45 protein-coding genes and 1 tRNA gene (1 of these 46 cut by a window edge) are annotated in these 57,016 nt (G+C 70.9%); 15 read left to right on the forward strand and 31 right to left on the reverse strand.

Going from position 1 to position 57,016, the window contains the following annotated elements; all coding sequences use genetic code 11:
• The first annotated feature begins 486 nt into the window (after positions 1-486).
• Complete coding sequence (locus SLNSH_RS18395) at positions 487-1,419, forward strand: dihydrodipicolinate synthase family protein (protein WP_106338553.1); 933 nt, start codon at positions 487-489, stop codon at positions 1,417-1,419.
• A 1-nt stretch (position 1,420) separates the two neighbouring features.
• The gene (locus SLNSH_RS18400) at positions 1,421-2,521 is read left to right on the forward strand and encodes an NAD(P)/FAD-dependent oxidoreductase (protein WP_106338555.1); all 1,101 of its coding nucleotides are present in this window, start codon (positions 1,421-1,423) and stop codon (positions 2,519-2,521) included.
• Between the two features lie 75 nt (positions 2,522-2,596).
• Here SLNSH_RS18400 and pbpC read toward each other — a convergent pair whose 3' ends face one another.
• Both pbpC and SLNSH_RS18410 read right to left on the reverse strand, forming a co-directional pair.
• On the reverse strand, positions 2,597-4,663 hold the full coding sequence (pbpC, locus tag SLNSH_RS18405) for a penicillin-binding protein 1C (RefSeq protein WP_245422403.1): 2,067 nt from the start codon (positions 4,661-4,663) through the stop codon (positions 2,597-2,599).
• A 67-nt stretch (positions 4,664-4,730) separates the two neighbouring features.
• A complete protein-coding gene (locus tag SLNSH_RS18410) occupies positions 4,731-9,971 on the reverse strand; it encodes an alpha-2-macroglobulin (protein WP_106338559.1) in 5,241 nt (1,746 codons plus the stop codon).
• A 179-nt stretch (positions 9,972-10,150) separates the two neighbouring features.
• Here SLNSH_RS18410 and SLNSH_RS18415 point away from each other — a divergent pair, with 179 nt between their 5' ends.
• Positions 10,151-11,596 carry a peptidoglycan-binding protein gene (locus SLNSH_RS18415; RefSeq protein ID WP_158266817.1) on the forward strand — a complete coding sequence of 482 codons (1,446 nt, stop codon included), beginning with the start codon at positions 10,151-10,153 and terminating at the stop codon, positions 11,594-11,596.
• Positions 11,597-11,684: 88 nt separating this feature from the next.
• On the opposite strand, the gene purU is transcribed toward SLNSH_RS18415, so the two are convergent.
• The 17 genes from purU to SLNSH_RS18500 form a co-directional block, all read right to left on the reverse strand.
• Entirely contained in the window at positions 11,685-12,548 is an 864-nt protein-coding gene (purU, locus tag SLNSH_RS18420; protein ID WP_106338563.1) for a formyltetrahydrofolate deformylase, read from the reverse strand.
• Positions 12,549-12,664: 116 nt separating this feature from the next.
• Positions 12,665-13,246: a HupE/UreJ family protein gene (locus SLNSH_RS18425; RefSeq protein WP_106338565.1), complete on the reverse strand. Its 582-nt coding sequence runs from the start codon at positions 13,244-13,246 to the stop codon at positions 12,665-12,667.
• Between the two features lie 47 nt (positions 13,247-13,293).
• The gene (ureG, locus tag SLNSH_RS18430) at positions 13,294-13,914 is read right to left on the reverse strand and encodes an urease accessory protein UreG (RefSeq protein ID WP_106338567.1); all 621 of its coding nucleotides are present in this window, start codon (positions 13,912-13,914) and stop codon (positions 13,294-13,296) included.
• Between the two features lie 110 nt (positions 13,915-14,024).
• Entirely contained in the window at positions 14,025-14,705 is a 681-nt protein-coding gene (locus tag SLNSH_RS18435; protein WP_196240281.1) for an urease accessory protein UreF, read from the reverse strand.
• Positions 14,698-15,381, reverse strand: coding sequence for an urease accessory protein UreE (locus SLNSH_RS18440; RefSeq protein WP_196240282.1), 684 nt, complete (start codon positions 15,379-15,381; stop codon positions 14,698-14,700). The genes SLNSH_RS18435 and SLNSH_RS18440 overlap by 8 nt, the downstream gene beginning before the upstream one ends.
• A gap of 50 nt (positions 15,382-15,431) precedes the next feature.
• On the reverse strand, positions 15,432-16,628 hold the full coding sequence (locus SLNSH_RS18445; RefSeq protein ID WP_106338571.1) for an MFS transporter: 1,197 nt from the start codon (positions 16,626-16,628) through the stop codon (positions 15,432-15,434).
• Between the two features lie 125 nt (positions 16,629-16,753).
• A complete protein-coding gene (ureC, locus tag SLNSH_RS18450; protein WP_106338573.1) occupies positions 16,754-18,463 on the reverse strand; it encodes an urease subunit alpha in 1,710 nt (569 codons plus the stop codon).
• Between the two features lie 124 nt (positions 18,464-18,587).
• Positions 18,588-19,208: an urease subunit gamma gene (locus SLNSH_RS18455; RefSeq protein WP_106338575.1), complete on the reverse strand. Its 621-nt coding sequence runs from the start codon at positions 19,206-19,208 to the stop codon at positions 18,588-18,590.
• Between the two features lie 13 nt (positions 19,209-19,221).
• On the reverse strand, positions 19,222-20,061 hold the full coding sequence (locus tag SLNSH_RS18460; RefSeq protein WP_106338577.1) for an urease accessory protein UreD: 840 nt from the start codon (positions 20,059-20,061) through the stop codon (positions 19,222-19,224).
• A gap of 168 nt (positions 20,062-20,229) precedes the next feature.
• Positions 20,230-20,925 (reverse strand): urea ABC transporter ATP-binding subunit UrtE, encoded by a 696-nt coding sequence (urtE, locus tag SLNSH_RS18465; RefSeq protein ID WP_106338579.1) that lies wholly within the window; start codon positions 20,923-20,925, stop codon positions 20,230-20,232.
• 3 nt (positions 20,926-20,928) lie between these two features.
• On the reverse strand, positions 20,929-21,693 hold the full coding sequence (gene urtD, locus SLNSH_RS18470) for an urea ABC transporter ATP-binding protein UrtD (protein WP_106338581.1): 765 nt from the start codon (positions 21,691-21,693) through the stop codon (positions 20,929-20,931).
• Positions 21,694-21,696: 3 nt separating this feature from the next.
• Positions 21,697-22,854, reverse strand: coding sequence for an urea ABC transporter permease subunit UrtC (gene urtC / locus SLNSH_RS18475; protein ID WP_106338583.1), 1,158 nt, complete (start codon positions 22,852-22,854; stop codon positions 21,697-21,699).
• Positions 22,851-24,455, reverse strand: coding sequence for an urea ABC transporter permease subunit UrtB (gene urtB / locus SLNSH_RS18480; protein ID WP_106338585.1), 1,605 nt, complete (start codon positions 24,453-24,455; stop codon positions 22,851-22,853). Before urtB ends, urtC begins: the two co-directional genes overlap by 4 nt.
• A gap of 108 nt (positions 24,456-24,563) precedes the next feature.
• Positions 24,564-25,859, reverse strand: a complete 1,296-nt coding sequence (gene urtA, locus SLNSH_RS18485) for an urea ABC transporter substrate-binding protein (RefSeq protein WP_106338587.1) — start codon at positions 25,857-25,859, stop codon at positions 24,564-24,566.
• A 257-nt stretch (positions 25,860-26,116) separates the two neighbouring features.
• A complete protein-coding gene (locus SLNSH_RS18490; RefSeq protein ID WP_106338589.1) occupies positions 26,117-27,691 on the reverse strand; it encodes an alkaline phosphatase family protein in 1,575 nt (524 codons plus the stop codon).
• A 201-nt stretch (positions 27,692-27,892) separates the two neighbouring features.
• Positions 27,893-28,675: a 2-oxo-tetronate isomerase gene (gene otnI, locus SLNSH_RS18495; protein ID WP_106338591.1), complete on the reverse strand. Its 783-nt coding sequence runs from the start codon at positions 28,673-28,675 to the stop codon at positions 27,893-27,895.
• Between the two features lie 158 nt (positions 28,676-28,833).
• Positions 28,834-29,268 (reverse strand): GlcG/HbpS family heme-binding protein, encoded by a 435-nt coding sequence (locus SLNSH_RS18500; RefSeq protein WP_106338593.1) that lies wholly within the window; start codon positions 29,266-29,268, stop codon positions 28,834-28,836.
• 166 nt (positions 29,269-29,434) lie between these two features.
• Here SLNSH_RS18500 and SLNSH_RS18505 point away from each other — a divergent pair, with 166 nt between their 5' ends.
• The 6 genes from SLNSH_RS18505 (at position 29,435) to SLNSH_RS18530 (ending at position 35,915) form a co-directional block, all read left to right on the forward strand.
• Positions 29,435-30,691: an allantoate amidohydrolase gene (locus SLNSH_RS18505; RefSeq protein WP_106338596.1), complete on the forward strand. Its 1,257-nt coding sequence runs from the start codon at positions 29,435-29,437 to the stop codon at positions 30,689-30,691.
• Positions 30,692-30,838: 147 nt separating this feature from the next.
• The gene (locus SLNSH_RS25745) at positions 30,839-32,152 is read left to right on the forward strand and encodes a BON domain-containing protein (RefSeq protein ID WP_106338598.1); all 1,314 of its coding nucleotides are present in this window, start codon (positions 30,839-30,841) and stop codon (positions 32,150-32,152) included.
• Between the two features lie 199 nt (positions 32,153-32,351).
• A complete protein-coding gene (locus tag SLNSH_RS18515; protein ID WP_196240283.1) occupies positions 32,352-33,389 on the forward strand; it encodes an NADP-dependent oxidoreductase in 1,038 nt (345 codons plus the stop codon).
• A gap of 188 nt (positions 33,390-33,577) precedes the next feature.
• Positions 33,578-33,654 (forward strand) — tRNA-Arg (locus SLNSH_RS18520).
• A gap of 351 nt (positions 33,655-34,005) precedes the next feature.
• Positions 34,006-34,998, forward strand: coding sequence for a phosphoglycerate dehydrogenase (locus tag SLNSH_RS18525; protein WP_106338600.1), 993 nt, complete (start codon positions 34,006-34,008; stop codon positions 34,996-34,998).
• Positions 34,999-35,204: 206 nt separating this feature from the next.
• Entirely contained in the window at positions 35,205-35,915 is a 711-nt protein-coding gene (locus tag SLNSH_RS18530; protein ID WP_106338602.1) for a L,D-transpeptidase family protein, read from the forward strand.
• Positions 35,916-35,997: 82 nt separating this feature from the next.
• Here the strand turns inward: SLNSH_RS18530 and SLNSH_RS18535 are convergent, their stop codons facing one another.
• Positions 35,998-38,010, reverse strand: a complete 2,013-nt coding sequence (locus tag SLNSH_RS18535; protein WP_106338604.1) for a transglycosylase domain-containing protein — start codon at positions 38,008-38,010, stop codon at positions 35,998-36,000.
• Positions 38,011-38,167: 157 nt separating this feature from the next.
• On the opposite strand from SLNSH_RS18535, the gene SLNSH_RS18540 reads away from it, so the two are divergent.
• Positions 38,168-39,370: a mandelate racemase/muconate lactonizing enzyme family protein gene (locus SLNSH_RS18540; RefSeq protein ID WP_106338607.1), complete on the forward strand. Its 1,203-nt coding sequence runs from the start codon at positions 38,168-38,170 to the stop codon at positions 39,368-39,370.
• Here SLNSH_RS18540 and SLNSH_RS18545 read toward each other — a convergent pair.
• Positions 39,361-39,630, reverse strand: a complete 270-nt coding sequence (locus tag SLNSH_RS18545) for a hypothetical protein (RefSeq protein ID WP_106338609.1) — start codon at positions 39,628-39,630, stop codon at positions 39,361-39,363. The two genes, SLNSH_RS18540 and SLNSH_RS18545, sit on opposite strands and share 10 nt — an antisense overlap.
• A gap of 189 nt (positions 39,631-39,819) precedes the next feature.
• Here SLNSH_RS18545 and SLNSH_RS24955 point away from each other — a divergent pair, with 189 nt between their 5' ends.
• Positions 39,820-40,005 carry a DUF465 domain-containing protein gene (locus SLNSH_RS24955; protein WP_158266818.1) on the forward strand — a complete coding sequence of 62 codons (186 nt, stop codon included), beginning with the start codon at positions 39,820-39,822 and terminating at the stop codon, positions 40,003-40,005.
• A 111-nt stretch (positions 40,006-40,116) separates the two neighbouring features.
• On the opposite strand, the gene SLNSH_RS18555 is transcribed toward SLNSH_RS24955, so the two are convergent.
• The 3 genes from SLNSH_RS18555 to SLNSH_RS18565 form a co-directional block, all read right to left on the reverse strand.
• Positions 40,117-40,299, reverse strand: coding sequence for a hypothetical protein (locus tag SLNSH_RS18555; RefSeq protein ID WP_106338613.1), 183 nt, complete (start codon positions 40,297-40,299; stop codon positions 40,117-40,119).
• Positions 40,300-40,314: 15 nt separating this feature from the next.
• Positions 40,315-40,644, reverse strand: coding sequence for a hypothetical protein (locus SLNSH_RS18560; RefSeq protein WP_106338615.1), 330 nt, complete (start codon positions 40,642-40,644; stop codon positions 40,315-40,317).
• A 383-nt stretch (positions 40,645-41,027) separates the two neighbouring features.
• Positions 41,028-42,809 carry a PAS domain-containing protein gene (locus SLNSH_RS18565; protein WP_158266819.1) on the reverse strand — a complete coding sequence of 594 codons (1,782 nt, stop codon included), beginning with the start codon at positions 42,807-42,809 and terminating at the stop codon, positions 41,028-41,030.
• A 231-nt stretch (positions 42,810-43,040) separates the two neighbouring features.
• On the opposite strand from SLNSH_RS18565, the gene SLNSH_RS18570 reads away from it, so the two are divergent.
• Positions 43,041-43,289: a hypothetical protein gene (locus SLNSH_RS18570; protein WP_106338619.1), complete on the forward strand. Its 249-nt coding sequence runs from the start codon at positions 43,041-43,043 to the stop codon at positions 43,287-43,289.
• Positions 43,290-43,584: 295 nt separating this feature from the next.
• Here SLNSH_RS18570 and SLNSH_RS18575 read toward each other — a convergent pair whose 3' ends face one another.
• From SLNSH_RS18575 to SLNSH_RS18585, 3 genes are all read right to left on the reverse strand, one after another.
• Entirely contained in the window at positions 43,585-44,556 is a 972-nt protein-coding gene (locus SLNSH_RS18575; RefSeq protein WP_106338621.1) for a S1C family serine protease, read from the reverse strand.
• A 97-nt stretch (positions 44,557-44,653) separates the two neighbouring features.
• On the reverse strand, positions 44,654-45,229 hold the full coding sequence (locus SLNSH_RS18580; RefSeq protein WP_106338626.1) for a DNA-3-methyladenine glycosylase: 576 nt from the start codon (positions 45,227-45,229) through the stop codon (positions 44,654-44,656).
• A complete protein-coding gene (locus SLNSH_RS18585) occupies positions 45,226-46,512 on the reverse strand; it encodes an aldolase/citrate lyase family protein (RefSeq protein WP_158266820.1) in 1,287 nt (428 codons plus the stop codon). Before SLNSH_RS18585 ends, SLNSH_RS18580 begins: the two co-directional genes overlap by 4 nt.
• A 136-nt stretch (positions 46,513-46,648) precedes the next feature.
• On the opposite strand from SLNSH_RS18585, the gene SLNSH_RS18590 reads away from it, so the two are divergent.
• Positions 46,649-48,280 (forward strand): acyl-CoA dehydrogenase family protein, encoded by a 1,632-nt coding sequence (locus SLNSH_RS18590; protein ID WP_106338634.1) that lies wholly within the window; start codon positions 46,649-46,651, stop codon positions 48,278-48,280.
• Between the two features lie 250 nt (positions 48,281-48,530).
• Here the strand turns inward: SLNSH_RS18590 and SLNSH_RS18595 are convergent, their stop codons facing one another.
• Positions 48,531-50,612: a GumC domain-containing protein gene (locus tag SLNSH_RS18595; RefSeq protein WP_106338638.1), complete on the reverse strand. Its 2,082-nt coding sequence runs from the start codon at positions 50,610-50,612 to the stop codon at positions 48,531-48,533.
• A gap of 250 nt (positions 50,613-50,862) precedes the next feature.
• Here SLNSH_RS18595 and SLNSH_RS18600 point away from each other — a divergent pair, with 250 nt between their 5' ends.
• Together SLNSH_RS18600 and SLNSH_RS25165 are read left to right on the forward strand one after the other, a co-directional pair.
• Complete coding sequence (locus tag SLNSH_RS18600; RefSeq protein ID WP_106338641.1) at positions 50,863-51,804, forward strand: carbohydrate kinase family protein; 942 nt, start codon at positions 50,863-50,865, stop codon at positions 51,802-51,804.
• Between the two features lie 128 nt (positions 51,805-51,932).
• Positions 51,933-53,618, forward strand: coding sequence for a methyl-accepting chemotaxis protein (locus tag SLNSH_RS25165; RefSeq protein WP_106338644.1), 1,686 nt, complete (start codon positions 51,933-51,935; stop codon positions 53,616-53,618).
• A gap of 9 nt (positions 53,619-53,627) precedes the next feature.
• Here SLNSH_RS25165 and SLNSH_RS18610 read toward each other — a convergent pair whose 3' ends face one another.
• From SLNSH_RS18610 to ugpE, 3 genes are all read right to left on the reverse strand, one after another.
• The gene (locus SLNSH_RS18610; RefSeq protein ID WP_106338646.1) at positions 53,628-55,259 is read right to left on the reverse strand and encodes an HAL/PAL/TAL family ammonia-lyase; all 1,632 of its coding nucleotides are present in this window, start codon (positions 55,257-55,259) and stop codon (positions 53,628-53,630) included.
• 85 nt (positions 55,260-55,344) lie between these two features.
• Positions 55,345-56,445: a sn-glycerol-3-phosphate import ATP-binding protein UgpC gene (locus SLNSH_RS18615; RefSeq protein WP_106338649.1), complete on the reverse strand. Its 1,101-nt coding sequence runs from the start codon at positions 56,443-56,445 to the stop codon at positions 55,345-55,347.
• Between the two features lie 4 nt (positions 56,446-56,449).
• Positions 56,450-57,016, reverse strand: the 3' portion of a protein-coding gene (gene ugpE / locus SLNSH_RS18620; RefSeq protein ID WP_106338652.1) for a sn-glycerol-3-phosphate ABC transporter permease UgpE. 282 nt of this gene lie beyond the right edge of the window; the window shows 567 of its 849 coding nt (coding positions 283-849); the start codon falls outside the window, past its right edge; the stop codon is at positions 56,450-56,452.

The raw sequence follows: 57,016 nt of genomic DNA on the forward strand, positions 1-57,016 counted from the left end.
AAACCGCAACAATGGAGCCGTCGGAATGGCCCCTCTGTCGGCTTCGCCGACATCTCCCCCGCTGCGCGGGAGAGAATTTCCCCCGTCATTGCGAGGAGCCCAAAGGGCGACGAAGCAATCCAGGGGGACTGGGCGCCATCCTCATCGCCAACGGACAGACCGGCGCGCCTTGCCCCTGGATTGCTTCGTCGCTGCGCTCCTCGCAAGGACGGGGGAAGGCGACCCAACCCCACCGCCGTCATCCCCGGCCGGAGCGGCGAAGCCGCGCAGGGGAAGGGGATCCAGGGGGGACTGGGCGCCACCATAAGGAGAGGGTCGCGCGCATGGCCCCCGGATTGCTTCGTCGCTGCGCTCCTCGCAAGGACGGGAGAGGCATTCATCCCCAAGGCCGAACCAACGCCTTTCCGCCATGCGTCCGGCGCGCTTGCTCGCCCGCCCGGGCCGTCCTAGACGCAGGGGGAGAAAAATCGCCGGGAGCAGCGCCTGATGTTTGGAATTCACGCCAAGGGGGTCTACCCGATCGCCCCGACCCCGTTCGCCGAATCGGGCGAGATCGACTGGGCCTCCACCGACCGCATGGTCGACTGGTACCGCGAGATCGGCGCGACCGGCATGACCATCCTGGGCATCATGGGCGAGGCGCCCAAGCTCGATGGGTCCGAGGCGGTCGAGTTCGCCACCCGCATCATTCGGCGCGCCCAGGGCCTGCCCGTGCTGGTCGGCGTGTCCGCGCCCGGCTTCGCCGCCATGCGTTCCCTGGCCCGGACCGTCATGGACGCCGGCGCAGGCGGCGTCATGATCGCCCCGCCGCCCTCGCTGCGCACGGACGACCAGATCGTCGGCTACTACGCCCAGGCGGTGGAGGCGATCGGGACCGATATCCCCTTCTGCATCCAGGATTATCCGCTGACCCTCTCGGTGGTCATGACCCCGAAGGTGATCCAGCGCATCATCATGGACAACCCTTCCTGCGTGATGCTGAAGCACGAGGACTGGCCTGGCCTGGAGAAGATCTCGACCCTGCGCCGCTTCGAGGCCGAGGGCGGGCTCCGCCACGTCTCCATCCTCACCGGCAACGGCGGGCTGTTCCTCGACTTCGAGATGGAGCGCGGCGTCGACGGCGCCATGACCGGATATGCGTTCCCGGAGATGCTGGTGGACGTGGTGCGCCTCTCCGCCGAGGGCCAGCGCGACGCGGCGCACGATCTCTTCGACGCCCACCTGCCGCTGGTGCGCTACGAGCAGCAGCCCGCGATCGGCCTCGCCGTGCGCAAATACGTGCTGAAGCGGCGCGGCATCCTGGCCTCGGACGCGCAGCGCAAGCCGGGCTCCTCCATCACGCCCGCCGCCAAGGCCGAGGTGGAATACCTGCTGTCCCGCCTCGCCCGGCGCGACCCGCGCGCGGCCAAGCTCGTCTAGCATGAGCGACGTCGACGCCATCGTGGTCGGGGCCGGCGTCGTCGGCCTCGCGGTCGCCCGGGAGCTGGCGCTCTCCGGACGGTCGGTGATCGTGCTCGAGCAGGCCGAGGGAATCGGCACGGAGACCTCCTCGCGCAACAGCGAGGTGATCCACGCCGGGCTGTATTACCCGGCCGGAAGCCTCAAGGCCCGCCTCTGCGTCGAGGGCCGGCGTGAGCTCTACGCCTTCTGCGAGAGCCATCACGTCCCGCACCGGCGCTGCGGCAAGCTGGTGGTGGCCACCGACGAGGTCGAACTCGCCGCCGTGGAGGCGATCCGCGCCAAGGGCCTCGCCAATGGCTGCGACGACCTGACCATGATCAGCGCCGCCGAGGCGCTCGCCATGGAGCCGGCGCTGAACACGGTCGGGGCCCTGTGGTCGCCCTCGACCGGCATCATCGACAGCCACGCCTACATGCTCGCCCTGCAGGGCGACGCGGAGGAGGCGGGGGCCATGTTCGCCTTCCACACGCCCTTCCTGCGGGCGGACGCCACGGGCAACAGCATCGTGGTGGAGACCGGCGGCGCCGAGCCCATGCGGATCACCACGACGCTGCTCATCAACAGCGGCGGCCTGCACGCCTCCCGCGTCGCCCGCGCGGTGGACGGGCTGGACCCCGCCCGCGTGCCGGACACCCAGTTCTGCAAGGGCAACTACTTCGTGCTCACCGCGAAGGCGCCCTTCACCCGGTTGATCTACCCGGCCCCGCACACTCACGGGCTCGGCGTCCACCTCACCATCGACCTCGGCGGCCAGGCGCGCTTCGGCCCGGACATCGAGTGGGTGGACGACCTCGTCTACGAGGTCGATCCCAGGCGCGGCGAGGGCTTCGACGCCGCCATCCGCAAATACTGGCCCGGCCTGCCGGAGAACGCGCTGGCGCCTGGCTATTCGGGCATCCGCCCCAAGATCGCCGGCCCGCACGACCCGGCCCCCGACTTCCGCATCGACGGCCCCGCCGACCACGGCGTCCCGGGCCTGGTCAACTTGCTGGGCATCGAGAGCCCGGGCCTGACCTCCTCCCTCGCCATCGCCGCCGAGGTCATGCGCAAGCTGGGCTGAGTCCTGGATGTCAGCGCTGGCATCCCCGGCCGGAGCGGCGAAGCCGCCACCCTCCCCCTCAGGGGAAGGTAGGCTTTACTCGAGCCGCACCACCACGCTGTCGGTCGCCCCGGCTGCGTCCATCACCGAGACCCGGGCGAAGCCGGCGCCGTCCGGCTTCCAGGTCCCCTGGCGCCGGGCTTCGGGCTCGCCCACGGGGCGGCCGTTCACCATCCAGGTGAGCGGCGGTACGCCTCCCAGGGCCTTCAGGGCGAGCGTCGCCTCGCCCGGAGCCGCGGCGAGCCCGAGGTCCACCCGCGCCCCATCGGGCGGAAACGCGATCTTCAGCGGAGCGTTGGCGGCGGCAGCCTGGGTGCGCGGCGCGTCATGGCGCAGCCGGCGCAGGGGAGGGGGCAGGGTCGCGCTGGTGGCGAACAGCGCGTCCCGGGGAGCCGCGATCGGCTCCGGCTCGCCGCCGAGCCGCGCGAAGGCGTCGAACAGGATGGGCGCGGCCGCCTGCCGGCCGATGAGCCCCGGCACGGCGGCCCCGTCCGGCCGTCCGACCCACACCCCGATCGTCACCCGCTTGTCGAACCCGACCGCCCAGGCGTCGCGATAGCCGTAGGAGGTGCCCGTCTTGTAGGCGATCCGCCCCGCCGGCGCGTTCTGCGGCGGCGGCGCCCCGCGCAGGATGTCGAACACGTACCAGGACGACAGCGGCTCCGCGACCCGCCGTCCCGGCTCGCCCGTCGGCGGCTGGTCCGCCCGCCACACCAGGGCCGGCGCCTCTCCGCCGCGCGCCAGCCCGGCGTAGAGCCGCACGAGGTCGGTCAGCCGGATGCCGAGCCCGCCCAGGCCCACTGCAAGGCCCGGCGCGGCCTCCTTGGGCACGACGACGTCCGCGCCCGCCTGCCTGAGGCGGGCGAGAAAACGGGCGGCGCCGACGTCGTTCAGCAACTCCACCGCCGGGACATTGAGCGACAGCTGCAGCGCCCGCCGCGCCGTGACGGCGCCCTGGTAGGACAGATCGAAATTTTCGGGACTGTAGAGCCCGAAGCGCGACGGCCGGTCGTCCAGGATCGTTTCCGGATGGGCCAGCCCGGTCTCGAAGGCGAGGGCGTAGATGAACGGCTTCAACGCCGACCCCGGCGAGCGCACCGCGTTCGCCATGTCGATGGCCCCGGCGCGCTCGGTCGAAAGGTAGTCGGCCGCGCCCACATGGGCCCGCACCTCGCCGGTGGCGTTGTCGACAACCAGGACGGCGACGGACAGCCTGGGCCCAAGCGCCTCCGCGCGCTCCCTCGCCAGGCCCTCCAGCGCGGCCTGCAGCCGCGCCTCGACGGTGAGCCGGTGGATGCGCCGGGCCGGGTCCGCCCGCAGGGCGGCCTCCGCTGCGTGCGGCGCCAGCATGGGGACCGGGCGACGGGCGGTCGGGACAGGCTCCGCCAGCGCCAGCGTGGCTTCGGGCCGCCCCAGCGCCCCGAACCGCGCCGCTCGCTCCAGGACCCGATCCCGCGCCGCCCGGGCCGCGCCGGGTAAGCGGTCAGGCCGGCGCGTCTCCGGGGATTGCGGCAGGCCGACCAGCAGCGCCGCCTCGGCGGAAGTGAGCCGCTTCGGCTCCTTGCCGAAATAGGCCAGGGAGGCCGCCCTGAGGCCCTCGATGTTGCCCCCATAGGGCGCCAGCGCGAAATAGAGATCGAGGATCTGGTCCTTGCTGAACCGTCTCTCGAGTTGCACGGCGCGCACGGCCTGCCGCAGCTTGGCGGCCAAGGTCCGCTCCTCCCGGGGCTCCAGCAGCCGCGCCACCTGCATGGTCAGCGTGGACCCGCCGGACACCACGCGCCCGCTGCGCGCCGCCTGCCACGCCGCGCGCAGGGCGGCGCGCCAGTCCACCCCGGGGTGGGAGCGAAAACGCCGATCCTCATAGGCGGTCAGCATGGACACGAATCGCGGGTCCACCTCCGCGGTCGTGACCGGCAGCCGCCAACGCCCGTCCGGCGTGGTGAAAGCCCGCAGGAGGCGCTCGTCCCGGTCCGTCACCGTGACGGAACCGTCGTTGGCGCGGGACAGGTCGAGCGGGCCCAGCGTCTCCGCATAGGCCCACATGGCGAGGGCGAGTCCGCCGGCCAGGGCGAGCGCGGCCAGCGCCCCTTTCGCCGCCATGAGGCCGAACCTGATCCTCAGGGTGTGAGGAGGTGGCTGGCCGCCATGATTGGTCCCGCTCATCGCCTCACCGCGCCGGCGTCACTTCCAGCGATCCGTAGGCGGTGCGGCCGAACCGGTCCGGGCGATACATGTCCTCGGCGGTCGCCGGCGGATGCACATAGCGGCCAGGCGACACGGCCCGGACCATGTAGGCGAGGCTGAACACGGCGGGTTGGTCCGGCGAGCGGTCGAGCGCCGCCACGAAGCGGTCGTCGCGATACTCCGCGGCGACAGGCTCGACGTCCCGCTTTAGCCAGGAGAGGCTCTTGAGGCTGTCGCTGTCCACGAGCTTCGGATTGTCGATCTCAAGCCCCGCGGGCAGCATGTCGACCACGAGCAGGCGGGCGAACTTCGCCTCCGGTTCGGTCACCTTGAGCACCACGACGAGCCGGTCGTTCTGCCGGATGCTGGTGGGCTCCACCTTGATTCCGTCGAGCTTGTAAAAGCTGCGTTCAACCGTATAGCCCTGGCTCGCGGCTGGCTCCGGCGTGGCGGGCACGCCGGAGAGCGTGATCACCGCCTGGGAGGCGACCTGACCGGCGTTGGCGACAACGACGGAGCGGCCGTCCAGCGCCTCGCTTTTCCACGCCCGGTAAAGCGCGCCCTGCTGGGGCGTGCCGTCCACCGTCGTGCGCAGCGTCTCTGCCTCCTTGGACAGGCCCTCGGCGGCCAGCACCATCCAGGCGTTCTCCTGCGTGCTCGTATAGCTCACGCCGGTGCGGGCCTCCTCCACGACGGCGCTGGCCTTCTGCAGGAGGTCGCGGCCCTGGTTGGACTCCGCCGCCAGCGCCAGGATGCCCGCGCTGTCGCGCAGCCGCGAGCCGTAGTCCGGCCGCGAGATGCGCTCGTCCTTCGTGGCGCGGATCTTGTCCAGCGCCGAGCCGAAGGCGGTTTGCGCCCGTCCGCGGTCGCCGAGCAGCGCCAGGGCCGCCCCGACCTGGGCGCGCGACAGCGCCGACCCGAAGGCGTTCAGCTTCGTGTCGGCCAGGTAGCGCAGGTCGCCCATCACGGGCCGACCGTTCCGGGCGAGCACATAGATGGCGTAGGCGAGGTCCTGGCCCTTGCCTTCCTCCACCTCGGTCGCGTTGGCGACCGTGTTGCGTAGACGGTCCAGAGCGATGTCGAGCGCCCGCTGCGGCAAGGCGAAGCCGCGCTCGCGGGCCCGGGTCAGGAAGTCGGTGACATAGGCGTCGAGCCACAGGTCCTCAGACCCGCCCACCGACCACAACCCAAAGGCTCCGTTGGAATCCTGCCGCGACAGCACCCGGTCGATGGCCTCGCGAATGCGATTGTCAGCCTGGTCGTCGAGCGCCAGCGCCTCCGTCCGGGCGAGCTTGTTGACGTAGAGCAGCGGCATGGCGCGGCTCACCGTCTGCTCGGAGCAGCCATACGGATAACGGTCCAGGGCCCGCAGCAGGGCCGGCACGTCGATCGCGCTTGCGGGCGATACAGCGAGCGACACGGCCGACGTGCCGGGCACGAAGTCGGCCAGGAGGTCGCTCGACAGGGTGATGCTGGACCCCGCCGGGAAGCTCCGGACCATGCGCCGGTACACCGGCGAGGCGCCGGGCTGGATGCGCAGCGCGAAGCTCTGCGTCGCGTCGACCCCCGGCCCGGTCAGGCGCAGGTCGATGCCGGACAGGCCCACGCCGGCGGCGGTCACCGGGATGACCACGCTGGCCTTGCCGTTCGCGTCGAGCTTCACGGTGGTGCGGGTGGAGGCCGCCGGGATCACGAGTGGCCCGTGCACGTCGAGGTCGACGGCGTATTCTGCCGCCGGCCCCTCGACATTGTCGATCTGCATGAAGAAGCGCGACTGGTCCCCCAGGTTGAGGAAGCGCGGCAGCGTGCCGGCGACCACCACCGGATCGCGCACGATCACGTCCGCCGTCGCGCCTCCCACCCGGCCCTTGGCCCATGCGACGGCCATCACCCGCACCGTCCCGTTGAAGCCCGGGATGTCGAAATCGACGGTCGCGGTCCCGTCCGGCCCGACCTTCACCACGCCGGAATAGCGCGACACCGGCTCCTGCGTGGGCGGGCTGACGTCCGCCGACAGGGCGCCCACGTCGCCGCCGGCCCGGATGGCGCCGCGAGTGCCCTGCATGCCGTCGATCAGGTAGCCGTAGAGGTCGCGGATCTCGGTGGAGAGTTGCCGCTGGCCAAAGAAATAGTCGAAGGGCTTTGGAGCCTCGTAGCGGGTGAGGTTGAGGATGCCGACGTCCACGGCCGCGACGGTGACGTAGGCCTCCTCGCCGGCCGCGAGCCCGGCCAGGCGGATCGGCAGGCTGAGCTTGCCACGAGGCCGCATCTTCTCGGGCGCGCCGAGCGACACGCCGATCGAGCGCGCCTCCTTGTCCAGCGCGAACCACGCGACGCCGAGCGCGCGACCGGGCAGCCGCTTGGCGGCCGTGTCCAGCGGCCTGTGAGCCAGCGCGACGACGTAGGCGCCGGCGCCCCAGTCCGACTTCACCGGAATGGAAACCGTGTTTTCGCCCGGCTTCACGTCGATCACCTGAAGGTCGTGGACCGTGTCGCCCACGATGGCGACCGTCGCCTTGCCGGCGAACCGCGGCGCGAGCTTCAGGGACATGGTGTCCTCGGCCTTGTAGGCCGCCTTGTCGAGGGTGACCTCGAGCAGGTCCGGCGTCTCGGCCGTGGCGTCGCCGGACCAGCCGACCGTGAACGTCACGCTCGTGTCCCCGCCTTCGCCGCCGCCGCGCACGTCGAGCCGATAGGCGCCCCATTGCACCGGGATGCTGAGGCGGGCGGGCGCGTCGGTCGCCACGTCGAAGGCGCCGTCGGAGAGCCGACGCACAGACTTCACGGCCTCGTAGTTCCAGCGTCCGTCCTGATTGAACCACTGGTAGCGGCGCTCGACCTTGTTGAGCGTCCACTGCAGGCCCTTGCGGGCCAGCTTCTGGCCGTCCGGCGCGACATACAGCACGTCGAAAGTGGCGGCGGCTCCTTCGGCGAGGTCGCCAAAGAGCTTCTTCACGGCCGCGACGGGCCCCTTGGGGCGGATCGGGATGGTGACGGAGCGCTCGATGGCGCGCCCGCCGGTCTCGCCGACCCGCAGCGTGACCTTGGCCTGCACGGGCCGGGGCGCGGCCGGGTCGGGCAGGTCCACCGAAACCGTGGCGCGGCCCTTCGCGTCCGTGGTCGCCTTGTCCTCGATTTCCGCCGTGACGTTCTCGAACGGCTCGTCCTGCAGGCCGACCACGTAGCCGTCGAGCCCCGGCATGGGCGCGCCGTCCATGGGCTGGATGCTGTATTCGCCGGAAACCTCCAGGTCCGCGCCCGGGGCGCCGTAAAGGTAGCGGGCGGAAAGGTCGACCTGCGCAGGCTCGCCGGGCCTCAGGCTCGGCTGGCGGGGCTTGAGCTCCAGCTCCAGCCGCTCGGGGACGTAGTCCTCGACCAGGAACGTGACCTCGCCCAGCGCTGGCGCCTTGGGGTCCGAATAGGCCTGCACCCGCCACGTGCCCCGCGCCGCGCCCGGCAGCAGCGGCAGGGAGAAGGCCCGTCCGCCGAGGCCCTGGTCCTCGACGACGGCGCGTTTGTACTCCACGCCATCCGGACGCTTCGCCACGAGCGTCAGCGGCAGGCCCGGAACCGCGACCCCCTTCAGGTCGCGCAGGAGCGCCGTGACGTTCACCGTCTCGCCCGAGCGGTAGACGCCCCGCTCCGTGTACAGCATGGCGTCCAGCGCCTTGGGGGCGACGCGCCCCTTCACGCCGCGGTCGCTGAGGTCGAAGGCCGCCTGGCCCAGGTCCAGGAAGCCATAGTCGCCCTTCGAGTCCGAGGCCACGACCAGCCCGGGAGCGAGGCCCCCGGTTCCCCGGGCGAGGCCGGGATCGAAGCGGACATAGCCCGAGGCGTCCGTCGGCTTGGTCGCCAGCACCTCGTTGTTGCGCGCCACGAGCCGCAGCTCGACGCCGCCCAGCGGCTCGGCGCTGGCGAGAGACCGGACCAGCACATGGACGCCGTCCTCGCCCACGAAGGAGGTGAGCCCGAGATCGGACACCACGAACCACTGCGTGGCCCGCAGCTGGTAATCCTCCTCGTCCGACGCCGAGGCGGAGCGCTCCCCCGAGGGCCGCGCCGTCATCACGTAGACGCCCGGCTCCATCTTGCCGACCGCCTCCAGCACCGGGAAGGCGGTGACCACGTCGCGGTTGAGCTCCTGCTTGGTGTCCAGCGTGCCGGACCAGATCTTGACGCCCTGCTCCTCGGCCAGCTGCTTGGCGCGGTAGCCGCCGATCTGGGACAGGAAGTCCTCCGACCGCACGGTGGGCAGCAGGTTGCGGTCGCCGATCCGCGCGATGGTCACGTCCATCTTGGCGGTGTTCACGGAGACGACCGGAATGCCCTCCTGGCCCACCCGCGGCAGGACGTAGTTCTTGCCCGTGAAGCGCACCTGGGGCGAGCGGTCGCGAACGTAGACCTCGTAGTCCATGGCCTTGAGCAGGCTCTCGCCCACGTTGGACGGCAGCCCCTGCCGCAGCACGAACGCGTAGCGCTCCCCATGCTTCAGCCCATCCACGCACAGCTGCTGGTCCTCGGCCGTCACGGCCGCGTTGGCGCTGCCGGAGACCGCCACATAGGGCGTGAAATCGACCTTCCCGCGCGCAAGCGGGTCGGAGAACTGGAAGCAGACCCGGGGCGCGGAGGAGTCGCTGTCGACCTTGTAGTCCAGCACCCGGAAGCCGTGTTTGTCCCGCAGCTCCTCGTACACGCCGCGAATGGCGGCGTTGTCGGCGATCTGAAGGCTCGCCCGGTAGGAGTCCAGCGCCGGCCGCCAAACCTCCCGGAGCGCGTAGGCTTCGCCCAGGACGGCGAGCGCCGCCGCCTCGTCCGGGCGCGCCGTCGCCCGCTGGTAAGCCACGTAGGCCGCCTGCGTGGCGCGCTCCTGCAGGCGCCAGCGCTCCGTGGCGTTCGCCGGGGCGACCGCGAGGGCGGCCCGCCCGTAGGCCAGCCAGCTGCCCGGGTCGCGCGCATCGAGGGCGATCGCCTGGGCCAGGAGCGTGAGCGCCCGGCGGGCGTCACCGCGGCCCATGAAGGTGGCGGCGTCCCGGCGAAGTTGCTCGACCTGCTTGCCCTGGGCCGCCGCCGCGCCCTCCTTGCGTAGCGTCTCCTCCAGCCGCACGGCGTCGCTGGCCAGGTCGTCCCGAACGAAGCTCTTGCCGGTCTGGGCGCCCACTGGCGCGGCAAGGAGCATGGCGGCGAGCGCCATGACCGGGGCCAGGGCTTTCAGGACGGCGCGCATGGGGCATTCTCCGCGGAAACCGGAGCTGAAGCGTAGCACTCCATCCTGGGGCCGCAATGTGCGTGAGATCACGAATCGGGCGGCCTACCGTGGGGCTTCCGCAAGCGAGCCCCTTGGCGGCCAGCCTCACAGGCGGCATTCTGAAAAGCCGAGTTGAAGGTGGTCCAGGGAGATCCGCGATGGCGAACCGCTGCCGGAGGCGTGCGCCGGCCCTGCTGGGGCTCGCGGCCATGGCTTGCCTTTCGGCGCCGGGCGCCTCGTCGCGCGCCGCGGCCCAGGGCGCGCCGCCGCCAGCGGCGAAGCAGGACCCCGCCTACGACGCGGCCAGGAGCGCCTTCGACCAGCTCCCCGAGGCGGACCGCAAGGCGGTCCAGGAAGCCCTCATCTGGACCGGCGATTTCGCCGGCGCGGGAACAGGCGGCTTCGGACCGCTCACGTTCAGGGCCATCGTGGCTTTCCAGAAGAGGCTCGGCGTTTCCTCCGACGGGATCCTGCAGCCGAAGGACCGGGCCGCGCTGGACGCCGCCGCCGCCCGGGCCAAGCAGGCGTTGGGGTTCGCCAAGATCGCGGAGCCGCGCAGCGGAGTGCGCATCGGCGTGCCCGGGCGCCTGTTCGACAGGCCGCCCCAACCCGTGCCCGGGGGCGTCCGCTACACGGGGCCGGGCGGCGCACTGCTGGAGACGATCAGCCTGCCGGGCGGCCCGGCGGACCTCCCGGCGCTGTTCGATCGCTACAAGGCGGACGGCCCCGGCCGGCGCACCACCTACAAGGTGCTGCGCCCCGACTGGTTCGTCACCGCCGCCGATCTGGAGGGCCGGAAGACCTACACGCGCATCGCAAGCGGCCCCGCAGGGCTGCGCGGCTTCACCTTCACCTACCCGGCGACGCCCGGAAACGAGCTCGACCGCCTCGCGATCGCCGTCGCGAACAGCTTCGAGCCGTTCCCGACGACGCCGGCCCAGGGCGGACCGCGGGCCAACGCCGGCCCGGCGCCCGGCCCTGCTTCGGCCGCGCCCCCGGCGCCCGCGAGCGGTCCGACCCTCCTGGGTTCGGCCTTGGTGGTCGCCCCCGGCCGCGCCGTGACGACCGCGCCCCTCGCGGCGTGCGCGGCGCCGACCGTGGACCGCAAGCCGGCGAAAGTCCTCGCGGTCGACAAGGCGGCGGGCCTGGGGCTGCTGGAGGCCGCCGGCCTGCGCGCGCCGGCGCTTCCGGTCGCGGCTGACTCGCTCGCCGACGGCGCCCCGCTGGTCGCGCTCGGCCTGTCGGGCGCGCCCGATCCGCAACTCGCCGTGGCGGCGGCCGAAGCCCGCGCGCCCGCCGGCGCCGCGACGCTGCGCGTCTTCGCGCCCCTCCAGAAGGGGGCCGCCGGCACGGTGATCTTCGACCGTCGTGGCCGTGTGGCCGGCCTGGTCGCCGGGGACGCGCCCGAGCCCAGGATGGTGGCCGGCGTGGCGCCGGCGACAAGTTGGCCCGCCGTGAGCGGCGCGGCCGTGGCGCGGTTCCTGGCCGCGAACGGCGTCCAGCCCGGCGCGGGCGCCGGGTCAGCCGAGCCCCTCAGCGCCGGCCAGATCGCCGCCGCCGCCAAGGGCGCCGTGCTCGCAGTGGAGTGCCCGAAGGCGCCGTGAAGGGGCGCGGTCCGACGGTCCTCGCCGTCATCCCCGGCGGCTGCGCAGCAGGCCGGGAAGGGGATCCAGGGGCCAGAAGCGTGGCGCCTCAGCCGGTGAACACCACCGTCTTGCGGCCGTTCAGGATGACGCGGTCATCCAGGTGGTCGGCCAGCGCCCGGGAGAGCACGCGCCGCTCGATGTCGCGGCCCTTGCGGACGAGGTCGTCCGGCGTGTCGCGGTGGGAGATGCGCTCCACGTCCTGCTCGATGATCGGGCCCTCGTCGAGGTCCGACGTGACGTAGTGCGCCGTGGCGCCGATGAGCTTCACGCCGCGCTCGTGCGCCTGGTGGTAGGGCTTGGCGCCCTTGAAGCCCGGCAGGAACGAGTGGTGGATGTTGATGCAGCGGCCGCTGAGCTTCGCCGCGAGCCCGTCCGAGAGCACCTGCATGTAGCGCGCGAGCACGACGACCTCCGTCCCGGTGCTCTTGACCAGGTCCCAGAGCTGCGCCTCCTGCTCCATCTTGGTCTGCCGCGTCACCGGCAGGTAGTGGAAGGGCGCGCCGTCCAGATCGATGTGGGAGTAGGTCTCGCGCGGGTGGTTCGCCACCACGGCCGAGACGTCCATGTTCAGCTCGCCGTTGCGCTGGCGATAGAGCAGGTCGACCAGGCAGTGGTCGAACTTGGACACGAGCAGCATCACCTTGCGGCGCTCGCCGCGCCCTCGGATCGTCCATTCCATGCCGAACCGCTCGGCCACGGGCTGGAACTGCTCCCGCAGGTCCGCCGCGGTCTGCTGCTTCTCCACCCCGTTGAACACGACGCGCATGAAGAAGCGGCCGGTCTCGGTGTCGTCGAACTGCTGCGCGTCCAGGATGTTGCAGCCGGCCTCGAACAGCAGCGTCGAGACCGCGGCCACGATGCCGGGCCGGTTGGGGCAGGAGAGCTTGAGGACGAAGGACTCGAGGGTCATGGGCTGGGATCCCGGCGCAGGGTTTGGGCGCTGCCTACAGAAAGGCGCGCCATCCTGCAATGCAGCATAGCGCGCCATGGGGTCGGGACTGGCCTGCGGGGGACCGATGCGTGCCTTCAGCCGACCAGCAGCGTGGCTCCGGCCGCCAGCACGGCGCCGCCTGCGAGCCGCAGGCTCAGCGCCGAGCCGGTCCGCTTGCCCACGGTTGCAAGCGCAAGGCCTGCGAGGTGCAGCGCCGCGGTTGCGGCCAGGAAGCCCGCTCCATAAGCAAGGCCTGCCGCATTCATGGGCGCCTCGGCCCCATGGGCGTAGCCGTGGAAGACGGCGAAGGCGGCGCACAGCGCGGCTCCGAGCGCGATCGGGGCCCGCACACCGCAGGCGACCGCCAGGCCGAGGATGGCGACCGACAGCGCGATCCCAGTCTCCGCGAAGGGCAAGGCCACACCCGCCGACCCCAATGTAGCCGCCGCGGCCATGGCGGCGATGAAGGCGGCCGGCCAGGCCCACCGCGCCGCGCCGCCGACAAAGCCGCCCCAAAGCCCGACGGCCGTCATGGCGATCACGTGGTCGAGCCCGGAGAAGGGGTGAGCGAAGCCCATCCCGAACCCATGCATGTGCGGTTCAAGGCCCGTATGGGCGAGGGCAGGGGTGGCGAGAGGGATCAGGATGGCCGCGGCGGCAGGAAGGTGAGGCTTCATGCGGATCTCCGAAGGACAAAGTCCCGCCTTCCGATGCAATGTGCGTGCTAGGCCTTCAGCCCGCCCGCTTTCTCGATGAACGCCGCGACGGCCTCCACGCCCTCGCCCGAGCGCACGTTGGTGAATACATAGGGTCGGTCCCGCCGCATCAGCCTGGAGTCGCGGTCCATCACCTCCAGGCTCGCGCCCACGAAGGGGGCGAGGTCGATCTTGTTGATCACCAGCAGGTCCGAGCGGGTGATGCCCGGGCCGCCTTTGCGGGGGATCTTCTCCCCGCCCGACACGTCGATCACGTACACGGTGATGTCCGCCAGCTCGGGCGAGAACGTCGCGGCCAGGTTGTCGCCGCCCGACTCGATCAGGATAAGGTCCAGGCCGGGGAAGCGCTTCGTCATCTGGTCGATGGCCGCGAGATTGATGGAGCAGTCCTCCCGGATGGCCGTGTGCGGGCAGCCGCCCGTCTCGACGCCCATGATCCGTTCCTCGGGCAGGGCGCCCGCCACGGTGAGCAGGCGCGCGTCCTCCTTGGTGTAGATGTCGTTGGTGATGGCGCAGAGGTCGTAGGCGTCGCGGAAGCGCTTGCACAGCGCCTCCATCAGGGCCGTTTTGCCGGATCCGACAGGCCCGCCGATGCCGACGCGAAGCGGGCCGTGGCTGGATCTTGTCATGGTGTGCACTCCTCGGTGTTGCGGCTTCTCATCCAAGATCTACGCCAGCCCCCAGCCGTCCCAGCGAGGAGCGCAGCGACGAAACAATCCAGGGGACCAGGCGCTCAGTGCTATGACCGGAACAGCCGCGAATACTGCGTCTCATGCCTCAACGACGCGATGTCGGAGCGGAACGCCGCGGAGCCGACGTCGTCGAGCGTCGAAGCCTCCGCGAAGGCGGCTGCCCGGCGGACCTCCGACACGAGCGCCGCAATGATGCGCTGGCCGTCGGTCTGGCCGATCGGCCCCAGGCGCACCACGGCCGAGACCAGGTTGCCCACGAAGGCCAGCAGCGCTGCTTCCAACGTCGCGCCGAGCGGGACACCGTGTCCGGCCGCCGCGACGCCGAGCGCCACCGGATAGGCCACATCGCCGTTCCAGCAGGCGGCGAGCCGGTCCACCGCCGCGCAGGGCCATGCCGTGCGTACGGCCAGGAGGAAGGCGTTGCCTTGCTGCGTGGCCTCCAGATGCCGCTCCCGCGAAGGCTGCAGGGCGTTGGCCAGTTCGCAGACGCCGCAGAGCGCCTCGTCGTCGGTCGCTGCCGCTGCCCGCCAAGCGGCGGCGAGCAGCACGGCGTCGTTCCGGCCCGAGCCCAGCGCCAGGAGATCCGCCAGCCAGGCCTCGGCGGTGGCGGCGTCCTTGACCTGCCCGGTCTCCACCGCCCATTCGAGCCCGTGCGAATAGGCGAAGGCCCCCACCGGAAAGGCCGGCGACAGCCAGACCAGCAGCGGCAGCATGCCGCTCTCAGCCATGTGAATGCTTGTGCCCGTGATGGGCGTGCTCGTGGTGATGGTCGTGCCCGCAGCCGCAGCCCTCGCCATGGCTGTGCTGATGAGCGTGCGCTTCGTCTTGCGAATGCGAGTAGCCGTGCTCATGGGCATGATCATGGGCGTGCTCATGGCTATGATCATGCCCGCAGCCGCAGGACTCCCCCTGGGCGTGACCATGCTCGTGGCCGTGCCCGTGATCATGGGCGTGGTGGGCGTGCGCATGGCCGCCCTCATAGGCGCCGCGCTCCGGCTGGAACGGGCGCTCCACGGCGGCGACCTCGGCCCCGAGGCCGCGCACCATCTCCACCAGCACGTGGTCGTCCTCGATCCAGATCGCGTCCTCGCCGATCTCGGCGGGCGTGTGCCGGTTGCCGATGTGCCAGGCGAGTCGCATCAGGCGCTTGGGATTGCCGGCCCGGATCTCGATGAGTTTCTGCGGCGCGGCCTTCACCAGCACGAGCGAGCCGTCTTCCAGTTTCAGGGCGTCGCCGTCGTTGAGCACGCTCGCCTTCTCCAGGTCGAGCAGGAACTCCGTGCCCTTCTCGCCGGTCAGCGCCACGCGGCGGCGATGGCGGCCCTCATGGTCCAGGGTGACGGCGTCCACGACGCGGTCGGCCTTGACGGCGGGCTTGCGGACGACGGCGGCGGCGCGAAGCATGGGCGGAACTCCGATGGTGAACGCGCCCGTCCTAGCACGGCGCGCGCCAGTTAGGCATCCGCCCGGTGCCGTCGCACCACGAGGCCGATCGCTACCATGCAGAGCGCAGCCAGCGCGGCCAGCGCGCCGCACATCGCGATCGCGGCGGTCACGCCGGCCTGTTCGGCCACGATGGCGTAGACGAGCGGCGCCAGCGCGAAGGAGAAGTTCTGCACGGGCGCGATCTTGCCCGAATAGGTGCCGTAGACGGCCGAGCCGAAGACCCAGAGCGGCAGCGCCACCCGGGTCACGCCGAGCAGGCCCGAGCCGATGCTGTAGATCAGGATGAAGGCCGTCGCGCCCGCCACCGAGCCCTTCAGCGCCGCCACCAACACGAAGGAAAATGTCATCACCAGGGAGGCGAAGATGGCGGAGGCGATGGGCGACACCCGCTTGCCGAGCAGGAACTCGATCAGCCGCGCGATCACCTGCAGCGCGCCCATGGAGGAGCCGAGCGTCAGGGCCAGGCTCGGGCTCATGCCGACCTCACGCAGCAGCTCCACGATGTGCAGCGACAGCCCCCAGGACACGAACCCCGAGCACGCGAACGCCGCCATCATGGCGATCACGGCCGGGCGGAAGCCGCTGGGCTTGACCACCGGCGGGGCGCCGCCTGCGCCGTCCGCGGCCCCGCGCTCCATGGTCCTGCGCCGCGGCAGCACCCAGGCGTGCAGGGGCGCGCAGACGAGCACGTGGACGGCCGCGAAGATCATGCACATCCACCGCCAGCCGACGAGGCCTTCCAGCAACACCGTGACGGGCCAGGCGACCGACGAGGACAGGCCCGTCATCAGCATCAGCACGATCATGCTCTGCCGGGCGTTGTGCCCGGCGAGCTGCGCGATGGCGGTGAACGAAGGAAGCGTGAGCGCCAGCGCGGTGGAGATCCCCAGCGCCAGCCAGGCCAGCGCGTAGGTGACCGGTCCGGTGACGAGCCCGAGCAGCGCCACCGACACGCCGGTCAGCAACGATCCCGCAGCCAGGAACGGCGCGGCCCCGTGCCTGTCGAGCAGGCGGCCGAGGGTCGGCGAGATCACGCCGGAGACCACCAGCATGATGGTTACGCCGCCGAAGATGAACTCGGGCGAGACCCCGATGTCGGCCGCCATGGTGCGGCTGAGCACGCCGGGCAGATAGAACGTCGTTCCCCAGCCAACGACCTGCGTCACCGCCAGAACGGCGGTTGCGCGCCGGATCTCCTGAGCCATCGCCACCCCGACGCGGGCGGTCGCGCGCCGCCCGAGGCGACAGCCTTAGGGCAGCCGGCCCGCCCCCGCTAGCGCGGATGCGACGCTCCCGCGCAGGGCGGGGATGCGCGGCGGGCAGGGCGACCTCAGAACAGGAAGTACCGCTGCGCCATCGGCAACTCCTTGGCGGGCTCGCAGACCAGCAATTCGCCATCCGCCGTCACCGCGTAGGTCTCGGGGTCGACCTCGATGTGCGGCGTGGCGTCGTTGTGGATCATGGAGGCCTTGGAGATGCCGCCCCGGACGTTCTCGACGGGCACGAAGTCCTTCGCCACGCCGAGCTTCTCGCGCAGGCCGCCGGCGATGGCGGCCTGGGACACGAACACCACCGAGGAGGCCGTCAGCGCCTTGCCGAAGGCGCCGAACATGGGCCGGTAGTGCACCGGCTGTGGCGTGGGTATGGAGGCGTTCGGGTCGCCCATGGGCGCGGCCACGATGCTGCCGCCCTTGATCACCAAATCCGGCTTCACCCCGAAGAAAGCCGGGGACCAGAGCACGAGGTCCGCCAGCTTGCCGATTTCCACCGAGCCGATGTGCTTCGAGACGCCATGCGCGATGGCCGGGTTGATCGTGTACTTGGCGATGTAGCGCGTGGCCCGGGCGTTGTCGTGGCGGCCGTCGCCCTTCAGCGCGCCGCGCTGCTTCTTCATCTTGTCCGCGGTCTGCCAGGTGCGGGTGATCACCTCGCCGAGTCGGCCCATGGCCTGGCTGTCGGACGACATCATCGAGAGCGCGCCGATGTCATGGAGGATGTCCTCGGCCGCGATGGTCTCGCGTCGGATGCGGCTCTCCGCGAAGGCGAGGTCCTCGGGGATGGATGAATCCAGGTGGTGGCACACCATGAGCATGTCGAGGTGCTCGTCCAGCGTGTTCACCGTGAAGGGCCGCGTCGGGTTGGTGGACGAGGGCAGCACGTTGGGCAGCCCCGCCACCTTGATGATGTCCGGCGCATGGCCGCCGCCCGCCCCCTCCGTGTGGAAGGCGTGGATGGTGCGGCCCTTGAAGGCCTTGATGGTGTCCTCCACGAAGCCCGACTCGTTCAGCGTGTCGGTGTGGATCATGACCTGGATGTCGTGGTCGTCCGCGACGGCGAGGCAGTTGTCGATGGCGGCGGGCGTGGTGCCCCAGTCCTCGTGCAGCTTCAGCGCGCAGGCGCCGGCGCGGATCATCTCCACCAGCGCCTCGGGCCGGGCGGCGTTGCCCTTGCCCGAGATGCCGAGATTCACCGGGAAGGCGTCGAAGCTCTGGATCATCCGGGCGATGTGCCAGGGTCCGGGCGTGCAGGTGGTGGCGTTGGTGCCCGCCGACGGGCCGGTGCCGCCGCCCAGCATGGTGGTGACGCCCGACATCAGGGCGTGCTCGATCTGCTGCGGGCAGATGAAGTGGATGTGGCTGTCGAAGCCGCCCGCCGTGAGGATCTTGCCCTCGCCCGCGATCACGTCCGTGCCCGGCCCGATCACGATCGTGACGCCGGGCTGGATGTCCGGGTTGCCCGCCTTGCCGACCGCGGCGATGCGGCCGTCCTTGAGGCCGACATCCGCCTTCACGACGCCCCAGTGGTCGAGGATCAGCGCGTTGGTGATGACCGTGTCCACGGCGCCGGCCGCGTTCGTGACCTGCGACTGGCCCATGCCGTCGCGGATCACCTTGCCGCCGCCGAACTTCACCTCCTCGCCATAGATCGTGAAGTCCTTCTCGACCTCGATGACGAGCGAGGTGTCGGCGAGCCGCACCGAATCGCCCACAGTGGGGCCGAACATGTCCGCATAGGCGGAGCGGGAAAGAGTGGCAGCCATCGTTCAGATCCCCGGAAGTTTGCAGATCGTCATTGCGAGCGCAGCGAAGCAATCCAGGCGGGCTTGGGGCGCCGTCCTCTGGGTTGCTTCGTCGCTGCGCTCCTCGCAATGACGGACAAGCGCATCACAGCTTGCCCATCACGTCCTGGCGGAAGCCGTAGACCTCCCGCTTGCCGGCGAGCGCCACGAGCCGGACCTCGCGGGTTTGGCCGGGCTCGAAGCGCACGGCCGTGCCGGCCGGGATGTCCAGGCGCATGCCGCGCGCCTGGGCGCGGTCGAAGGCGAGCGCCGGGTTGGTTTCGGCGAAGTGGTAGTGGCTGCCCACCTGTATGGGCCGGTCGCCGGTGTTGGCGACGGTGAGGGTCACGGTCTCGCGGCCCTCGTTCATGACGATGTCGCCGGCGAGGGTCGTCACCTCGCCCGGAACCAGCGCGCCGGCGGCGCCGCGGATGGGGTTGTGCACCGTGACGAGCTTGGTGCCGTCCGGGAATGTGGCCTCCACCTGCACGTCGTGGATCATCTCGGCGACGCCGTCCATCACCTGGTCGGCGGTGATCACATGGGCGCCGGCCTCCATGAGCTCGGCCACGGAGCGGCCGTCGCGCGCGCCTTCCACCACGAAGTCGGTGATCAGGGCCACCGCCTCCGGGTGATTCAGCTTGACGCCGCGCTCCAGGCGGCGGCGCGCCACCACGGCGGCCATGGCGATCAGCAGCTTGTCCTTCTCGCGCGGGGAGAGGTTCATCGGGTGATCTCGCTCAGCATTGCCAGACCCGCGGCAGCGGGCCGGATCGGAACACGGACAGAAAGCGGGCGAGATCGGCCCGCAGGACGGCGGGCGCCTCGGCCGCGAAACGCACGCACAGCATGCCGTTCCAGGCGCTCGCGCCACAATCCGACGATGCGCCGTCCAGCGCGGCGCGCGCGTCCTCCAGGCGGCTCTCGGCGTCCGGCGCCACGTGGACCACGGTGGCGACCGCGCGGGCGCCGCCGCCCAGCGCCGGGCGGGCTAGCGTGGCGGCCAGCGGACCATCGAGGCGCACGGCCTCGGCGAAGACGAGCCCTCCGCCGCGGCGGATCTCCCAGCGGTCGTCGAACAGGCCCTCGCCAAGCGTCTCGCCGGACGCCACGCGGCCGAAGACCACGGACTCGGCCAGGGTGAGCGTGACGTCCTCGGCCATGGCGACCCGAAGGCGACGGCGCAGGCGCGAGCCGGAGAACAGGATGCATTCTTGCGGCAGCCAGGATAGGCGTGCGCCGGCGCCGAGCTCGGCAGCGACCGTGATCTCCGCCGCGGAGCCGTCCGAGCGGTAGACCTTCTCGGCCGACTGCGTCGTGAGCACCGCCTCGGCGCCCGCGTCCAGGGTGAGCGACACGTCCAGCCGGTCGCCGCCCGTCATGCCGCCGCCGGTGTTGATGAGCACGGCTTCGCAGCCGGCCGCCTTGGGAAACTTGAGGCGATAGCCGCCGGCCTCGCGCAGCGCCATGGCCTGCGTGCCGCGCCCCGTCCGGGCGAAGCGCGCGTCGATCACGCCACGGGCGCGGATGGAGGCTGGAACTGCCCAAGCCTGAACGTCGGGCTTCGATTGGCCAAGCATCAGCAGCCTGCCCAGCTGCGACGCATATCTCCACCGTCATCCCCGGCGCGCCGCAGGCGCGGGAAGGGGATCCAGGGGATCGAGCACAGACCCCTGGATCCCCTTCCCCTCCGCGGCTGCGCCGCTCCGGCCGGGGATGACGGCAATGTTGAACGATCCGCCACGATCTCACACCGACAGATGCCGCCGGACATCGCTTTCCGCCATCTCGCCGCGCGAGCCCGCCAGCACCACCTGCCCCCGGTCCATCACGGCGTACGTATCGCACAGGTCGCGGGCCCACTCGAAATATTGCTCGACGAGCAGGATGGCCATGTCGCCCCTCTGGCGCAGGTAGTCGATGGCGCGGCCGATGTCCTTGATGATGGAGGGCTGGATGCCTTCCGTGGGCTCGTCCAGCACCAGCAGCGACGGCCGCGTCACCAACGCCCGGCCGATGGCGAGCTGCTGCTGCTGCCCGCCCGAGAGGTCGCCGCCGCGACGGTGGAGCATGTCCTTCAGCACGGGGAAGAGGTCGAAGATCTCGTCCGGGACGAAGCGCTCCTTGCGGGGCAGGGGCGCGAAGCCTGTTTCCAGGTTTTCCTTCACGGTAAGCAGCGGGAAGATCTCGCGCCCTTGTGGAACGTAGGCCACGCCGCGGCGAGCGCGGTCATACGGGGCGAGGCCGGCGAGATCCGCGCCCTTCCAGACGATCCGGCCGCTCCGGATCGGCTGCACGCCCGTGATGGCGCGCAGCAGCGAGGACTTGCCCACGCCGTTGCGGCCGAGCACGGCCGTGACCTGCCCGGGCTGGGCCTGGAGGGAAACGCCGCGCAGCGCCTGGGCCGCGCCGTAGAAGAGGTCGATCGACTCGACGGACAGCATCGTTCAGCGCCCCAGATAGACTTCGACCACGCGGTCGTTGGTGGAGACCTGGTCGATGGCGCCCTCGGCCAGCACCGAGCCCTCGTGCAGGCACGTGACCTTGCAGCCGAGCGCGCGCACGAAATGCATGTCGTGCTCCACCACCACGACGGCGTGGGTTTTCGCGATGGCGGCCAGCAGCTCAGCGGTCTGCTCCGTCTCGGCGTCCGTCATGCCGGCCACCGGCTCGTCGACGAGGAGCAGCTTAGGGTCCTGCGCCAGCAGCATGCCGATCTCCAGCCATTGCTTCTGGCCATGCGAGAGGTCGGCCGCCAGACGTCGCCGGTGGTCCTTGAGGCCGACCGTCTCCAGCACCTGGTCCTTCTCGTCGTCGCGGACGCGGTTGCGCCAGCCGAACAGGGACGACCCGGCCGAGCGCGGGCCCTTCATGGCGAGCAGGATGTTGTCGTCCACGGTGTGGCTCTCGAACACGGTGGGCTTCTGGAATTTCCGCCCGATCCCGAGCTCCGCGATGGAGGCCTCGTCCAGGGCTGTCAGGTCCACCTTGCCGTCGAACAGCACGTCCCCTTCGTCGGGGCGTGTCTTGCCCGTGATGACGTCCATCATGGTGGTCTTGCCGGCGCCGTTCGGGCCGATGATGGCGCGCATCTCGCCATGGCCGATCACCATGGAGAGGCTGTTGAGGGCCCTGAAGCCGTCGAAGGAGACGCTCACGCCGTCGAGGTAGAGGATGGACTGGGTGAGCTCGGGATTAGTCACGGACGACATGGCTTACTCCGCCCCGGCGGGCTGCGGGCCGACGCCGGCCTCGGCGGCGGCGGAGGAGGCGAGGCGATCCTGGCGCCGCGCGCTCCACTCGGAGAGCGCGCCGACGATGCCCTTGGGCAGGTACAGGGTGACGACGATGAACAGTGCGCCCAGCCCGTAGAGCCAGATCTCCGGGAACGCGCCGGTGAGCCAGGTCTTGGCCCAGTTCACCAGCACGGCGCCCAGCGCCGCGCCGACCAGCGTGCCGCGACCGCCGACCGCCACCCAGATCACCGCCTCGATGGAGTTGGCCGCGGCGAACTCGGAAGGGTTGATGATGCCCACCTGCGGCACGTAGAGCGCGCCGGCGACGCCCGCCATGCAGGCGGATGCCGTGAAGGCCACCAGCTTGTAGCGCTCCACCCGGTAGCCCAGGAAACGCGCCCGGCTCTCGGCGTCGCGGATCGCGATCAGCACCTTGCCGTAGGACGAGGTGACCATCGCGCGGGCCACCAGGTACCCCAGCGCCAAAGCGATCACCGTCGCGACGTAAAGCGCCACCCGTGTCGCCTGCGCCTGGATGTTGAAGCCCAGGATGTCCTTGAAGTCCGTAAGGCCGTTGTTGCCCCCGAACCCCATGTCGTTGCGGAAGAAGGCCAGCAGCAGCGCGTAGGTCATCGCCTGGGTGATGATGGACAGGTACACGCCGGTCACCCGCGACCGGAAGGCGAACCAGCCGAACACGAAGGCGAGCAGGCCGGGGACCACCAGCGCCATCAGCATGGCGTACGGGAACGACTGGAAGCCCCACCAGGTGAGCGGCAGCTCCTTCCAGTTCAGGAAGACCATGAAGTCCGGCAGGATCGGGTTGGCGTAGACGCCGCGCGTCCCGATCTGCCGCATCAGGTACATGCCCATGGCGTAGCCGCCGAGGGCGAAGAACGCGCCATGCCCGAGCGAGAGAATGCCGCAGTAGCCCCAGACGAGGTCAAGCGCCACCGCCAGCAGGGCGTAGCAAAGATATTTGCCCAGCAGCGACACCGCATAGGTCGGCACGTTCAGGGCGGAGCCTTCCGGGATCGCCAGGTTGAGGACCGGCACGATCACGGCCGCGGCCGCGAGCGCGAGCAGGAAGACGCGACCGCGCCAGTCGAGTTCGGTGAGGAGCTTGGACAGGATCATGCTTCGACCGCCCGTCCCTTGAGGGCGAACAGCCCGCGCGGACGCTTCTGGATGAACAGGATGATGAAGACGAGCAGCAGGATCTTGCCGAGCACCGCGCCCGCGAACGGCTCCAGGAACTTGTTGGCGATCCCGAGGCTGAGCGCGGCGACCAGCGTGCCCCACAGGTTGCCGACGCCGCCGAACACCACGACCATGAAGCTGTCGACGATGTAGCTCTGGCCGAGGTTTGGCGACACGTTGTCGATCTGCGAGAGCGCCACGCCCGCGATGCCGGCGATGCCCGAGCCGAGCCCGAAGGTGAGCGAGTCCACCCACGGCGTGCGGATGCCCATGCATGCGGCCATCCGGCGGTTCTGGGTCACGGCCCGCATCTTCAGGCCGAAGGACGTCGCCTTCAGCACGAAGAGGAGCGCCGCGAACACGGCCGCGCAGAACACCACGATCCAGAGGCGGCCATAGGTGATCTGCAGCCCCATGAAGTCGAACGAGCCCGCCATGAAGGAGGGCGCCCCCACCTCGCGGTTGTTGGCCCCGAAGGCCGAGCGCACGGCCTGCTGCAGGATGAGGCTCACCCCCCAGGTGGCGAGCAGGGTCTCCAGCGGCCGCCCGTACAGGAACCGGATGACGCTGCGCTCCAGCAGCACGCCCACCGCGCCGGACACCAGGAAGGCCAGGGGCAGCGCGATCGCGAGCGACCAGTCGAACAGGCCGGGGAACCGGGTGCGCAACAGCTCCTGGACCACGAAGGTGGTGTAGGCGCCCAGCATCACCATCTCGCCGTGGGCCATGTTGATGATGCCCATGACGCCGAACGTGATGGCGAGGCCGATGGCCGCCAGCAGCAGCACCGAGCCGAGCGACAGGCCGTACCAGACATTCTGGACCGACGAGAGCACGGCCAGCCGCCGCTCGATGGCGCCGGCCGCGGTCTCCGCCGCCATCTTCACGATGGGGGCGCCGTTGGCGCGCAGGTTGGCGAAAAGCGAAAGGGCGTCCTGGTCCCCGCGCTCGGCGACCACGTCGATGGCCGCCACCTTCTCGGCGTCCGTCGCGTCCGGCTTGGCCAGGATGGCGGCGGCGCGCGCCTGCGTCATGACGCGCTTCACCTTGGCGTCGCTTTCCTTGGCGAGCGCCACGTCGAGCGCCGGCAGGGCAGCGACGTCGCGCGACTTGAACACCGCCTCGGCTGCGGCCAGGCGCTTGGCCGGATCGGGCGCGAGCAGCGTGAGGGATCCCAGCGCCGCCTCCAGCGCGCGGCGGATGCGGTTGTTGACCCGCACCGGCTTGGTCGCGAACGGCGCCTCGGCTGGGGCGACTCCCGTCCTGGCGTCCAGGAACGAGCCGTCGGCCTTCTTGATGAACACGCCCTTGGTGGCGGGAGCGTACACGAGAGCCCCGTCGGTCATCGCCTGCAGGGCGGTAGCGGCCTTGTCGTTGCCTGTGGCCGCGAGGTCGCCGATGGCGGCTTCGATCTCGTTGAAATTCTCGGTGGCGATGCGCGCGAAAGCGGCGTCGAGGTCGGCGGCCCGGGCCGCAGGCGGCGCGAGCATGGCCAGGGCCAGCCCGAGCAGGGCCAGAAAAAGACGCGCGAAACGCATCACGAAGTGCCTCTGGTGGTGGGGAGCGGCGCCGGGCGAACCGGCGCCGTGTTTGGCCCGTCGTCCCTGGCGCTCTTCGCCGCCGGGGACGACCTTGTCCTCAGCCGGTCAGTTGACCGACTTGCCGCCGCACTTGCCGGTCTTCACGTTGAAGTTGCCGCAGGAGAGCGGGGCGCGCCAATCGGAGATGAGGTCCTTGGAGCCCTCGAGGTAGTCCGACCACTCGTCGCCGACCACGAGGCCCGGGGTCTGGGAGACGATGTTGAACTGGCCGTCGCCCTTCACCTCGCCGATGAGCACCGGCTTGGTGATGTGGTGGTTCGGCATCATGGTGGAGTAGCCGCCCGACAGGTTCGGCACGGAGACGCCGATCAGCGCGTCGATGACCGCCGACGGGTCGGTGGTGCCAGCCTTCTCTACCGCCTTCACCCACATGTTGAAGCCGATGACGTGCGCCTCCATGGGGTCATTGGTCACGCGCTTCGGGTTCTTGGTGAAGGTCTTCCACTTCTCGATAAAGGCCTTGTTGTCGGGATTGTCGACGGACTGGAAGTAGTTCCAGGCGGCGAGATGGCCGACCAGCGGCTTCGTGTCGATGCCGGCGAGCTCTTCCTCGCCCACCGAGAAGGCCACCACCGGGATGTCGGTCGCCTTGATGCCCTGGTTGCCGAGCTCCTTGTAGAAGGGCACGTTGGCGTCGCCGTTGATTGTCGAAACCACGGCGGTCTTCTTGCCGGCCGAACCGAACTTCTTGATGTCGGAGACGATCGTCTGCCAGTCGGAATGTCCGAACGGCGTGTAGTTGATCATGATGTCTTCGGCCTTGACGCCCTTGGCCTTGAGGTAGGCCTCGAGGATCTTGTTCGTCGTGCGCGGGTACACGTAGTCGGTGCCGGCCAGCACCCAGCGCTGCACCTTCTCGTTCTCCATCAGGTAATCGACCGCCGGGATCGCCTGCTGGTTCGGGGCGGCGCCGGTGTAGAAGATGTTCTTCGACGACTCCTCGCCCTCATACTGGACGGGGTAGAAGAGGATGCCGTTGTTCTCCTCGAAGACGGGGAGCACGGACTTGCGGGACACCGAGGTCCAGCACCCGAAGGTGGCTGCTACCTTGTCCTTCAGGAGCAGTTCCTTCGCCTTCTCGGCGAAGAGCGGCCAATTGGAGGCCGGGTCGACCACGACCGGCTCGAGCTTCTTGCCGAGCACGCCGCCCTTCTTGTTCTGCTCCTCGATGAGCATGAGCATGACGTCCTTCAGCGTGGTCTCGCTGATGGCCATGGTGCCTGAAAGAGAATGCAGAATGCCGACCTTGATGGTCTGCTGGGCCTGGGCGGCCGCCGAGAGCAGCGAGACGCCTGCGGCGACGGCCGCAGCGGCGACGAATGACTTGAGACGAAGCGACATGGGTTTGAGCCCCCTTCCTACGCGGGTTCATGGACCGGGAAGAAGGGTTCGCAAGCGCCGTGCCAGCGCTCGGTGGAGTCTGTGGAGGAGGCGGAATCGAAGAAGATTCGGCGGCAAGCGGCTGAGTTCGCCTGTTCTGCAGCAGGATTCGCCTGCAGCGCCGGTTTCCCGCACAGGATTGCGCGACTTGGCCGCTGTGGCGCGTTCCTGCGCACCGTCCAGAGGCGCCTGCTTTCTGGGCGCCATCGCTTGCCTCTTTACAAGGCAGAAGGCGTGAAGCCGCGCGGGCCCGTCCAGGTCTTTACGCCCGAATGGGCGAGCTTGGTGTTGGTGAGCGTCCGCTCCGCGTGAAGCATGCGGTGGGAGAGCAGGCGCCCGGCGAGCCGCGCCCGCTCGGAGGCATGGGCTGCATCGTCGGCCAGGTTGGTGAACTCGCCCGGGTCGTTCGCGAGGTCGTAGAGGAGCGGCGGAAGCGCCGTGAAGTGCACGTATTTCCAGCGATCCTCGCGGATCACGTTCAGGGTGCACTGGTCCGGCGTGAGCCCCAGGTCGCTCTCAAGCCCGCCGCCGCCGAGCGTGCGGAAGTCGAACTCCCAGAACACGGAGTCGCGCCAGGCCTCCGGCGTCTCGCCGCGGATCCAGGGCAGAAGCGATAGCCCGTTCATCTCCGGCGTCGGCTGCTGGCCGATCCATTCGAGGATGGTGGGGACGATGTCCACGGACTCAGTGAACGCCTCCACCACCCGCCCGCGCGTCTCCTCGGGCATGCCGGGCGTCCGGATCACCAGCGGCACGTGGTTGGACGGGTCGTGGAAGCCGCCCTTGCCCCAGCACCAGTGGTCGCCCAGCAACTCGCCGTGATCCGAGGTGAAGATGACGAGCGTCTCCTCCCACTCGCCGGTCTGCTTCAGGTGCTCGACGAGACGGCCGAGATGCGCGTCGATCTCGGCGATCAGCCCAAGGTAGACCGCGCGCATGTCCTGGATCTGGTCCGCGCTCAGCTTCTGCGCGTTGACCTGGGTCTTGAGGTAGTCCGCCGTGTCCTGCTCACAAAGCCATGCATCCAGGAACGGGTGGACGGCCCGTTCCTCCTCGATCGTGGCGCGCCTGCTCGGCCGGGAAACCGCCTCCGCCGGCACGAGGCGGTTATAGGGCTCGGGCGCGATGAAGGGCGGGTGCGGCCGATACCAGACGAAGTGGACGAACCAGTCCTCCTTCGCCCGCAGCCGCCAGAAATCCAGCAGCTTGTCCGTGAGCCAGGCCGTGTCCGAATCCTCGGCGCGGTACAGGGCGGCTCCGCGAGAAAAGCGCTTCATCTCGTTGGTGGAGCCCGGGTGGTGGTAGATGTTGCGCAGCCGCTTGGGCAATTCGTAGCCGCGCTTGGCGAGGTCCGTGAGCCAGGGCTCCAGGCTCGCCTCGTTGAGCGCCGCCTCGAGCCGCAGTCCCGGCGGGAGGCCCTCGAAGGTGCGCGTCCGCGGGTCGCCCGGCACGGTGGTGCGCGGGTCGATGGAGGAATCCGTGTAGCCGAACAGCACCGGATCGTACCCGCCCCGCCGCGCCTCCATGAAGACGTTGCTGAACCGCGCGTCGAGCGGCGTCCCGTTGCGGACCGAGCGGTGAACGAAGGGGTAGAGCCCCGTCAGCAGCGTGGCCCGCGCCGGCCCGCACGGCGCCGCGTTGGTGTAGTGCCGCTTGAACGTGACGCCCTCGGCCGCGAGCGCCCGCAGGTTGGGCGCGATGTCCAGCCCGGGCGCCAGGTCCAGCGCGTCCGCGCGCCACTGGTCGGTGGTGATGAACAGCACCTTGCGGCGCGGCTTCTCGGCGTCGGCCATGGGCGGGTCCAGACTCTCAGACGTTCAGGGCCGAGTGTGCCATGGCGCGGCCCGAACTCCACCCCACGCCGTCCAGCCTTCGTCATTGCGAGGAGCCCGAAGGGCGACGAAGCAATCCAGGGGATAAGGCGGGCGGCCGCGTCCTGGATTGCTTCGTTCCGCTCGCAATGACGTATCTTCCGACCCGAAGCCGTCCCGTCGTTACGTCGCCTTGCGCCGCCATTTGGCGAACCAGCCCAGCCCTTCCACGGTCCCGGCCTTCGGCCGGTACTCGCACCCCACGAACCCGGCGTATCCCAGCCGGTCCATCTCCTCGAACAGGAAGGGGTAGTTCAACTCTTCCCCGTCCGGCTCGTGCCGGCTCGGCACGCTGGCGATCTGCACGTGCCCGGTGATCGGCAGCAGCTCGCGAAACGCCATCGTGACGTCCCCGTGCAGGATCTGTCGGTGGTAGAAGTCGAATTGCAGCTTCAGGTTCGGCCGTCCCGCCTGGCGGATGATGGCCGCCGCGCTGTCGAAGCTGTTCATGAAATAGCCGGGCATGTCGCGCCCGTTGATCGGCTCCAGCAGCACGTCCGCGCCCAGGTCCCCCATGCGCTCGCAGGCGAGCCCGAGGTTGCCCAGGAAGCAGGCCTGGGCCGCCGGGTCGTTCGGGTCCGCCAGGCCGCTCATCAGGTGGACGCGGCGTACGCCCGTCGCCTCCACATATTCGGCCGCCCGCTCGAGCTTCTCCCGGAACTCGGCCTCGCGGCCGGGGAGGGCGGCGATGCCGCGTTCGCCCGCGGCCCAGTCGCCCGGCCACAGGTTGAACAAGGCCTGCGTCAGGCTGTTCTCGCGCAGGCGCCGCTCGACGGCCTCGGGCGGATGCTCGTACGGGAACAGGAACTCCACCGCCGCGAAGCCCGCGTCCGCGGCCGCCGCGAAGCGGTCGAGGAACTCCCACTCGGTGAACATCATCGAGAGATTGGCGGCGAAGCGCGGCATGGCGGATTTCCCCCTCGGGTGAGCGTCCGCCGTTCCGGCGTGGCGCTGGTCGCCGCTCGCACGGCGTTCTGAAAGCGAAGCGCGCTCGCGGGGCACTGTCCAGCCCCCGTCGGCGCAGCCCTGCCGCGCGGCGGCGAAGGGGGCCGGCCCGCGCGGTTTTACTTGCCGGGATCCGCCGTGAATCCCGCCGCCGCGACGCCCGCCAGCGCCGCCGCCTCGTCGTTGTCCGACGTGTCGCCCGAAATGCCCACAGCGCCGAGCAGCGCGCCCGAAGCGTCGCGAATCAGCACTCCGCCCGGCACCGGCACCAGGGGGCCGTTCACCACGCCGTGCATCGACTCAATGAAGTGCGGCCGCTCCTGCGCCATGCGGTGCAGGGCCCGCGAGCCGAGGCCCAGCGCGACGGCCCCGAAGGCCTTGCCGCGCGCGATCTCGCCGCGCATCAGGCTCGTGCCGTCCTCGGCCGCGAAGGCGCGCAGCGCCCCCCGGGCGTCGATCACCGCCACGGCGAGCTTCTGGAAGTTCTGGGCCCGGGCGTGCTTCAGCGCCTCGGTCACGATGGTCTGGGCGGAGGCGAGCGAAAGGTCGGTCATGGCGCAATCCGGTGCATGGGCCGCCGCGGCGCGGCGTCGATGGGCCGGAACATAGGGCGCCGCGCGTCGGCGCGCGCCCCCATGACCGACGCAGCATTTTTGCCTGGACGACAATAATGCCTGGCCCGCGTTGCCCGGCGGCGCGGATCCTGCTTAGCCTGAGCCCATGACCACCACCGTGCCCCACATCCCGCTCGCCCAGACCCCCGGCTCGCGCGCCATGGCGCGCCTCGACGCGCTGCGCGCCTTCACGGACGTTCCTGGCCAGATTCACCGCCTTTACCTGTCGGCCTCGCACCGGCAGGCCGCCGACGCCGTCGCCGCCATGATGCGCGACGCGGGCTGCGACTCGGTGGGCGTCGACGCCCTCGGCGCCGTCGTGGGCCGCTACGAGGGGACCGAGCCCGGCCAGCCCGCCCTGCTGATCGGGTCGCACATCGACACCGTGAAGGACGCCGGCGCCTATGACGGCACGCTGGGCGTGATCGCGGCGATCGCGGTCATCGAGGAACTCGCCAGGACGGGCGAGCGCCTGCCATTCGCCATCGAGGCCCTCGCCTTCGGGGACGAGGAGAACGTCCGCTTCCCCTCGAACCTCTCCTCCTCCCGGGCGCTCGCCGGAAAATTCGACGTGGACACCCTGGACGGCCGCGACGAGGACGGCGTCACCCTGCGCGACGCGCTGGTCGCCTTCGGGGGCGACCCGGCAGGCATCCCGGCGCTCGCCCGCGACCCCGCCGGCGTGCTCGCCTATGTGGAGGTCCATATCGAGCAAGGCCCCGTGCTGGAGGTACGCGACCTCCCCGTTGGGGTCGTCTCCGCCATCAACGGCGCCAGCCGGCGCCGTCTGGCCGTGACGGGCGAAGCCGGCCATGCCGGCACCGTCCCCATGGGCCTGCGCCGTGACGCGCTTTCCGCGGCCGCCGAGATGGCCCTGGCGATCGAGCGTCTCGGCGCCGCCCAGGCGGACACGGTCGCCACCGTGGGCCGCTTCGTCGTGGAGCCCGGGGCCGTGAACGTCATCCCCGGCCGGGTGCAGTTCACCCTGGACGCCCGCAGCCCGGACGACGCCGTCCGCATGCGCCTCGTGGAGCGTTGCGAGGCCGAGTGCCGCGCCATCGCGGCCCGCCGCGGCGTCACGCTGGCGGTCGAACCCTTCTACGACGCCTCCGCCGCGCCTTGCGACCCGGCGATCCGCGCCGGCCTCGCCGCCGCCGTGGCCGGCCGCCAGATCCCCGTGCTCGAACTGCCGTCGGGCGCGGGCCATGACGCCATGGCCATGGCGGACCTCTGCCCAGTGGGCATGCTCTTCGTGCGCTGCAAGGGCGGAATCAGCCACAATCCGGCGGAATCCATGACGGAGGCGGACGCCGACGCGGCGATCGCGGTGCTCCTCGATTTCGTCCGCGCTTTCCGGCGCTGACGCCCCCCGGAGTGGGCGCTCCTCGGCGTCCGCCTTATGGTTAATGGAACCGGAACTTCCCGATAGCGGAGGCATTGACAGGGCTCTTCCCGCACAGGCCGCACCGCGGCCCCACAACGCCTGCACGCACAGGAGAGGAGGATCCCCATGGCCCAAGACGACCGTTATCGCGACCAGGACCGCCGACGCTGGACCGAGGACCGCTATGGCGGCGAGCGCAGCCGCTTCGGCGGCGGGGCCGGCGGCTCCGGCGGCGGCTACTCCGGCCGTTCCAGCGCGTCGGGCTTCCGCTCCGGCGGCTCGGACTTCGGCCGCAACGAGGCCTGGGAACGGGCCGGTGACTGGGGTCGCGACGAGCGCGGCCGTGACGACTGGAGCAACGACTACAGCCGCAGCGACAACTGGGGCGGCTCCCGCGGCGGCGACCGCGAGCGCGGCTCCTTCAGCGGCTCCGGCGGCTTCGGCGGCGGCCAGGGCTTCGGCTCCCGCTCCCGCTTCGACGAACCCGTGGCGCCCGAATACGGCCCGAGCCGCGGCGCAGCCTCCTACTCGGCCGGCGGCGAGGATCGCTACGGCTTCGGCGGGGGCTCGAGCAGCCGTTCCGGCTACGGCGACCGCGACCGCAGCTTCATGCGCGACCGCGACTATGGCGAGTCCGGCCGTGACTACGGCCGCGGCGGCATGGGATCGGGCTCCGACTACGGCCGCAACTACGGCTACGGCGAACGCGACTACAGCCGCGGCTCCGGCTTCGCCGACCGCAGCTACGAGGGCCGCTACGAGCGCGGCGGCTATGGCCGCGGCGAGTACGGCCGCGGAGCCGGCTACGGCCGGGACGAGGACCGCGGTTTCTTCGAGCGCGCCAGCGACGAGGTCGCGTCCTGGTTCGGCGACGAGGACGCCGAGCGCCGCCGCCGCATGGACGCCCAGCAGGACCAGATGCACCGCGGCCGCGGGCCGCGCGGCTACACCCGCTCGGACGACCGCATCCGCGAGGACGTCAACGATCGCCTCACCGATGATCCCCACATCGACGCCTCGGACATCGACGTCTCCGTGAGCAACGGAGAGGTCACCCTGTCCGGCACGGCCGACGAGCGCTTCGCCAAGCGCCACGCGGAAGACATCGCCGAGAGCGTCGCGGGCGTCACCCACGTGCAGAACAACATCCGCGTGAAGGCCCGCGGCTCCGACTCGATGGCCGGCGGCATGGGGGCGACCCAGACCGGGCAGTCCACCTACGGCTCCAGCACCGGGACGACGGGCTCGAGCGGAACGATGGGAAGGACCGGCTCCGGCTCTTCGGCGACCACCGGCTCCGCCAGCATGACCGGCGGTTCCGGCAACCCCGGCGCCGTGAGCTACGGCCAGGGCTCGGGAACCGGCGCCTCCGGCTCCACCGGAACGGGCGCCGACCCCACGGGCGCCGGCTCCAGCCGGAAAACCAGCCGCTCGGCCTAAGGGCTTGGAAGAACAGAAAGCCCCCGCCCCGCGGGGGCTTTCGCTTAAGGCGCGTTGCCGGCCCTGCCCGTCCTTGCGAGGAGCGCAGCGACGGAGCGCTCCAGGAAGGCCGATCCTGCGCACGCCGGCGACTGCGGCGCGGAAGCTCGCCGGGGGCGCGCCCGATGCTATGATGCGATCCATAGCCCAGGAGGCCGCCATGCCGCTGCCGACCGAGAACCGCCAGTTCGTCCTCGCCTCGCGCCCGATCGGGGAGCCCAAGCCTTCCGACTTCGAGCTGCGCACCGTCCCTGTGCAGGCGCCTGGACCTGGCGAAGCGCTGCTCGCCACCCAGTATCTCTCGCTCGACCCTTACATGCGCGGGCGCATGAGCGCCGCCAAGAGTTACGCCAGGCCGGTCGAGATCGGCCAGGTGATGGTGGGCGGCAGCGTCTGCGAGGTCCTCGCCTCCCATGATCCCAACCTGCCCGTCGGCGCCGTAGTGCTGGCGTACGGCGGGTGGCAGGACTATCCGGTGGCCAAGGCTTCCGAGGTCCGGGTGCTCGACCCCGCCGCCGCCCCGCCCCGCACGGCGCTGGGCGTGCTCGGCATGCCCGGCATGACGGCCTACACGGGCCTGCTCACCATCGGCCAGCCCAAGGCGGGCGAGACGGTAGTGGTGGCCGCCGCGACCGGGCCGGTCGGCTCCCTGGTGGGCCAGATCGCCAGGCTGAAAGGCGCCCGGGCCGTTGGCGTCGCCGGTGGCCCGGAGAAATGCCGGGCCCTCATCGAGGAGTTCGGCTTCGACGCCGCGGTGGACCACCGCTCCCCCGACATGCCCGAGAAGCTCGCGGCCGCCTGCCCGGACGGAATCGACGTCTACTTCGAGAACGTCGGCGGCGAGGTCTGGAGCGCCGTGTTCCCTCTCCTGAACGACTTCGCCCGCATCCCCGTCTGCGGCCTCGTGTCCCAGTACAACGCCGTCGAGCCGCCGCCCGGCCCGGACCGCCTGCCTGGCCTCATGCGCGCGGTGCTCTCCAAGCGGCTGACCATCCGCGGCTTCATCGTCAGCGATTTCGCCTCCCAGGCCCGGGACTTCTACACGGACGTGTCCGGCTGGATTCGCGAGGGCCGCATTCGCTACCGCGAGGACGTCGTGCAGGGCCTGGAGAACGCCCCCGAGGCCTTCATCGGCCTGCTCAAGGGCAGGAACTTCGGCAAGCTGCTCGTGGAGGTCCGCGCGCCGGTGCCCGCCTAGCCCAGGCGGGCCAGGCGCAGACGATGGGGGCGCTGTCCGGCAATCCCTCCGCCCGTGCCTCCCGCCCGGCGCCGGCGCCCACGTTCGTCAGCTCGCGTTCTGGGCGACCACCGATACTCCCCCGCCCCCCGCGCTCCTTGCCCCCCGCCGCGCAATCGGCTAGACACGTTCCGCCGGCCCCGCCGCAGGCACCCGTAGCTCAGCTGGATAGAGCGTTGCCCTCCGAAGGCAAAGGTCACACGTTCGAATCGTGTCGGGTGCGCCAATTTCTCCTTACATTTCCAGGGTTTTTGGCTGGGTGGCCGAAGTCGCCCGACTCGGTTGGGACGAAGCCGCGCTAAAGCGGGCCAAGCGGCGGTGCAAATAGAGCATCCCCTTCTTGAGAGCCGCCGCTCGGGCGGGCGGACTTGATCTCACATCCTGGAGTATGGCCGGGCGCGTCGCGCGCCTGCTGGTCAACGGCGCCGGAAACGCGTACGTCCCAGCCAGCATCCTGATCGGAGTGCGACTCACCGGGCTGGCGGCGACAACCCAGTCCAGGCGAACGCGCCCGGCGCGTAGCTGTGTCTCCGGACGTGGCCCGGCCTTGCAGGATGGTCGCAAACAGGAGCTGCGCATGCCGTCCACCGTCCTTGTCTCGACACGCTTCTTCGATCCGTCCGCGGAGGCGCTGCTGCGGGAGAACGGGTTGACGGTGAGGCGCACCGGACTTCCGGACGATGTGCAGGACGACGCCCTGGACCAGGCGCAGCTCGACCGCCTGCTGGAAGGCGTGGAAGGCTGGATCGTGGGCACGGCGCCGGTGAGGGGCGAACTCATCCGGGCCCACCCCCAGCTCAAGGTGATCGCGCGACGGGGCGTGGGCTACAACAACGTCGACATCGAGGCCGCGCGCGAGCTCGGCGTCTGCGTCGCGATCGCGCCCGGCGGCAACGACGCCTCCGTGGCCGACCACGCGTTGGGCATGATGCTTGGCGTCGCCAAGCGTCTCAAGGAGAGCCATCGCGCGCTGGAGGGCGGCCGCTGGTCACCCGTGGTCGGGATGGAGTTGTTCGAGAAGACGGTCGGACTGGTCGGCTTTGGGCGGATAGCCCAGGCCGTGGCCAAGCGCCTCCGGGGCTTCGACGCCAGGGTCCTCGCCTATGACCCGTTCCCGAATCGCGCCGCCGCCGAGGGCCTCGGCGTCGAGCTGGTCGAGTTGCCCGCGCTGCTCCGGCAGAGCGACTATGTGAGCCTGCACCTGCCGCTCACCCGTGAGACCCGCCGGATCATCGACAGGGATGCGCTGGCGGCCATGAAGCCCGGCTCCATCCTGATCAACACCTCCCGCGGCGGGCTGGTCGACGAGGAGGCGCTCAAGCAGGCCCTGATGGAGGGCCGGCTCTACGGGGCCGGCCTGGATGTCTTCGAAGGCGAGGGTGACGACGACAGCCTCCCGGCGATTCGGGAGCTGATCGGCCTGCCGAACGTCATGGCTTCCGCCCATGCCGCAGGCTCCAGCAACGAGGGCCTGAGCCGCACGAACAGGATCGCGGCGCAAACCGTGATCGACGTCCTGAGGGGCGTCGAGCCGCCCGCCCAGTGCGTGGTGGTGAAGGGAGCCCGCTGACGAGAGAGAGCGGGTCGAGGCGAACGACCGGGAAGGCCTCGCCGGGTTGACCACAGCCTCGAGGCAGGCCGGCGCCGCCCAGCCAAGGCCCGAGCTTGCCAAGAAAGCCGTGGGACGGCAGTCTCGGCGCACCGAAATTCGTTCAGCGGGTTCATGCCGGAGCCTTCTCTGGCCCGCGAACAGGGGCACAGGGAAACTCCAGCATCATGATCACGGACGATGGGATGGCCGATGCCGGCCAGAGGGACCAGGGAACTCTGCCCGGGCACTGGTCGGGGCGTCCCAGCCGCCGGTCGTTTCTGGTCGGCTCCGCCGTCAGCCTCGGCGCTTTGGGACTCGCCGGCTGCGTGACCACCGACGGCATGACCCGCGCCGAAGCGGAGAAGGTCTACGGGCCGGTGCCCAACGAGAAGTTCCCGATTCCGCAGGTGGACGTCACCAAGATCGATCCGAAATACTATCGCCGGACGGTGCGCTACGACAGCAAGGAAGCGCCTGGCACCATCATCGTCGATCCCGGCAACTACTACGTGTACCGGATCGAGGGCGAAGGAAACGCCACGCGCTACGGCGCCAATGTCGGCCGCCAGGGCTTTCTGTGGAGCGGCGAGGCCTATGTCGGGCGCAAGGCCGAATGGCCCGTCTGGACGCCGCCCAAGGAGATGATCCAGCGCCAGCCGGAGGCTCGCAAATACGCCGGCGGCATGCCGGGGGGCCTCGACAACCCGCTCGGCGCCCGCACGCTTTATCTTTATCAGAACGGCGTCTACACGCTGTACACGATCTACAGCACCAGCGACCCGGAAACGATCGGGACCGGCGTGACGAGCGGCTGCACCGGCCTCCTCAGCCAGGACATGCTCGACCTCTACTCGCGCACGCCGGTGAAGACGAAGGTGATCGTCCTGCCCGCATAAGGAAGCGGCGTCAGCCCGTGGTCGAGCGGGCCTGTCTGGGCCGGCCCATCGAGCCGCTCGCGAGCCGCCGAATGGCTGGACGTCAGAGGCCGAACAGCCTTTCGAAGAAGTTCTTGTGGCGCCGGGGACGATGAGCTCGGGCCCGGCCGCCCTCAGCGGCCGAAGCCTGTCCGGCTCCAGCCACGCCCGGCAGGCCCATCGGCTTCTGGTCCCGGAGGGCGACCTTCATGAAGCTATGCCAGACGTCGGTCGGCAGGTTGCCCCCGGAGACGCCCTCGGTGGGCGTGCTGTCGTCATTGCCGAGCCACACGCCGGCGACAAGGTTGCCGGTGAATCCCACGAACCAGGCGTCCTTGTAATCGTTGCTGGTGCCGGTCTTGCCCGCCATGGACCAGCCCGGCACCTGCGCCGCCTTGGCCGTTCCGATGACGAAGACGTTGTGCATCATCGCATTCATCATGGCGTCGACGCCGGGTTCGATCACGCGGTCCGGGTCGCCGGACGCCGAACGGTCGAACACGACCCGTCCGTCCGCAGTCTTCACTTCGGTGATGGCGTAGGGCGCGACCCTGAAGCCTCCATTGGCGAAGCTCGCATAGGCGCCGACGAGTTCCAGCGGCGTCACCTCGGAGGTGCCGAGCGCGAGGGAAGGGTCAGCCTGGAGCGGCGAGGTGATGCCCAGGCGTTGCGCCGTCTGCACGACGGACTTGGGCCCGACCTCCATGTTGAGCTTCACCGCCACGGTGTTGAGGGAGAGCGCGAGGGCGTTGCGCAAGGTGATCGGCCCTCGATAGCCCCGGTCGTAGTTCTCGGGCCGCCAGCCGTTGATGTTCACCGGCGAGTCGCTGCGGACGGTGTTGGGCGTCAGTCCCCGTTCGAGCGCCGTCAGGTAGACAAAGGGCTTGAAGGACGAGCCTGGCTGGCGCCGCGCGGAGGTCGCCCGGTTGAACTGGCTGGCCTCGTAGTCGCGGCCGCCCACGAGGGCCGCCACGGCCCCGTCCGGCCGCAGGACGACCACGGCGCCCTGGCTCACGTTGAGCTTCTGGCCCTTGGCGTTGAGCGCGTCGACCAGGGCCCGCTCGGCCGCCGCCTGCAGGGACGGCTCGAGGGTGGTCGAGACCACGACGTCGGAGTCGACCCCGCCCACCACGTCGTCGAGCTCCTGCGTGACGTAGTCCGCAGCGTAATTGACCGAGCCCGCCGCATGGGGACGGACAGGCTCGGGCGACGCCTCGAACGCCGTCCTGGCCGCGTCCGGGGCGATGAAGCCGAGCTCGCCCATGGCCGCGAGCACGAGTTCGGCGCGGGCCCGCGCGGCGTCGGGGTTGCGGTTGGGGGCGAGGCGCGAAGGGGCCTGCACGAGGCCCGCCAGCGTGGCGGCCTCCGACACCGACACGGCGCTGGCCGGCTTGCCGTAGTAGCGCTGGGCCGCCGCCTCGACCCCATAGGCGCCCGCGCCGAAATAGACGCGGTTGAGATAGAGCTCGAGGATCCGGTCCTTGCTGTAGGTGTGCTCCAGCCACAGCGCCAGGATGGCTTCCTGGATCTTGCGGGAGGCCGTCCGCTCCGGCGTGAGGAACAGGTTTTTGGCGAGCTGCTGCGTCAGCGTCGAGCCGCCCTGGAGGCCTCCGTCGCGGGTCAGGTTGCGGTAGGCTGCGCGGACGAGCCCCATGAGGTCGATGCCCCAATGGTCGTAGAAGCGCCGGTCCTCGATGGCCACGAAGGCCTTCGGCAGGTAGGCCGGCAGCTGGTCCAGGGAGACCTCGCGCCCGCCCGTGGCGCCGCGGTTGGCCAGGAACGAGCCGTCGCGCGCCAGGATGGCGATGTTCGGCGGCCGTCTCGGCACGGTGAGCTGATCGATCGGAGGCAGCCCCGCGGCGTAGTAGGCGACGACGCCTCCCGCCCCGAGGACGCCGCACAGGAGCAGCGCGAGGCCGGCGTACGCCGCCTTCCTCAGGAACGACGCCCCCGCGCGCCGGGCCGTCTGCCCGGCCCCGCCGTCCCGAGGCTCGGACGCCGGGCGAGGATCCTGCTGCTGCGCGACAGCCGCCGGCTCTTCGGCGGCCGGCTCGCGCCGGTCACATCCGTCCGCCACCTGTGGTCACCCGTTCATGCAGCCGGTTCAATCCCGCGTTCGCAAAGGCCATGATGCAATCAAGAGCTGTAGCGGACACGCATGCCACTTCTCAACCCCTGCGCGGCGCGCGCAGGGGCCCCACTCTGCGGCCCAGGCGCACACGGAGGACCCCATCATGAAGATCGAACGGCTGCGCGCCTTCATGTCGCGCGACAAGGACCGGCCGCGCGTCGTGGTCGCCATCGATACCGACGACGGCCTGACCGGCTGGGGCGAGTGCTACAACCACGGCCCCGACAAGGCGCTGCCGCCGCTGCTCGAATACCTGATGGACTTCATCCGCGGCGAGGACCCGACGCGCATCGAGTTCCTGATCATGAAGCTCATGCAGCAGGCCCGCTTCCCCCCGGGGGCGCTGGGCCTGGCCGCGATCTCCGCCATCGACCACTGCCTGTGGGACATCTCCGCCAAGGCGCTGGGCGTCCCCGTCTACAGGCTCCTGGGCGGCGCCGCCCGCGACCGGGTGCGCGTCTACGCCGGCGTGTACACCGCGCCGGACCCGGGCGCCGCGCGCGAGCAGTTCGACGCCCTGAACGAGGGCTGGGGCCTGACGGCGTTCAAGCTCAGCCCCTATCGCATCGACATCCACCGCCACCGGTGGGGCGAGGTGGTGCGCACCAGCGCCGAGTACTTCCGCCAGGTGCGCGAAACGGTGCGCACCGACTACGAGATCGCCTTCGACGCCCACGCCAAGATCTTCGAGATCCAGCAGGCGATCCAGCTCGGCAATGCGCTGGCGCCCTACGATCCTCTCTTTTTCGAGGAGCCGATCCGGCCGGAGAACTTCGAGGCCTGGGCCGAGCTGAAGCGCGGCCTCGCCTGCACGCTCGCCACCGGCGAGAGCCTCTACAGCCGCTTCGAGTTCCTGCGCCTCCTGCAGGTGCGCGGCTGCGACATCATCCAGCCGGATGTATGCGTGGTCGGGGGCCTGCTCGAGATGCGCAAGATCGCCGCCCTGGCCGAGGCGCATTACGTCACCGTTGCGCCGCACAACCCCATGGGACCGCTGGCGACAGCCGTGAGCCTCCATTTCTGCGCCGCGCAGCCCAACTTCCGCATCCTGGAATACCGGCTTCCGCAGGGGCCGGGCTACGTCTTCGGAACCGGCCAGGACGAAAAGCCCTCGGAGGAGCAGCGCCTGCAGGGCGCCTGGTACGTGAAGGATCCGTACCTGCCCAGGGACGGCTACCTCGAGTTGCGGCCCGACCGCCCGGGCTGGGGCGTCGAGATCAACGAGGAGATCCTGGGCACGGAGGACTACGTGAACTGGACGCGCAAGGTGCCCATCCGGCCGGATGGCTCGACGGGCTATGTCTGAGCCGGGCGGTTGCGCGCAGGGCGGGCCCTGTCGTGGCCGGCCGGCGGGAAGGCGTTGGGCGCAAGCGGGAGGTGACGCTCGACGAGACGGTCCAGGGCGTTGTTGACCCGCTCGGCCTTTTGTTCGAGGTCCAGCGACCGCCAGTCCCGGCGGCCAACGCTTACGCCGTAGGCGGCCAGCCGCGCGCTGAGGAGATCCAGCATGGCCTCGCCCAAGAGGTCTGTGTCCCGCGCTGCCGCTATGTCGTCCGCCAACCGCATGTCCGTCTCCCTCCCTTCGAGGCAAATTGCGAGATGGCGAAGAATTCATCAATTCGAAGAGATGCCTATTTAGAATTGCGATGGGGCCCGGGCGCAACCAAGCATCCGCGATATGCAGAGCCTTCGCTTGAAGGGAATGTTCGTTTGCGCACAATGGGCGGCAGGGGGGCTTCGCGAATGGAGACGCCAATGCCATCCAGCAACCTGGTCAACGCGCTGCTTCAACGCCACCGCGAGTTGGATTACGAGATCAGGGCCTTGTCCACGCGCCCCGGGGTGGACGCGAGCGATCTCCGGCTCCTGAAGATCAAGAAGCTGCACTTGAAGGAAAAGATCGAGCAGCTGCAGGCCGGGTCGGGCGCAACGGCTCATTGAGCCGCGCCGGCGTGGCGAAGGCGGAGCGCGGGGCTACCCGCGGATCCGCCTCCCCGGCGGCGCTTCGGGCGTCCGATGGCCGGCCCACCGCTTCTACGCAACGGAGCGGCGTCAGTCGGTCGCGGGGGAACTCGCCTGATAGTCCTGTGCGCCGGCGTCGCCTTCCGTCTGCATGGGCGAGATCCAGAACAGCGCGCCCGAGAGCAGGACAGCCAGCATCCCGAGCGCAACCCATTTGATGGCCGTTTCGAGCAGGGCTGCGTGCCTGTCGGGGGCCGAAATGCGGTGAGCCATCTGCGCCTCCTTCGGTCACGGGCAGGAATTGAAGGTGTGGCAGGTCACGTTCGTGACCTGTTTCATGAAGCCGGGCAAGGAAGCCTCCGTCGAGGCCCCGGCCGCCCTCCGGGTGTCCGCCTCGCTTCTCGGCGGGGATGTCAGCATCACCGTCCAGAACATCGCGGCCGCGACCAGGAAGGCTGTCGTCCCCATGGCGATGCCGCGCTTGGTGATGGGGGACAGCGAGCCGATGAAGCGCAGCGTGTGCCCCATGGCCTGTTCGCGGTCGCGCTTCGCGGAATCGATAATCGCGTCGAAGTCGATGTCGGGCTGCCGGCGAGTATTGGAATCGAATCGAGCCATAGCATTGCTCCTACCGTGCTGGTGGACGCGCTTACTCGAGATTTCGATTGCTTCGGATTTTTGAGGAGAATTCTGACACAGTCGCAACAAGCGGCATGTGAAGACGGACACACTTGTCCAAAACCACGATACTCGGGTTCCTGCCGGCGACCATTAGGTCTGGCGTGCTACACCGGATCAGAACATCTGGGGCCTGTCCCCGGTGTCCTCAGGAGAAACAGGCCGGGCTTCGCCAAGCGGGCGCCGACACGCGATCCCGGCCGGCCCGACGCTGTGGTGTTCGCCGTCATGCCCGGGCTTTTCCCGAGCTTCCACGCGTCGCCGGCGGCCCGGATCGCGATGGACCGCACTCTCCCACGCACGAAGCGCTGCCGCGCTGGACCCTAGCTCTCGCCCAACCCGACGGTGATCTCGCAGCGCACGCCGGTTTCCGGATAGGCGATCTCGACGCGCCCCCCGAGGTCTCGGGCCAGGCTTCTCTGCAGCAGCACCGAGCCGAACCCCTGGCGGGTGGGCGGGGTCACGGGTGGGCCGCCCTGTTCGGTCCAGGTCAGGGTCAGCAGCCCGCCCTCGACGCTCCAGCCGATGTCCACCCGGCCCTCTTCGTTCGAAAGCGCGCCGTACTTGATGGCGTTCACGATGAGCTCGTGCAGCACCATGCTGAGCGGCGTGGTCAGCCGCCCCGGCGTGAAGACGTCCGGGCCGGAGCGCTGCACGCGCGCCTGGATGTCGGGGCCGAAGGACAGCGTGGCCTCGTCAACAATGCGGCGCAGCGGCGACCGCTCCGCCCCGCCGGCGAACAGCAGGTCGTGCGCCTTGGCGAGCGCCGAGAGCCGGCCGGCCAGGGCCTGCCTCGCCGTCGGCAGGTCCGCGGAGCGGCGCAGGGTGATGTCCGCGATCGACTGGACGACGGCCAGGATGTTCTTGACCCTGTGGGTCAGCTCGGCGGTCAGGATCTGCTGACGCTCCTCCGCCTGCCGCCGCTCGGTGACGTCGATCACCACGCCGACCACGCGCCGGGGTTGGCCCGCGTCGTCGAGCACGATCTCGGCCCGCATCATCAGCCAACGCTCGGCGCCGTCGGCCCGTCCGTAGCGATACTCGACCTCGAAGAACCGCTCGCCCCGTTCCAGCGCTTCGCGCCCGGCGGCTTGCACCCGCTCCTCTTCGCCAGGGGGATAGCCGGCCCGCATCTGCTCGAAGCTGGGCCGTCGTGCGGGATCGAAGCCCAGCAGCCGGTAGAGTTCGGGCGACCCGATGATCTCCTGCCGCTGGACATCGTAGGACCACACAGCCATCCGGCCTGCGTCGATGGCGAGGCGCAGCCGCAACTCGCTCTCCAGCACCGCCAGGGCGGCGGCCTTGCTCGCCGTGATGTCCTGGATCGTGCCGATGTAGCGCTGGGGCCGGCCCACATGGTCGAAGATGGCCTCGCCGTGGGCTTGCAGCCAGCGCTCCTCGCCGTCGTTCAGGCGGCGGATCCTGAACTCGTAGGGCTCCTTGGCCCGGATCCCCGGGTCCAGCGCGCGCCGGGCCAGCTCCGTCGTGCGTCCGAGATCCTCCGGGTGGGTGGCGTGGGACACCGCCTTGAGCGTGACCCTGTCGTCCGGGCCGAAGCCGTAGATCTCCTTGGCCTTCGGGGAATACATCATGGCGTCGGTGGCGAGGTCCCATTCCCACACGCCCAGGGCGCCGGCTGTCACCGCCACCTCCAGGCGAGCCAGCGCGGCCTGCAGGTCCTGCGAGATGCGCTGCTGCTTGTCGAGCAGGGCCGCGATCGTGGCCCGTTCCTCCCTGCTTCGCGCGAGCAGGCTCTGCATCCAGCGCACCGCCGCGATGATCCCGGCCGACGTGAGCCCGAAGATCACGATGCCGATGGCCGAGCCCGGGGACTTGCCCGTCCAGGCCCAGGCCGGGGGCATCCCGATGTACCAGGCGGACAATCCGCCCAGGAGGCAGGCGAGGGCGCCGGGCCATGGCCCCCCGACGATCGTGGCCAGGACCACCACCGGCATGAAGGTGCTGAAGGGGAATCCGTGGAAGACGTCGGCCAGCGCCACCCTGAGCCCTGCGGCCAGCGCCGCTCCTACGACGGCGATCGCAAACCCGACCCATGTGCGGCCAAGGCGACCGTCAACCTCGGCTGTGCCCTGGCGATCCTTCAAGAACGCTTCTCCCATTGACGCCAGCTTGGACGAGGCAGGAGGCTCTCGGCAACCCGATGGCTACCACGGGGAGGCGGGGAAGGGGCTTCGTACGTTATCGGACTTGCCCGGTGAAAACGGCACGACCGCCCCCCGCCCAAAGAGCGCAGGGGGCGGGACTTGTCGTGGAGGCGGAAGCGGGGCCATGCTGCGCAGGGCGCGATTCCGTGCGCGCCGGAGAGGGAGACCAACATGCGCAGTATCGCATTGGCCGCGGCGCTCGTCGTCGCGATGGGGGGCAGCGCCTTCGCGCAGGCCGCCTCGTGCAAGGCTCAGGCGACCGAAAAGAAGCTCGCGGGCGCCGCCCTGAACAGCTTCATGAAGAAGTGCCAGACGGACGCCGCCAAGACCTGCGACACCTCCGCGTCCGAGAAGAAGCTCTCCGGCGCCGCCAAGACGAGCTTCACCAAGAAATGCGTCACCGACGCGGTGGGAACCTAGGCCCGAAGTCACCTCCGTCGTTGCGAGGAGCGCCGCGACGAAGCAACCCATGGCCGGTGGCCAGGAGCTCCTTCGCGACTGTTTCATCAGTCCAAAGCGCCTCGCCATCCCGCCGTCATCCCCGGGCTTGTCCCGGGGATCCACGCCCTGCGCGGCGCCGTGGACGGCCGGGGCAAGCCCGGCCATGAGCAATCCTCGATCCGTCATTGCGAGCGAAGCGAAGCAATCCAGCGCCTCCGCCGCCCCTGCATTGCTTCGCCTTCGGCTCGCCGCTCGGCCTAGCGTCGCCCGAACCCTAATGCAGGCGCGCCGCTTTCAGGTAGCGGTTGCGGTCGGCGGACGTGAGCGTGACGTCGAAGACGTCGCCCTCCCGGTCCAGGGTCAGGGGGACGTCGACGCCTGCCGGGCCCAACGCCCAGATGCGCCGGAAGAAGGCCGCGAGGTCGCTCACGGGCTTGCCGGCCACGGCCAGCACGGCGTCGCCTTCGCGCAGTCCGGCGCGCCGGGCCGGGCCGTCCCCCGCCACGCCGAGCAGGACGATCCGGTCATCCGTCTCGGCGGCGTAGAGGCCGAGCCAGGGCCGGGGCGGGCCCGAGGGGCGTCCCAGCTTCAGCATGTCGTCCAGGATCGGGGGCAGCAATTCGATCGGCACGATCATGTTGAGCGGCGCCACGCGCCCGCGGCCGATCGGATGCTGCACCTGCAGCGATCCGATTCCGAGCAGTTCGCCTTCCGAGCCGATCATGGCGGCGCCGCCCCAGTGCGGGTGGGCGGGCGAGGTGAAGAACGCCTTGTCCAGGACGTACTCCCAGTAGCCGGCGAATTCCTGATGGCCGACTACGTGGGCCGCCACCGCCTTGGTGCGCCCGCCCGCGCCGGCCACCACGACCCGGTCGCCGGTCTCGACCTTGCGCGAGTCGCCGAGCGGCATGGCCGGCGCGTTGAGCCGCCCCAGCGCCTGCACCAGCCCGAAGCCGGTGGTCTGGTCGTAGGCCACCACATGCCCGGGGACGACCCGGCCGGCGTTCGAGGTGAGCCACACCTCCTGCGCTTCGGTCACGAGATAGCCGATGGTGAGCACGAGGCCGTCGTCCCGGATCACCACGCCGTTGCCGGCCCGCTCCGTTCCGAGCGTGTCGGCCGTGAAGGCCTCCTCGGGCACGCGCGCCGTGACGGCCACGACGCTCGACAGCGCCCGGTCGAGGTCATACGCGAACTCGTGGGGTTCGGGCTGCTCGTCTGCAGGCACCTTCCAGTCGGTCGTCATGGCTGTCCTCCTCGGCGCCTGGCCCCGCCTTCCCTACTATGCCGTATTTGGATCGCGGTTCCCGGACGGCGGCAAGTCCCACGCCTGCGTCCTGGCGTCACCGCTGCAGCGGGACGCCGCGGGCCGGGCGGCTCAGATAGGGCGATCCCGCCAGCGCGAAGCGCCAGGGCGTCTCGACGCCCTTGGTGATCCCGATGCGCGGGCCGGCCAGCACGGGCGGGCGGCCATGCGCCGGCAGGAGGTGGAACGGGGGGCGCGTCAGCGGCAGGCCGTCGTGCTCGCGCGAAAGCCCGAGCGCCTGGCACAGGCGGCCGGGCCCGGCGCAGAGAAGGCGCGGATCCGCAAGGCCACGGCGCCCCTGCATGGCCGCAAGGCCCTGTGTCGGCTCCAGGGCCCGGACCAGAACCGCCTGGCCGGTGGGACCAGGCCCGCATACGATGTTGAAGCACCAGTGCACCCCGTAGCTGCGATACACATAGGCGTGGCCGGCGGGGCCGAACATGGCCGCGTTGCGGGGCGTCGGGCCCCGAAAGCTGTGGGAGGCGGGGTCCTCCTGGTCGTAGGCCTCCGTTTCCACGATCACGCCACCGACGCCGTGGAACAGGAGGGTCGCCCCGATGAGGTCGTGCGCCAGGGATGCGGCGTCCCGGGCGAAATAATCCGCTCCGATCATGCGGCGGACAGGTCCACCGCGGCGATCGCCGCCTTGGTGGCCGCCAGCGCGGGGGCGGGCGCGCAGAACTCGCGCACGCCCAGGCGCAGCCAGGTGGGGATGAGTTCGGGCTCCACCGCGGCCGCGCCGCACAGGCTGACCGGCTTGCCGGCGGAGCGGGCGTGCTCCAGCACCCGGCGGACGTGCTCCGCCACGGCCGGGTGACGCGCGGGCTCCGGGTCGCCGGCGTCGCGCGCCTGGCCCAGCACGGCGGCAGCGAGGTCGCCGAGCCCCACCGCGTAGGCGTCCACGGCGAACTCCGCGATCCGCTCCACGGCGGGACGCGTCTCCACCATCATGGCCAGGCGGGGCTGGCCGAAGCTGCGGCCGGCCTGCCGGAGCTCCGCGGCGGCCTGGTCGAGGAGGGCGCGCGCGCCCGCGAGCTGCTCGGGGCTCTCCAGCATGGGCAGCAGCACCGTAAGGTCGCCGAAGCACGCCGCCCGCAGCATCGCCCGCAGCTGCGTGCGGAACAGCTCCGGGTTGGCGAGCCCGAACGCGACCCCCCGCAGGCCCCCGTCCGCGACGCCCGGCAGCGCCTTGCCTGCGCCCGGGTCGACCGTGCGGATGGTGACCGGGCGCCCGCCCGCCCACTGCAGCAGGATGCGGTAGAGCGCGAGCTGGCCCTCCTCCCCGGGCGTGGACGCGCGCGTCATGAACATGGCCTCCGTGCGCACGAGCCCAATGCCGTCCGCATGCGCGGGGTCCACCGCGCGCAGCTGCGCGATCTCGTCCACGGACAGGCTGACGCGCACGGGGACGCCGTCGGCCGTGCGCGCAGGCGCGGGCAGGAGCGCGGCGTCGCGCGCGCGTCGCGCCTCCCAGGCCGCGCGCCTCTCCGCGAAGGCGCGCAGCGCTTCCGCGTCCGGCGCGGGCGTGAGCTCGCCCGCGACCCCGTCCAGGAGCGCGTCGCCCGCGAGCGCGCCCAGGCGCTCGCCCAGCGCGATCACGAGCGGCCACCCGCGCTCCTGCGCCATCACGGCCACGTGCCCGCTCGCGCGCCCGCGCGCGAGGGCGAGCCCCGCGGGCGCCCGCGCGTCGAGCGCGACCACCTCCGCGGGCGTGAGGTCGCCCGCGGCTACGATCGCGCCCGCGGGCGCGTCGCGCACCCGCGCCGGGTTCACCTCCCCGTCCGCGTCCGCCTCCGGGAGCGCGTACAGGGGCCCGCACGCGAAGCCGGGCGAAACCGCGCGCCCGCGCAGGACCGCGCCGGGCGTAGGAGGCGGATGCGTGACGTCGGCAGGCATGCGGGCCCAGCGTACGGGTTCGCGCGCGGATGCGCGAGCCTTTCCGGCGCCGAAGCGAGCGTGAGCGGCCATGCGCGAACAGGTTGCAGCGTGCAGGCGGCCCCGGAATGCGCCAGACTGCCCCCGGGAGGCGCCCATGAACCAGTCCCCGCCCTTTGTGGACGTGAACCTCTACCTCTCCGACCGCCCCCTGCGCGACGCCGCCGCCCGGGCCGGCGCCACGCCCGCGCAGGAGGCCGAGCACGCCGCCTTCGGGGCGGCCTGGGGCTCCGGCGAGATGGCCGACCTCGGTCGCTGCGCCAACGAGAGCCCGCCCCGCCTGCGCGCCGTGGACCCCCGCGGCGAGCGCCTGGACGTGGTGGAGTGCCACCCCGCTTACCACGGCCTCATGGCCCGGAGCCTCTCGGCCGGCCTGCACGCCTCGACCTGGGACGCCGCCGCGAGCCACCCCCTCGAAGGTCGGCCCCACCCGTCCGGCGCGGCCCTGCGCGCGGCCCGCTTTTACATGGCCACCCAGGTGGAAAGCGGCCACCTGTGCCCCGTCACCATGACCCACGCCAGCGTGGCCGCGCTCGCCGCCGCGCCGGACGCCCTGTCGCGCTGGCTGCCCCGCATCGTCGGGCGCGCCTATGACCCTGCCTTTCGGCCCTGGTGGGAGAAAGGGGCCGTCACCCTCGGCATGGGCATGACGGAGCGCCAGGGCGGCACGGACGTGCGCGCCAACATCACCTCCGCAGCGCCCGCCGGCGACCACCACCGCATCAGCGGCCAGAAGTGGTTCATGTCCGCGCCCATGTGCGACGCCTTCCTGGTGCTGGCCCAGGCGGCAGGCGGGCTCACCTGCTTCCTGGTTCCGCGTTTCGAGCCCGATGGGCGCCAGAACGGCCTGCGATTCCAAAGGCTGAAGGACAAGCTCGGCAACCGCTCCAACGCCTCCTCCGAGGTCGTGTTCGAGATGGCCTATGGCGAGCGCATCGGCCCGGAGGGCAAGGGCGTGGCGACCATCATCGAGATGGTGCAGCTGACCCGGCTCGACTGCGCCGTCTCCTCCGCCGGGCTCATGCGCATGGGCCTCGCCCACGCGGTCCACCACGCGCGACACAGGACGGTGTTCCAGCGCAAGCTCATCGACCAGCCGCTGATGCGCGCGACGCTGGCCGACATGGCCCTGGAGGTCGAGGCGGCGGTCGCCCTGGTGATGCGCCTCGCCCGCGCCTTCGACGCGGCCGCCCACGATCCCGCCGAGGCGGCCTATGCGCGCCTGGTCACGCCCGCCGCCAAGTACCTGGTCTGCAAGCAGGCGCCGCACCTGCTCTACGAGGCCATGGAGTGCCTGGGCGGCAACGGCTACGTGGAGGAGTTCCCCCTGGCGCGCGCCTATCGCGAAGCGCCCGTGAACGCCATCTGGGAAGGCTCGGGCAACGTCATGGCCCTCGACGTCCTGCGCGCCGCCAGCCGCGAGCCGGAAGGGACGGAATCCCTGCTGGCGAGCCTCGGGCAGGCGGGCGGCAGCGCGGGCGAGATCCTGGCCCGACGGCTTGCTGACGGGCTACGGCGCCCTGGCGCCGAAGCATTGGGGCGCCGCTTCACCGAGGGCCTCTCCCGCCTCGCCGCCCTCGCCGCCCTGGCGGAAGGCGACGGCGGGGTCGCGGACGCCTACGCCGCCCGCCTCCTGGCGTCCGGGGGCGAGCCCCGCCTGTCGAGCTGGGGCGCGGACGGGCTGGTCCCGAACGCCGACGCCCTGATCGAGCGCGTGTTGCCGGAGTAGCGCTTTCCGGCGCAGCGCTAAGCGCCCGGTCGTCCTCCGCCGTCATCACCGGCCGGAGCGCCGAAGGCGCGGAGGGGAAGGGGATCCAGAGCCGCGCGCGCCGCGCCTGCCCGGTTCCCGAACCCCAACCCTGGCGGCCTGTGCCCCCTGGATCCCCTTCCCGGCGCTTCGCGCCGCCGGGGATGACGGCCGAAAGGTGGTCGCTCAAATCTCCGCCATTGACCCATGCCGTGGCGCGCCGGGGAGGCCCTCAGGCCGCCATGGGCAGCTCGACCAGCTTCTCATGGGGCACAGCCAGCAGAGCCGAGGCCCAGAAGGGGTCGGCCTCCTGGTCGGGAGGGCTGGCGAGCAGGACCTGGTCGGCGCTCGCCGCAAGGGCGGCGTCGGTCGGCTCGGTCCCGGCCACCGGGCCGTCGATCACGATCAGGTCGAAGTTCTCGGCGACCCCCTCGAAGCGAACGGGCGCGCCCAGCGGCAGGGCAGGCGCCACGCCCCCCAGGGCGGTGTCCACCGGCATGAAGAACAGGCCTTGGCCCCAGTCTCCATCCAGGGCGTGCACGGGGCGGTCGCGGCCGCCGCTGCGTAGCAGACCGGGCTCGCCGCCGAGCCCGAAGGCGAGGGAGAGCGTCGGGTTGCGCCGGTTGGCGTCGACCAGCAGGACGCGACGCCATCCGGTGGCCGCGGCCCGGGCGAGGTTGGCGGCCAGGGTGGACTTGCCCGAGCGCGGCACGAGCGAGGTCACCAGAACGGTGTGGCCGCCGGCGGGATCGGCTTGCGCCAGCACCGAACGGGCGAGCTCCCGCAGGGCGAGGGCGTAGGGGGAGTCCGGGTTGTCCCGAACCTCCGTCAGGCTTGGCCCGTCGCCAGCCGCAAGCGCCGCGGCGCCCTGGGTCGGCGCATGAGATTCGGACGGCGGCGTTTCCGGCTTCGCCTCGAGGGCCTCGACGGCCGGAGCCTCGCCGCTCGCCGCCGGCGTGGCCAGCGCCGCCGAGAGGCTTGCCTGGAAGAGCTGCGCCTCATCGCCGGCCGACGCGGGGGCCGCCATGGCCGGCCCTGCTTGCCCGCGGCGTCTGCGACCCAAAGGCAGCAGGGCCGCGGCGAGCCCCATCAGGGTCCCTACGGCCGCCCCGGCCGCGAGCGCCACGGCCGCTCCTGGCGAGGCGCGCACGGCGTCCGGCGTGGCCGGGTTGAGCAGGCGGAGGGAATCGGTCGCGACGTCGATGGCGTCCGATGAGGCCTGGCCCGCGAGGGCTTTCTCGTAGGCGGCCCGGTTCGCCTCCACTTCGGCTTCAAGGGCCCGCAGCCGCGCCGTCGCGGCGTCCGGGGCGCCCTGCGCCGCCGCTGCGCGCTTGGCGGCCGCAGCTTCTGCCGCTTCCGCGGCGGCCAGCTCCGCCTTGGCGCTGTCCAGCGTGCGCTTCGCCTCGTCGGCCAGGGCCTTGCGCGCCTCGCGCAACTGCTGCTGCGCTTCCACCATGGACGGGTGGCGCGGACCGAGCGTCTGCCGGTAGCTTGCCTCCACGCGGGCCGCTTCGGCGGCGCGCGCCTGCAGGCGGTCCAGGGCGGGGGAGCGCGGGAGCTCGGCCCCCGCTTCGCCGTCGCGGCCGGCCGTGGCGAGGCGTTGCGCCTGGTCGACCTTGGCCCGCAGCTCCGCCGCCCGGGCCTTGGCGCGGGCGAGCTCGGCGGCCGGGTCGGCGCCCGCGCTGTCCTGCCTCGCGGCGATGAGCCGGGTCTCGGATTCGAAATACTTGGTCTGCAGGGTGGCGAGCCGCGCGGCGGCGCGCTGCGACTGCTGCCGCGCGGTCTCGCTGCGCGTGGTGGACCATTCCGTCACGGTTGCGGTCGCGACCGCATTCGCCAGGGCGACGGCCTTCTCGGGAGCGGGCGCCCGGACGGCGATCTCGAGGAGATCCGATGCTCCCTGGCGGGTGACGCTGAGGCGTTGGCCAAGGCCCCTCAGGGCCGCGGCGCTCCGGCCTTCGGAAGCGTGTTCGGAAAGGCCGAGGGCCGCCATGAGGCCGTCCAGCGAGCCGAGCGGGGTCGGCTGGAAATCCGGGTCGCTCGCCAGCTTCTCCTGGTCGGCGGCCCGCGACAGGACGGTGGCGGAGACCGCGAAGCGGGCCTGGGCCTCCACGGTCGCTTCGTCTGCGGCGGACGAGGCCTGCAGCAGGGCCGTCGCTGTGAACTGAGGTGGATGCAGGGTGTTCCACAGCGCGCCGGAGGCGACGCCGAACGCGAGTCCGAGGGCCGAGAGGCCGAGAATGCGCCCGCGCCGGGACCTGTCCCGCGCCGGGGCCTGCTCAGGGGCGGCGTCCGTTTCGCATCCGATCTGCATCCTGCGATTGTGGCGCATCAGGCGTTGACGTTTGGTTTACGTTACCGCGCGGTTACCAGGCCGGCCGGCGCTGGCGCGGCTGGCCCGGGCCGCGGTATGGTCCCGACCTGGCGGGTCAGGGGTGAAGCTCGATCGCTTCACCCGTCATTGCGAGCGCAGCGAAGCAATCCAGATGGGCAGCGCCATGCCCTGGATTGCTTCGTCGCTGCGCTCCTCGCAATGACGGCCTGCGTGCTGGGGGCGGGGCGTCATGATCGTTGTGTGCGGGGAAGCCCTGGTCGACCTCTTCGTCCGGCGCGACGGGGCGACGCTCGCCACGGAGGCGGTCGCGGGCGGTTCCCCCTACAACGTGGCGCGTGGCCTGGGGCGCCTGGGCCGCAGGGTCGGCTACTTCGGCGGCGTGTCCCGCGACGCCTTTGGGGACTTCCTCCTGGAGGGCCTCGCCCGCGACCGTGTGGACCTCGGCCTCGTGCGCCGGGTCCCCAACCGGACGACTCTGAGCGTGGTGGCGACGGGAGCGGACGGCCATCCGGCCTATGCCTTCTACGGTGAGGAGGGCGCCGACCGCGCCCTGGATCCCGCCGACCTGCCTCCGACGCCCCCGGACCTGTCGGCCATCGCCATCGGCTCCTATGCGCTTGCGGTCGAGCCCGCCGCGAGCGCGATCGAGCGGTTTCTGGCGCGCGACGCCGGGCGCGCGGTGATTTCGCTCGATCCGAACCTCCGGCCGCGGGTGATCGGCGACATCGCGGCCTGGCGACCGCGGTTCGAGCGCTTCGTCGCAGCCGCCGCGATCGTCAAGGCGAGCGAGGAAGACCTGGGCCCCCTCTACGGGGAGGGCGCCGCCCTGGAAGTTGTCGCCGCCGACTGGCTGGCGCGCGGGCCGGAGCTCGCGGTGTTCACCCGCGGCGCGCGCGGCGCGATCGCATTCCACCGCCGCGGCGCCGTGGTCGAACGGCCCGGCCGGCCGGTCTCGGTGGTCGACACCGTGGGGGCGGGCGACAGCTTCCACGCCGCCCTGCTGGCGCATGGCGACCGAAACGGCCTGCTGGCGCGTTCGGCGTTGGCGGCCCTTACCGAGGCCCAGATTGCGGCCGCCCTGGACGAGGCCGTGGCGGCTTCCGCGATCACGTGTTCGAGGCGGGGCGCCGATCTGCCCACCGCCGAGGACGTCGCGGCTGCGCTGGCGTGAATGTGGCCGCGCGGGCGCGTCGAGGCGACGGGAGCCAAGGCGCCCGACCGCACATAGCTGATTGATATTCTTCATTAACGAACACTACCGTAGGTTGCGCGCACTACTCCGGTTGCGGCCTCGTCTCCATGCCCCTGCGGCTTTCCGTCAAGCTCAAGATCCTGCTCGCGATGGCGCTGCTCGGCGCCGTCGCGCTGACCATTGCGCTGCATGCGGTGCTGTCGGCCCGGCAGGTCGGGGCGTTGTTCCCCAACCTGCGGACGGTGGTGACCCAGACCCTCGTCGCCGAGCGTCTCGACGGCGTGGTGAACCGCGCCGTCATGGAGTCCCGCGGCCTCTACCTGTCCGGCACGCCCCAGGAGGCGGCGCCGTTCATCGCCGGCCTGAGGGCGGCCTTGGTCGAGATCGACGGAATGGATTTGTCCTGGGCCGACCGGAGCGCCGTCACGAGCGGGGACGAGCCCAGCATCGTGCAGACGGTGGCCGACTTCGTCGCCTTCCGGCGCGAGCTGCTGCGCCTCGCGGTCGCAGGCGACCTCGATGGCGTGCGCCGCATGGGGCACAACGACCAGACCCGCACCGTCCGCATGCGGCTCTCCGAGCACCTTGCGACGCTGAAGAACGCCACCCAGGCCTATATGTGGAGCAAGGGCAAGGAGGCGGCCGACGAGATCCGGTCCATGCAGGCCCTCGTGACCCTGATTGGCGTGACCTGCGTGCTCGTGGCCGGCGGGCTCTCGTTCTTCTTGAGCGTCCTGGTGATCGCGGACCCGATCACCCGGCTCACCCGCGCCATGAAGCAGCTGGCGGACGGCGACACCGAGGTCGCGCTTCCGCATGAGGACCGCGCCGACGAGATCGGCGACATGGGCCGCGCCCTGCTGGTGCTGCGCGACGCGGTGAAACGCAACAACGACCTCGTGGCGGAACTGAAGAGCCGCGACGACCGCGAGGCCGCCCTGCAGAGGCAGGCCGCCGTGCGCGGGCAGGTGGCGAGTTTCGACCAGCGCCTGCGCGCCTGGATCAAGCAGATCGGCGACCTGATCGGCCAATTGGCCGACGCGGCCGGCGCGATGACGGCGGCCTCCGCGCGCTCGCGCCAGGGCAGCGAATTCATGACGGCGTCGTCCCGCCGGGCGGCCGAGCAGGTCTCGCACGTGGCCGCCGAGGCCGAGCAGCTGTCGCGCTCGGTCGAGGACATCGAGCGACGCATCAACGAGTCCGCTTCGGTCGTGCGCCAGACCGTCGACACGGCCCGCCAGACCGGCGCCGCCGTGGACGACCTTGCTGCGATCTCGAATCGGATCGGCGGCATCGTCCAGGTGATCGGCGAGATCGCCGGCCAGACCAACCTGCTGGCGCTCAACGCCACCATCGAGGCGGCGCGCGCCGGCGAGGCCGGGCGCGGCTTCGCGGTGGTGGCCGCCGAGGTGAAGAGCCTGGCGAACCAGACGGCGCGGGCGACGGCCGAGATCGCCGACCAGATCGACGCCATCCAGCGCGCCGGCGCGGGCTCCGCGGCGGCCCTGCGGGCCATCCAGAGCAAGATCGCCCAGGTGGACGAGATCTCAACCGCCATCGCGGTCACGGCCGACCAGCAGCGCTCATCTACGGCCAGCATCGCGGCCACGATCCGCGTCACGGCCGACGGCGCCCAGGCCATGGTGAAGCTGGCCGAGGACGTCGACCAGTCCTCGCAGGAGAGCGCCCAGGGGGCAGGGGCCTTCCTGGCCATCGTGCGCGACATCGACGCGCAGGCGGTGGCCATGCGCGACGAGGTCGAGCGCTTCTTCGCGATGCTCGAGGCGGCCTGAGGCGCCGGCCTATTCGAGCGGACCGACGGCCTCCTCCACCGCCTGCACTACGGTCTCGAAGCGCACCAGCTCGCGGGCCTGGCGCATCTCGGTCGCGTACCAGCGGTCGCCCTCCAGCGCGGGCTCGATGACGCCCCGGATCGCCCTCATGGCGGCGGCCGTGCCGCTGCCGAGCGGATGGACCTGCGCGATGGGCTCCACCAGCGACAGCGCCTGCGCGGCCATCAGCATCTCGCCGGCCACGATCTGCTCCACGTTCTCCACCACGGTCCGGGCCTTGCGGGCGCACCAGGTGGAGTTGGAGACGTGGTCCTCCGCGTTGCTCTTGCCCGGGATGGAGTCCACCGAGCCCGGCATGCACAGCGTGCGGTTCTCCATGACGAGGGCCGACATGGAGCATTGCACGGTGGCGTAGCCGGTGTTCAGCCCCTTCTTGCCCGCCAGCAGGTTGCGGGGCAGGCCGTAGCTCATCGTGGGGTCGATCAGCCGCGCCAGCCGCCGCTCGCAGATGGAGCCGAGGTCCGCCATCGCGATGGCGAGCAGGTCCATCACCTGCGCCACGTACTGGCCGTGGAAATGTCCGCCGGACAGGGACACGTAGCCGCCCTGGCCGTCGTCGAAGATCAGCGGGTTGTCCGTTGCCGAGTTGATCTCCGTGGCGATCACGCTCTCCACGTACTCCAGCGCCTGGACCACCGGGCCGTGCACCTGCGGGGCGCAGCGCAGCGAATAGACGTCCTGGACCCGCGGCGGCGGCAGCGCGCCCTCCCGGCGGCTCTCCTCCGGGTACACGGTGATGCGCGCCGCCTCCGTGCAGCGCTCCGAGTCGCCGATCATCCGGAGCACGTTGCGCGCCACCGCGGCCTGCCCCGGATGCGGCCGCGCCGCGTGCACGACCGGCTGGAACGCGATCTTCTCCGCACGCAGCGCCTCGAGGGTCAGCGCCAGCGACACGTCCGCGGCCTTGCGGATGCGCTTGGCGTCCTCCAGGGCGAGCACGGCGAGCGCCAGTGACACCGTGGAGCCGTTGATCAGCGCCGAGGCGTCCTTCGCCCCGAGGTCGAAGTCGGGCGTCAGCCCCGCCGCCGCGATGGCCTCCCGCGCCGGCAGGCGCTGGCCGCGATAGACGATCTCCGCCTCCGCGAAGCCGCACAGGGCGCCCGCCATGTGCGCCAGCGGCGCGAGGTCGCCGGAGGCGCCCACCGAGCCCTTTGCGGGGATCACGGGGTGCAGCCCCGCGTTCAAGAAGGCGAGCAGCCGCTCCACCAGCTCCACCTGGGGACCCGAATAGTTGGACGCGAACGCGTTGGCGCGCAGCAGCATCACCGCCCGCACCGCGTCCTCCGGCAACGCCTCGCCGACGCCCGTGGCGTGCGCGTAGATGGTCTTGGCCTGGTAGGCGGCCATGTCGGCCATCAGCACGCGCTGGTCCTTGAACAGGCCCACGCCCGTGTTGAAGGCGTACATCAGGGGCGCGTCGTCGTTCATCCAGTGCGCGTCGATATAGGCGCGCGTGGCCGCGATCCTGTCCCGCGCCTCCGGCGCGAGCGCGACCTGCTCGAAGGCCCCGAAGGCGTCCGGCCGGGCGACCCGCGCCACCTCGGCCCCGGTCAGCGTGCGTCCATCGATCTCGATCGCCATCGAACCACCCCGTGCTGAAGGATCCCCATCCCTATCGCGCGGGGTGGGGCCTGTCGACGGGGGAGGGCAGGGGCCTCGGACCGGCTCAGGCGGCCCGTGCGGTCGCGGACTCCGCCCGTCCGAGCCGCTTGCCGGTCTCGGCGTCGAACACATGCACGCAGCGCGACGGAATGGCGAGCGTGACCGCCTTGGTCCCGGGCGACACCGCGCCCGTGTTCACCTGCAGCACGAAGGGCGAGCCGCCGAGCGTCCCGTGCAGCAACTCGGTGGCCCCGAGCTCCTCCACGAAGTCGATCGCGAACGGCGCGCCGGGAGCGCCCGCCGGCGCGACTTCCACTTCCTCGGGCCGCACGCCCACGTCCACGTGGCGGCCGGGCTCCAGCCCCGCCGGCAGGTCGTCCGCCGCCAGCGTCAGCCCGCCGACGCTGACGCGCCCGTCGCCGTCCACGAGGCCGGGCAGGATGTTCATGGGCGGCGAGCCGATGAACGTCGCCACGAAGCGCGTCTCCGGCCGGCGATACACCTCCGTGGGCGTGCCGACCTGCTCGACCTGCCCGCCGCTCATCACCACGAGCTTGTCGGAGAGCGTCATGGCCTCGACCTGGTCGTGCGTGACGTAGATGGAGGTCACGCCCAGCGCCCGCTGCAGCTTCTTGATCTCGACGCGCATTTGCACGCGCAGCTTGGCGTCGAGGTTGGACAGCGGCTCGTCGAACAGGAACACCTGTGGCTTGCGCACGATGGCGCGGCCCATGGCCACGCGCTGGCGCTGGCCGCCCGAGAGCGCCCGCGGCTTGCGCTGGAGGAAGGGCTCGATGGCCAGGATGCGCGCCGCCTCCTGCACCCGCCGGTCGATCTCGTCCTTGGGCGTGCCGCGGTTGCGCAGCCCGTAGGCGATGTTGTCGTAGACCGACATGTGCGGGTAGAGCGCGTAGTTCTGGAACACCATGGCGATGTCCCGCTCCGCCGGCTCGATCTCGTTGACGACGCGGCCCCCGATCGCGACCTGGCCCGACGAGATCGTCTCCAGCCCCGCCACCATGCGCAGCAGCGTGGACTTTCCGCAGCCCGAGGGGCCGACCAGCACGCAGAAGCCGCCGTCCGGGATGTCGAGGCTGACGCCCTTCACGGCCTCGACGCCGCCGGCGTAGACCTTGCGGACGTCGTTCAGGGTGACTTCGGCCATCGGGTTACTTCTCCGTCTCGACCAGGCCGCGCACGAACAGCTTTTGCATCACGAGCACGACGACCACCGGCGGCAGCATGGCCAGCACGGCGGTCGCCATCGCGAGCTGCCACTCGGTCAGGGCGTCCTGGGTGACCAGCATCTTCTTGATGCCGATCACGATGGTTTGCATGTCTTCGCGGGTCGTGATCAGGAGCGGCCAGAGATACTGGTTCCAGCCATAGATGAACTGGATCACGAACAGCGCCGCGACGGTCGTAATGGACAGCGGCAGCACCGTGTCCTTGAAGAACTTCCACGGCCCCGCGCCGTCGATCTTGGAAGCTTCGACCAGCTCGTCCGGGATCGTCATGAAGAACTGCCGGAACAGCAGCGTCGCGGTGGCCGAGGCGATCAGCGGAATGGCGAGCCCGCCATAGGTGTCGAGGAGGCCAAGGTCCGCCACGATCTTGTAGGTCGGGTAGATGCGCACCTCGACGGGAAGCATCAGGGTGATGAAGATCAGCCAGAACGCGGTCTTGCGCAGCGGGAAGCGGAAATACACCACCGCATAGGCCGAGATGATCGAGAT

It is taken from the genome of Alsobacter soli (assembly GCF_003004785.1).
Classification (GTDB): Bacteria; Pseudomonadota; Alphaproteobacteria; order Rhizobiales; family Beijerinckiaceae; genus Alsobacter; species Alsobacter soli.

Excerpts from the sequence above, each read along its gene's own strand:
- SLNSH_RS18435 (WP_196240281.1), bottom strand. The coding sequence starts at position 14,705 with ATGGCTGAGAGCGGCATGCTGCCGCTGCTGGTCTGGCTGTCGCCGGCC.
- SLNSH_RS18505 (WP_106338596.1), top strand. The coding sequence starts at position 29,435 with ATGACCACCACCGTGCCCCACATCCCGCTCGCCCAGACCCCCGGCTCG.
- SLNSH_RS18400 (WP_106338555.1), top strand. The coding sequence starts at position 1,421 with ATGAGCGACGTCGACGCCATCGTGGTCGGGGCCGGCGTCGTCGGCCTC.
- SLNSH_RS18395 (WP_106338553.1), top strand. The coding sequence starts at position 487 with ATGTTTGGAATTCACGCCAAGGGGGTCTACCCGATCGCCCCGACCCCG.
- purU (WP_106338563.1), bottom strand. The coding sequence starts at position 12,548 with ATGACCCTCGAGTCCTTCGTCCTCAAGCTCTCCTGCCCCAACCGGCCC.
- SLNSH_RS18410 (WP_106338559.1), bottom strand. The coding sequence starts at position 9,971 with ATGCGCGCCGTCCTGAAAGCCCTGGCCCCGGTCATGGCGCTCGCCGCC.
- SLNSH_RS18445 (WP_106338571.1), bottom strand. The coding sequence starts at position 16,628 with ATGGCTCAGGAGATCCGGCGCGCAACCGCCGTTCTGGCGGTGACGCAG.
- SLNSH_RS18575 (WP_106338621.1), bottom strand. The coding sequence starts at position 44,556 with ATGACGACCGACTGGAAGGTGCCTGCAGACGAGCAGCCCGAACCCCAC.
- SLNSH_RS18570 (WP_106338619.1), top strand. The coding sequence starts at position 43,041 with ATGCGCAGTATCGCATTGGCCGCGGCGCTCGTCGTCGCGATGGGGGGC.
- urtC (WP_106338583.1), bottom strand. The coding sequence starts at position 22,854 with ATGATCCTGTCCAAGCTCCTCACCGAACTCGACTGGCGCGGTCGCGTC.
- SLNSH_RS18540 (WP_106338607.1), top strand. The coding sequence starts at position 38,168 with ATGAAGATCGAACGGCTGCGCGCCTTCATGTCGCGCGACAAGGACCGG.
- SLNSH_RS24955 (WP_158266818.1), top strand. The coding sequence starts at position 39,820 with ATGCCATCCAGCAACCTGGTCAACGCGCTGCTTCAACGCCACCGCGAG.
- SLNSH_RS18555 (WP_106338613.1), bottom strand. The coding sequence starts at position 40,299 with ATGGCTCACCGCATTTCGGCCCCCGACAGGCACGCAGCCCTGCTCGAA.
- SLNSH_RS18585 (WP_158266820.1), bottom strand. The coding sequence starts at position 46,512 with ATGCCTGCCGACGTCACGCATCCGCCTCCTACGCCCGGCGCGGTCCTG.
- SLNSH_RS18490 (WP_106338589.1), bottom strand. The coding sequence starts at position 27,691 with ATGGCCGACGCCGAGAAGCCGCGCCGCAAGGTGCTGTTCATCACCACC.
- SLNSH_RS18600 (WP_106338641.1), top strand. The coding sequence starts at position 50,863 with ATGATCGTTGTGTGCGGGGAAGCCCTGGTCGACCTCTTCGTCCGGCGC.
- SLNSH_RS18590 (WP_106338634.1), top strand. The coding sequence starts at position 46,649 with ATGAACCAGTCCCCGCCCTTTGTGGACGTGAACCTCTACCTCTCCGAC.
- otnI (WP_106338591.1), bottom strand. The coding sequence starts at position 28,675 with ATGCCGCGCTTCGCCGCCAATCTCTCGATGATGTTCACCGAGTGGGAG.
- SLNSH_RS18615 (WP_106338649.1), bottom strand. The coding sequence starts at position 56,445 with ATGGCCGAAGTCACCCTGAACGACGTCCGCAAGGTCTACGCCGGCGGC.
- urtA (WP_106338587.1), bottom strand. The coding sequence starts at position 25,859 with ATGTCGCTTCGTCTCAAGTCATTCGTCGCCGCTGCGGCCGTCGCCGCA.
- SLNSH_RS18560 (WP_106338615.1), bottom strand. The coding sequence starts at position 40,644 with ATGGCTCGATTCGATTCCAATACTCGCCGGCAGCCCGACATCGACTTC.
- SLNSH_RS18415 (WP_158266817.1), top strand. The coding sequence starts at position 10,151 with ATGGCGAACCGCTGCCGGAGGCGTGCGCCGGCCCTGCTGGGGCTCGCG.
- SLNSH_RS25745 (WP_106338598.1), top strand. The coding sequence starts at position 30,839 with ATGGCCCAAGACGACCGTTATCGCGACCAGGACCGCCGACGCTGGACC.
- SLNSH_RS18515 (WP_196240283.1), top strand. The coding sequence starts at position 32,352 with ATGCCGCTGCCGACCGAGAACCGCCAGTTCGTCCTCGCCTCGCGCCCG.
- SLNSH_RS18455 (WP_106338575.1), bottom strand. The coding sequence starts at position 19,208 with ATGAACCTCTCCCCGCGCGAGAAGGACAAGCTGCTGATCGCCATGGCC.
- SLNSH_RS18545 (WP_106338609.1), bottom strand. The coding sequence starts at position 39,630 with ATGCGGTTGGCGGACGACATAGCGGCAGCGCGGGACACAGACCTCTTG.
- SLNSH_RS18530 (WP_106338602.1), top strand. The coding sequence starts at position 35,205 with ATGATCACGGACGATGGGATGGCCGATGCCGGCCAGAGGGACCAGGGA.
- SLNSH_RS18610 (WP_106338646.1), bottom strand. The coding sequence starts at position 55,259 with ATGGCGATCGAGATCGATGGACGCACGCTGACCGGGGCCGAGGTGGCG.
- SLNSH_RS25165 (WP_106338644.1), top strand. The coding sequence starts at position 51,933 with ATGCCCCTGCGGCTTTCCGTCAAGCTCAAGATCCTGCTCGCGATGGCG.
- urtE (WP_106338579.1), bottom strand. The coding sequence starts at position 20,925 with ATGCTGTCCGTCGAGTCGATCGACCTCTTCTACGGCGCGGCCCAGGCG.
- SLNSH_RS18440 (WP_196240282.1), bottom strand. The coding sequence starts at position 15,381 with ATGCTTCGCGCCGCCGCCGTCGTCCGCAAGCCCGCCGTCAAGGCCGAC.
- SLNSH_RS18460 (WP_106338577.1), bottom strand. The coding sequence starts at position 20,061 with ATGCTTGGCCAATCGAAGCCCGACGTTCAGGCTTGGGCAGTTCCAGCC.
- SLNSH_RS18525 (WP_106338600.1), top strand. The coding sequence starts at position 34,006 with ATGCCGTCCACCGTCCTTGTCTCGACACGCTTCTTCGATCCGTCCGCG.
- urtD (WP_106338581.1), bottom strand. The coding sequence starts at position 21,693 with ATGTCGTCCGTGACTAATCCCGAGCTCACCCAGTCCATCCTCTACCTC.
- ureG (WP_106338567.1), bottom strand. The coding sequence starts at position 13,914 with ATGACAAGATCCAGCCACGGCCCGCTTCGCGTCGGCATCGGCGGGCCT.
- pbpC (WP_245422403.1), bottom strand. The coding sequence starts at position 4,663 with ATGGCGGCGAAAGGGGCGCTGGCCGCGCTCGCCCTGGCCGGCGGACTC.
- SLNSH_RS18595 (WP_106338638.1), bottom strand. The coding sequence starts at position 50,612 with ATGCAGATCGGATGCGAAACGGACGCCGCCCCTGAGCAGGCCCCGGCG.
- urtB (WP_106338585.1), bottom strand. The coding sequence starts at position 24,455 with ATGCGTTTCGCGCGTCTTTTTCTGGCCCTGCTCGGGCTGGCCCTGGCC.
- SLNSH_RS18500 (WP_106338593.1), bottom strand. The coding sequence starts at position 29,268 with ATGACCGACCTTTCGCTCGCCTCCGCCCAGACCATCGTGACCGAGGCG.
- SLNSH_RS18425 (WP_106338565.1), bottom strand. The coding sequence starts at position 13,246 with ATGAAGCCTCACCTTCCTGCCGCCGCGGCCATCCTGATCCCTCTCGCC.
- SLNSH_RS18580 (WP_106338626.1), bottom strand. The coding sequence starts at position 45,229 with ATGATCGGAGCGGATTATTTCGCCCGGGACGCCGCATCCCTGGCGCAC.
- ureC (WP_106338573.1), bottom strand. The coding sequence starts at position 18,463 with ATGGCTGCCACTCTTTCCCGCTCCGCCTATGCGGACATGTTCGGCCCC.